Source organism: Roseovarius sp. MMSF_3298 (assembly GCF_030733705.1).
GTDB classification, from domain to species: domain Bacteria; phylum Pseudomonadota; class Alphaproteobacteria; order Rhodobacterales; family Rhodobacteraceae; genus Roseovarius; species Roseovarius confluentis.
In genome coordinates this window covers 1-50,248 of the sequence record NZ_JASHIN010000029.1, presented here as the reverse complement: position 1 = coordinate 50,248, position 50,248 = coordinate 1, and the positions used below count along the sequence as shown (strand labels likewise).

Annotated in this window: 44 protein-coding genes; 33 read left to right on the top strand and 11 right to left on the bottom strand. The window is 65.5% G+C overall.

Annotated features, from left to right (window positions below; genetic code table 11):
* Positions 1-48 precede the first annotated feature (48 nt).
* Positions 49-1,215 (top strand): VWA domain-containing protein, encoded by a 1,167-nt coding sequence (locus RBB18_RS19650; protein WP_306121269.1) that lies wholly within the window; start codon positions 49-51, stop codon positions 1,213-1,215.
* Between the two features lie 5 nt (positions 1,216-1,220).
* Positions 1,221-2,084 carry an alpha/beta fold hydrolase BchO gene (gene bchO / locus RBB18_RS19645; protein WP_306111597.1) on the top strand — a complete coding sequence of 288 codons (864 nt, stop codon included), beginning with the start codon at positions 1,221-1,223 and terminating at the stop codon, positions 2,082-2,084.
* Positions 2,085-2,123: 39 nt separating this feature from the next.
* On the opposite strand, the gene RBB18_RS19640 is transcribed toward bchO, so the two are convergent.
* The 3 genes from RBB18_RS19640 to RBB18_RS19630 all read right to left on the bottom strand — a co-directional run bounded on the left by RBB18_RS19640 (position 2,124) and on the right by RBB18_RS19630 (position 6,274).
* The gene (locus tag RBB18_RS19640; protein ID WP_306111598.1) at positions 2,124-4,187 is read right to left on the bottom strand and encodes an ABC transporter permease subunit; all 2,064 of its coding nucleotides are present in this window, start codon (positions 4,185-4,187) and stop codon (positions 2,124-2,126) included.
* On the bottom strand, positions 4,184-5,266 hold the full coding sequence (locus RBB18_RS19635; protein WP_306111599.1) for a glycine betaine/L-proline ABC transporter ATP-binding protein: 1,083 nt from the start codon (positions 5,264-5,266) through the stop codon (positions 4,184-4,186). Before RBB18_RS19635 ends, RBB18_RS19640 begins: the two co-directional genes overlap by 4 nt.
* A 75-nt stretch (positions 5,267-5,341) precedes the next feature.
* Positions 5,342-6,274 (bottom strand): ABC transporter substrate-binding protein, encoded by a 933-nt coding sequence (locus tag RBB18_RS19630; RefSeq protein ID WP_103764434.1) that lies wholly within the window; start codon positions 6,272-6,274, stop codon positions 5,342-5,344.
* A gap of 171 nt (positions 6,275-6,445) precedes the next feature.
* Here RBB18_RS19630 and RBB18_RS19625 point away from each other — a divergent pair, with 171 nt between their 5' ends.
* Positions 6,446-7,231 (top strand): MBL fold metallo-hydrolase, encoded by a 786-nt coding sequence (locus RBB18_RS19625; protein WP_306111600.1) that lies wholly within the window; start codon positions 6,446-6,448, stop codon positions 7,229-7,231.
* The gene (locus RBB18_RS19620; RefSeq protein WP_306111601.1) at positions 7,231-7,995 is read left to right on the top strand and encodes an SDR family NAD(P)-dependent oxidoreductase; all 765 of its coding nucleotides are present in this window, start codon (positions 7,231-7,233) and stop codon (positions 7,993-7,995) included. The genes RBB18_RS19625 and RBB18_RS19620 overlap by 1 nt, the downstream gene beginning before the upstream one ends.
* Positions 7,996-8,002: 7 nt before the next feature.
* On the opposite strand, the gene RBB18_RS19615 is transcribed toward RBB18_RS19620, so the two are convergent.
* The 3 genes from RBB18_RS19615 to RBB18_RS19605 form a co-directional block, all read right to left on the bottom strand.
* A complete protein-coding gene (locus tag RBB18_RS19615) occupies positions 8,003-8,899 on the bottom strand; it encodes a DMT family transporter (protein ID WP_306111602.1) in 897 nt (298 codons plus the stop codon).
* A 115-nt stretch (positions 8,900-9,014) separates the two neighbouring features.
* Complete coding sequence (locus RBB18_RS19610) at positions 9,015-10,205, bottom strand: aminomethyltransferase family protein (protein ID WP_306111603.1); 1,191 nt, start codon at positions 10,203-10,205, stop codon at positions 9,015-9,017.
* Entirely contained in the window at positions 10,202-11,356 is a 1,155-nt protein-coding gene (locus tag RBB18_RS19605; protein WP_103764345.1) for an aromatic ring-hydroxylating dioxygenase subunit alpha, read from the bottom strand. Before RBB18_RS19605 ends, RBB18_RS19610 begins: the two co-directional genes overlap by 4 nt.
* A gap of 91 nt (positions 11,357-11,447) precedes the next feature.
* Between RBB18_RS19605 and RBB18_RS19600 the strand changes: the two genes are divergently transcribed.
* The 6 genes from RBB18_RS19600 (at position 11,448) to RBB18_RS19575 (ending at position 18,332) form a co-directional block, all read left to right on the top strand.
* Positions 11,448-12,329 carry a LysR substrate-binding domain-containing protein gene (locus RBB18_RS19600; RefSeq protein ID WP_103764346.1) on the top strand — a complete coding sequence of 294 codons (882 nt, stop codon included), beginning with the start codon at positions 11,448-11,450 and terminating at the stop codon, positions 12,327-12,329.
* A gap of 154 nt (positions 12,330-12,483) precedes the next feature.
* Positions 12,484-13,341 (top strand): xanthine dehydrogenase family protein subunit M, encoded by an 858-nt coding sequence (locus RBB18_RS19595; RefSeq protein ID WP_306111604.1) that lies wholly within the window; start codon positions 12,484-12,486, stop codon positions 13,339-13,341.
* Between the two features lie 6 nt (positions 13,342-13,347).
* Positions 13,348-13,827, top strand: a complete 480-nt coding sequence (locus RBB18_RS19590; RefSeq protein WP_306111605.1) for a (2Fe-2S)-binding protein — start codon at positions 13,348-13,350, stop codon at positions 13,825-13,827.
* Positions 13,827-16,079: a xanthine dehydrogenase family protein molybdopterin-binding subunit gene (locus RBB18_RS19585; protein ID WP_306111606.1), complete on the top strand. Its 2,253-nt coding sequence runs from the start codon at positions 13,827-13,829 to the stop codon at positions 16,077-16,079. Before RBB18_RS19590 ends, RBB18_RS19585 begins: the two co-directional genes overlap by 1 nt.
* 197 nt (positions 16,080-16,276) lie before the next feature.
* The gene (locus RBB18_RS19580) at positions 16,277-18,016 is read left to right on the top strand and encodes a calcium-binding protein (protein ID WP_306111607.1); all 1,740 of its coding nucleotides are present in this window, start codon (positions 16,277-16,279) and stop codon (positions 18,014-18,016) included.
* Between the two features lie 70 nt (positions 18,017-18,086).
* Positions 18,087-18,332, top strand: coding sequence for a MoaD/ThiS family protein (locus RBB18_RS19575; RefSeq protein ID WP_103764351.1), 246 nt, complete (start codon positions 18,087-18,089; stop codon positions 18,330-18,332).
* A gap of 45 nt (positions 18,333-18,377) precedes the next feature.
* Here the strand turns inward: RBB18_RS19575 and RBB18_RS19570 are convergent, their stop codons facing one another.
* Positions 18,378-19,391 (bottom strand): HWE histidine kinase domain-containing protein, encoded by a 1,014-nt coding sequence (locus RBB18_RS19570; RefSeq protein WP_306111608.1) that lies wholly within the window; start codon positions 19,389-19,391, stop codon positions 18,378-18,380.
* 269 nt (positions 19,392-19,660) lie between these two features.
* A complete protein-coding gene (locus RBB18_RS19565) occupies positions 19,661-20,422 on the bottom strand; it encodes a DeoR/GlpR family DNA-binding transcription regulator (protein ID WP_103764353.1) in 762 nt (253 codons plus the stop codon).
* A gap of 247 nt (positions 20,423-20,669) precedes the next feature.
* Between RBB18_RS19565 and glpD the strand changes: the two genes are divergently transcribed.
* The 13 genes from glpD (at position 20,670) to RBB18_RS19500 (ending at position 32,326) form a co-directional block, all read left to right on the top strand.
* A complete protein-coding gene (gene glpD, locus RBB18_RS19560; RefSeq protein ID WP_306111609.1) occupies positions 20,670-22,271 on the top strand; it encodes a glycerol-3-phosphate dehydrogenase in 1,602 nt (533 codons plus the stop codon).
* An 11-nt stretch (positions 22,272-22,282) separates the two neighbouring features.
* A complete protein-coding gene (locus RBB18_RS19555) occupies positions 22,283-23,371 on the top strand; it encodes an ABC transporter ATP-binding protein (RefSeq protein WP_274593534.1) in 1,089 nt (362 codons plus the stop codon).
* A 13-nt stretch (positions 23,372-23,384) separates the two neighbouring features.
* Positions 23,385-24,467 carry an ABC transporter ATP-binding protein gene (locus RBB18_RS19550; protein WP_306111610.1) on the top strand — a complete coding sequence of 361 codons (1,083 nt, stop codon included), beginning with the start codon at positions 23,385-23,387 and terminating at the stop codon, positions 24,465-24,467.
* 121 nt (positions 24,468-24,588) lie between these two features.
* Entirely contained in the window at positions 24,589-25,458 is an 870-nt protein-coding gene (locus tag RBB18_RS19545) for a carbohydrate ABC transporter permease (RefSeq protein WP_103764357.1), read from the top strand.
* 4 nt (positions 25,459-25,462) lie between these two features.
* Positions 25,463-26,335, top strand: a complete 873-nt coding sequence (locus tag RBB18_RS19540) for a carbohydrate ABC transporter permease (RefSeq protein ID WP_306111611.1) — start codon at positions 25,463-25,465, stop codon at positions 26,333-26,335.
* Positions 26,335-26,661, top strand: coding sequence for an SH3 domain-containing protein (locus RBB18_RS19535; protein ID WP_306111612.1), 327 nt, complete (start codon positions 26,335-26,337; stop codon positions 26,659-26,661). Before RBB18_RS19540 ends, RBB18_RS19535 begins: the two co-directional genes overlap by 1 nt.
* Positions 26,658-26,996 carry a hypothetical protein gene (locus tag RBB18_RS19530; protein ID WP_306111613.1) on the top strand — a complete coding sequence of 113 codons (339 nt, stop codon included), beginning with the start codon at positions 26,658-26,660 and terminating at the stop codon, positions 26,994-26,996. The genes RBB18_RS19535 and RBB18_RS19530 overlap by 4 nt, the downstream gene beginning before the upstream one ends.
* Before the next feature lie 2 nt (positions 26,997-26,998).
* Positions 26,999-27,121: a hypothetical protein gene (locus RBB18_RS19525; protein WP_306111614.1), complete on the top strand. Its 123-nt coding sequence runs from the start codon at positions 26,999-27,001 to the stop codon at positions 27,119-27,121.
* A complete protein-coding gene (locus RBB18_RS19520) occupies positions 27,121-27,495 on the top strand; it encodes a hypothetical protein (protein ID WP_306111615.1) in 375 nt (124 codons plus the stop codon). Before RBB18_RS19525 ends, RBB18_RS19520 begins: the two co-directional genes overlap by 1 nt.
* Entirely contained in the window at positions 27,495-27,767 is a 273-nt protein-coding gene (locus RBB18_RS19515; protein ID WP_306111616.1) for a DUF2160 domain-containing protein, read from the top strand. Before RBB18_RS19520 ends, RBB18_RS19515 begins: the two co-directional genes overlap by 1 nt.
* A gap of 79 nt (positions 27,768-27,846) precedes the next feature.
* The gene (locus RBB18_RS19510; protein WP_306111617.1) at positions 27,847-29,565 is read left to right on the top strand and encodes an ABC transporter substrate-binding protein; all 1,719 of its coding nucleotides are present in this window, start codon (positions 27,847-27,849) and stop codon (positions 29,563-29,565) included.
* A gap of 155 nt (positions 29,566-29,720) precedes the next feature.
* Positions 29,721-31,208: a glycerol kinase GlpK gene (gene glpK / locus RBB18_RS19505; protein WP_306111618.1), complete on the top strand. Its 1,488-nt coding sequence runs from the start codon at positions 29,721-29,723 to the stop codon at positions 31,206-31,208.
* A complete protein-coding gene (locus RBB18_RS19500) occupies positions 31,208-32,326 on the top strand; it encodes an iron-containing alcohol dehydrogenase (protein WP_306111626.1) in 1,119 nt (372 codons plus the stop codon). The genes glpK and RBB18_RS19500 overlap by 1 nt, the downstream gene beginning before the upstream one ends.
* Before the next feature lie 65 nt (positions 32,327-32,391).
* Here the strand turns inward: RBB18_RS19500 and RBB18_RS19495 are convergent, their stop codons facing one another.
* The gene (locus RBB18_RS19495; RefSeq protein ID WP_306111619.1) at positions 32,392-34,122 is read right to left on the bottom strand and encodes an amidohydrolase; all 1,731 of its coding nucleotides are present in this window, start codon (positions 34,120-34,122) and stop codon (positions 32,392-32,394) included.
* Between the two features lie 82 nt (positions 34,123-34,204).
* Here RBB18_RS19495 and RBB18_RS19490 point away from each other — a divergent pair, with 82 nt between their 5' ends.
* The 6 genes from RBB18_RS19490 (at position 34,205) to RBB18_RS19465 (ending at position 41,830) form a co-directional block, all read left to right on the top strand.
* Positions 34,205-35,083 carry a LysR family transcriptional regulator gene (locus tag RBB18_RS19490; protein WP_103764362.1) on the top strand — a complete coding sequence of 293 codons (879 nt, stop codon included), beginning with the start codon at positions 34,205-34,207 and terminating at the stop codon, positions 35,081-35,083.
* A gap of 99 nt (positions 35,084-35,182) precedes the next feature.
* A complete protein-coding gene (locus RBB18_RS19485) occupies positions 35,183-36,634 on the top strand; it encodes an aldehyde dehydrogenase family protein (RefSeq protein WP_306111620.1) in 1,452 nt (483 codons plus the stop codon).
* A gap of 193 nt (positions 36,635-36,827) precedes the next feature.
* Positions 36,828-37,823, top strand: coding sequence for a membrane dipeptidase (locus RBB18_RS19480; protein ID WP_306111621.1), 996 nt, complete (start codon positions 36,828-36,830; stop codon positions 37,821-37,823).
* Positions 37,824-37,868: 45 nt separating this feature from the next.
* Positions 37,869-39,422, top strand: coding sequence for a BCCT family transporter (locus RBB18_RS19475; RefSeq protein WP_103764365.1), 1,554 nt, complete (start codon positions 37,869-37,871; stop codon positions 39,420-39,422).
* A 69-nt stretch (positions 39,423-39,491) separates the two neighbouring features.
* Positions 39,492-41,183 carry a hypothetical protein gene (locus RBB18_RS19470; RefSeq protein ID WP_103764366.1) on the top strand — a complete coding sequence of 564 codons (1,692 nt, stop codon included), beginning with the start codon at positions 39,492-39,494 and terminating at the stop codon, positions 41,181-41,183.
* Entirely contained in the window at positions 41,180-41,830 is a 651-nt protein-coding gene (locus RBB18_RS19465; RefSeq protein ID WP_306111622.1) for a DUF3726 domain-containing protein, read from the top strand. The genes RBB18_RS19470 and RBB18_RS19465 overlap by 4 nt, the downstream gene beginning before the upstream one ends.
* 247 nt (positions 41,831-42,077) lie before the next feature.
* On the opposite strand, the gene RBB18_RS19460 is transcribed toward RBB18_RS19465, so the two are convergent.
* The gene (locus RBB18_RS19460) at positions 42,078-42,665 is read right to left on the bottom strand and encodes a riboflavin synthase (protein WP_274593523.1); all 588 of its coding nucleotides are present in this window, start codon (positions 42,663-42,665) and stop codon (positions 42,078-42,080) included.
* A gap of 153 nt (positions 42,666-42,818) precedes the next feature.
* Here RBB18_RS19460 and RBB18_RS19455 point away from each other — a divergent pair, with 153 nt between their 5' ends.
* From RBB18_RS19455 to RBB18_RS19440, 4 genes are all read left to right on the top strand, one after another.
* Positions 42,819-44,111: a capsule biosynthesis protein gene (locus RBB18_RS19455; RefSeq protein WP_103764368.1), complete on the top strand. Its 1,293-nt coding sequence runs from the start codon at positions 42,819-42,821 to the stop codon at positions 44,109-44,111.
* A gap of 152 nt (positions 44,112-44,263) precedes the next feature.
* Positions 44,264-45,355: a polysaccharide biosynthesis/export family protein gene (locus tag RBB18_RS19450; RefSeq protein WP_103764369.1), complete on the top strand. Its 1,092-nt coding sequence runs from the start codon at positions 44,264-44,266 to the stop codon at positions 45,353-45,355.
* The gene (locus tag RBB18_RS19445; protein ID WP_306111623.1) at positions 45,355-47,394 is read left to right on the top strand and encodes a capsular polysaccharide biosynthesis protein; all 2,040 of its coding nucleotides are present in this window, start codon (positions 45,355-45,357) and stop codon (positions 47,392-47,394) included. The genes RBB18_RS19450 and RBB18_RS19445 overlap by 1 nt, the downstream gene beginning before the upstream one ends.
* A 52-nt stretch (positions 47,395-47,446) precedes the next feature.
* The gene (locus RBB18_RS19440; protein WP_103764439.1) at positions 47,447-48,121 is read left to right on the top strand and encodes a cupin domain-containing protein; all 675 of its coding nucleotides are present in this window, start codon (positions 47,447-47,449) and stop codon (positions 48,119-48,121) included.
* A gap of 45 nt (positions 48,122-48,166) precedes the next feature.
* Here the strand turns inward: RBB18_RS19440 and RBB18_RS19435 are convergent.
* Positions 48,167-50,248, bottom strand: a 2,082-nt coding sequence (locus RBB18_RS19435; RefSeq protein ID WP_306121268.1) for an aldehyde dehydrogenase family protein, incomplete at its 5' end; no start/stop codon positions are given.

Genomic DNA, 50,248 nt, shown 5'->3' with positions numbered 1-50,248 from the left:
CTCCCCGCCGCCGCCGACCTTGACGTCGCCCGCAAACGCCTGCCGCGCGTGCAGATACCTGACGGCGCCCTGCCCATGCTCGTCACCCTCGCCGCCCGCTTCGGCATTCACAGCCTGCGTGCCCCCAGCCTCGCCCTGCGCACCGCGCGCGCCCTCGCCGCGCTCGACGCCGAGATGACAGTCACCGACGCCCAGCTTCAGGAAGCCGCCGAACTGGTCTATCCCTCCCGCGCCACCATGATGCCCACCGAGGCCGAGGACGAGGACGAAACCCCGCCCGAAACCCCCGAGCCCGACCAGGCCAACGCCCCGGACACCGACCGCGACCAGTCCCTCACCGACCTTCCCGACGACATCCTCGTCTCCGCCATCGCCGCGCTCCTGCCGCCCGACATCCTCGACCGTCTCGCCGCCAAATCCACCCGCCCCGCCAATGCGGCAGGCAGCGGCGCGGGCGACCGCCGCCGCGGCAACCGCCGGGGTCGCCCCCTGCCCTCACGCCCGGGCCACCCCTCGGCCCAGGCCCGGATCGATCCGATCGCGACCCTGCGCGCCGCCGCCCCTTGGCAGACCCTCCGCCGCACCGGGCGCAACGCCGACCGCGCGCTCGTGATTCTGCCGTCTGACATCCGCATCAAGCGGTTCGAGGACCGCTCCGACCGCCTGCTCATCTTTACCGTCGACGCCTCCGGCTCCGCCGCCGTTGCCCGGCTGGCAGAGGCCAAGGGGGCCGTTGAACTCATGCTCACCCAAGCTTACGCCCGCCGCGACCAGGTCGCCCTGCTGGCCTTTCGCGGCACCGGCACCGACACCTTACTGCCGCCCACCCGCTCGTTGGTGCAGGCCAAACGCCGCCTCGCCTCGCTGCCCGGCGGCGGCGGCACGCCCCTCGCCTCCGGCTTGATGGCCGCAGGCGACCTTGCCCAATTGGCCCGCGGCCGCGGCCTCACGCCGATGCTGGTCCTGTTGACGGACGGCCGCGCCAACATCCCGCTCACCGGCGATCCCGACCGCGCCACCGCGAACGACGACGCCACCCGCATCGCCGCCAGCCTGCGCGCGCAGGGCATCTCCGGCGTCCTCGTCGACACCTCCAACCGCCCCACCGACACGGCCCGCACCATCGCTGTGGCCCTCGGCGCGCGCTACCTCGCCCTGCCCCGCGCCGACGCCCACGGGATCAGCACCGCCGTCACCTCGGCACTCGGAGCCTGAGTGCCATGGACTGGGCCCGCGACCTGCCCGACTGGCCCCATGCGGCTGCATCTCACCGCGTCCGCCACCGCCCGCACGACTGGCACATTCAGGAATGGGGCACCGGCCCCACGCTCCTCTTGCTGCACGGCGCAGGCGCCAGCACGCATACTTGGCGCGACCTCATTTCACGCTTGTCTGAAAACCACCACGTCATCGCCCTCGACCTGCCGGGTCACGGCTTCACCCGCGCCGGCAGCGTCTCCCGCCTCGGTCTGCAGACCACCGCCGAGGATATCGCCGCCCTCTGCACCTCCGAGGACTGGCAGCCAACAGCGCTCATCGGCCACTCCGCCGGTGCCGCCGTCGCACTCGACCTTGCCACGCGCCTGCCCGGCACCCCTGCTGTCATCGGCCTCAATGCCGCGCTTGACCGGTTCGAAGGCATGGCGGGCTGGCTTTTTCCGATGCTGGCCAAGCTCCTGGCGCTGAACCCGGTCACCGCCATCGCCTTCTCGGCGGGCGGCGCACGTCCGGGCCGCGCCCGCAACGTGATCCGCGCCACCGGCTCCACGCTCTCCGAAGAGGGCCTTGCCTGGTACAGCCGCCTCCTCGCCGACCGCGCCCATGTGGACGGCACATTGCAGATGATGTCCCGCTGGAGCACGGACGCCCTGCTCGACCGCCTGCCCGAAATTGAGAATGACGTGCTGCTGATCACCGGCGACCGCGACACGGCCGTGTCGCCCCAGGTGTCGGACCGTGCCGCAGCCGTTCTGCCAAATGCCGAACGGTTCACGCTGGAGGGCCTGGGCCACCTCGCCCACGAGGAAGATCCCGACCGCCTTTGCGACATCATGCTGGATTGGCTCCAAGGCAAATCTTTTTAAAAAAGATTTGCCAAAAGCTTTATCAAAGCTTTTGACCGCTCACCTCTGCCCCAGCGCCGCGCGCCCTTTCCGGCTGTACCCCCGCGTCATCCGGTCCGCGATCATCGCCAGCGTCGCCATCCCGATGCCGGCAATCATCCCGACGCCGAAATCCCCGTTGTTGAGGCCGATGTATATCTCCTGGCCCAAATCACTCGTGCCCACCAGCGCCGTGATCACCAGCATCGCCACCCCGAACATGATCGTCTGGTTCAGCCCCAGAAGCAGCTGCGGCAGGGCCAGCGGCAACCGCACCCGCCACAGCATCTGCCACCGGGTCGACCCGCACGCCTTGGCCGCCTCGATCACCTCGGCGTTGACGCCGCGCAACCCATGCTCGGCATAGCGGATCGCGGGCACGATCGCATAGGCCATGATCGCCAGAAGCGCGGTGAAATCCCCCAGCTTGAAGAACATCACGAAGGGGATCAGGATCACGAAAAGCGGCATCGTCTGCAACGTGTCGCTTATGGGGCGCAGAAAGGCCGACACCGCGTCATTCTCGGACGCGATCACCCCCAGCGTCGTACCGATCAGGAACGACAGCGCCACCGCCAGCCCACACAGGTAGAACGAAATCGTCGCCTCGGGCCAGACGCCCGCCAGCATCAGGAAGGCCAGCCCCACCGCCGTGCCGATCGCCAGCCGCCGCCCGCCCGCCTGCCACGCCAGCAGCACCATCACGCCTGCAATCGAAAGCCACGGCAAGCCAGTGATCCCGAAATAGAGCAGGATCGCCAGCAGCGAGACCCCGATGGCCGCCCGCACCCGGCGCCGCACTAGCAACCAACCGACCAGCCCCACCATCGCTACGGCGTAGCCTATCTTCATCGGAGTGGTGAACTCGAAGCCCCAGGAAAACGGGCTGATCGTCTCATCCAGCCCCATCTTCACCGGCAGCATCAGGTAAAACAGCGCCGTCGTCTTGATCGCCTTGATCGTGCCCGCGAATTCCACCAGCAACCAGTTGAACGCGTCGTTCATCGCATCCGCCGGATAGACCTCCCACGCCCGCGGATACTCCTGCAGGAACGGGAACACCCGCGCCAGTCCCAGCATCAGAACCGCGAACACCGCCGCCACGATCCAGTAACGGTAGCGGGCGACGAAACTCTCGTCCTCGCCCCCGTCCGGCGACCGCCCCATCGCGGCCCGCGCCGTGATCCGGTCCATCACCATCGCCATCAGCGCGATCACCACGCCCGCCAGTATCGCCTCGGCCACGTTGGCCTTGCGGATATGGGTCAGCACTTCCCAGCCGATATCGGACGTGCCGCCGATGATCGACGCGATGATGATCATCGAAAAGGCGGCCATCATCGTCTGGTTCACCCCCAGCAGGATCTGCCGCAGCGCACTGGGCACCCGTACGCGCCAGAACATCTGGCCCGCCGTGGCCCCCGCCATCATCCCCGCCTCGATCACCTCCTTGTCGACTCGGGCGAGCCCCAGCGTGGTGTTTCGCACCATCGGCGGCACGGCATAAAGCACCGAGGCGATCAGCCCCACCACCGGCCCGAAGCCGAAGAGCAGCAGGATCGGTAGGAGATAGGCAAAGACCGGAATTGTCTGCAACGTGTCCATCGTCGGCGTGATCACCCGCTCGGCCCGGTCGGAATAGAATGCCCAGGTCCCCACGCAGAACCCGATTGCCACCGCCAGCGGTACCGAGACCAGCACCAGCGCCAGCGAATTCATCGACTCGAACCAGTAGCCGATCACGACCATGTAGAACATCGCCAGAAACGTGAACACGGCCAGCTTCCAGCCCGACACAGCGAAGGACGCGATCACCAAAAGGCCGACCGTCAGCGCCCAGGGCATCCAGTGCAACAACTCCCGCACCCACGACATCGGGTAATCCATCACGTCCGAAAACGCGCGGAACGCCGGGCCGGCGGTCTCCACGACCCAGTCCATCCCGGTGTTCAGCCACTCGGTCATCGGCCATTCCCACGCCTCGGGGAACTCCATCAGCCAGCCCAGCCGGTCACGAAAGCCCAGCGCCACCAGCGTGAGGCCGATCAGCGCGAACCACGCCCAATGCATCCTGGCGGCGTTCATGCCGGCGCGTCCTCCTGCTCGGACAACCTCGCCAGCGCCTTCACCACGCTTTGCGCTGTAACCACGCCCGTCACCGTGCCGCCTTGCTCCACCGCCAGCCCCTCGGGACGCGACGACAACATCGGCAACAGCGCCTCGACCGACACATCGCCCGCCACGCGCTCACGGCCGTCGGCCGGGCCGGCATCGGGGTCCGTCACCTCATGGGCCCGCAGCACGCGGACCATGGGCACGTCATTGGTGAACTCGGCCACGTAATCATCCGCCGGATTGGTGATCAACTGCGCCGGCGTGCCGGTCTGCACCACGCGCCCACCGCGCATGATCATCATCCGGTCCGCCACGCGCAGCGCCTCCAGGAAATCATGCGTGATGAACACGATGGACTTGTGCAGATCGTTCTGAATCCGCAGGAACTCGTCCTGCATCTGCCGCCGGATCAACGGGTCCAGCGCCGAAAACGGCTCGTCCAGCAGCCACAGATCCGGGTCCACGGCCAGCGACCGGGCGATGCCCACCCGCTGCTGCTGCCCGCCCGACAACTGGTGCGGATAGCTTTTCTCGCGCCCTTCCAGCCCCACCAGCTCGATCACCTTACTCACCCGTTCGCGGGTGTGGTCCTGCGCCGCGCCTTGCAGGCTCAGCGGAAAGGCGATGTTCTCCCAGACGCTCAGATGCGGCATCAGGCCGAAATTCTGGAACACCATGCCGATCTGGTGGCGGCGCACCTCGATCATCTCCTTGTCGGATTTCGCGCGCAGGTCCTCGCCATCCAGCAGGATTTCGCCATGCGTCGGCTCCACCAGCCGCGACAGGCAGCGCACCACCGTGGACTTGCCCGAGCCCGACAGGCCCATGATCACGAAAATCTCGCCCACGGCGACGTCAAAGCTCACATCGGCAGCCGCCGGAATGGCGCCATCCTCCCGGATGCGCTCGGCCAGCGCCGGCGTCTCGTCGGCAGGCTGGCCGCTCGAAAAATACCGCTCCGGTTTCTTGCCGTAGACCTTCCAGATGTGGCGACAGGACAGCCTCGGCTGGTCCGTTCCGGCGCCATCGCTTGCATGCGTGTCGCTCATGCTGCCCCTGTCCCCGCTGATACGAAAAAGCCGGGCGTCAGAACCCCCGGCCTTTCCGATGCGTCCATTCGCACCTTACTGCGCAGCCTTTCCGGCCTCGACCCAGGGACCCCAAGTCTCTTCATTGGCGTCGATCCATTCGGCCACGACCTCTTCCAGGTCCCGGCCTTTCTGGTCGATCTCCAGCATCAGCGCGTTCTGCACTTCGTTGTCGATGGAAATCTCGTTGAAAACCGCCGCCACGCCCGGGTTCGCCTCGGCGAACTCGGCATTGATGATCTTGTCGATCGACGCCTGCTGAAAGCCGCAGGCCGCCCCACGCTCTTGGCCTTCTTCCTCGACGCACTCACCGTCGGCAGCGTCCCACTGGACCCATTCCATCTCCATGTCGGCAAACAGCCAATGCGGCTGCCAGAACATCATCAGGATGGGGTCCTGCGTCGCCGTGGCCGATTTCAGCTCGGCGATCATCGCGCCTTCCGATCCGCCCGCGACCGGCTCGAACGGGATGTCGATCATCGCCACCACGTCCTTGGACCGGGTGCCCCAGTCGGCGGGATAGGTGATCAGCCGGCCCTTGGGAAACGTATCGGCGGCGGCAAACGCCTGCGCACAGTCATAGAGCGCCTCGTAATCCGGCAGGCCGGGGCACTGTTCCTTCATGTAGGGCGGATAGATCCAGCCTTCCTGCGGCTGCAGGCCCAGCTGGCCCACCACGGTGATGTCGCCCGACTCCACCGCTTTGGGATAGATGTCGCCGACGTTGTTGGTCCAGACCTCGGGCTGCAAATGCAGGTCACCATTGGCGATGGCGGCGAATTGCGGCACCGCCCCGGCGGTCACGTATTCCACGTCATGCCCGGCCTTTTCCAGCAGCGTGCCGGTGATATGCGCCGAGATATGCTGACCCGTCCATTCGTTGATCGGGATCCGGACCGTCTCGGCCTGCGCCATCCCGGCCCCGGCCAGTGACAGGCTCGCGGCCCACAAGACAGAATTCATCCTCATCTTTCTCTCCCTGTTTTTATTGATGCAGATCATGGCCGTCATCATGCGACGTCCGCAACGTGGACCCAAGCACAAATGTTTGTTGACCAATGAGTTAATAAAAACAAACCTCATATCGGGCGTCCGCGGCGCGGCTGCCGGTTTAATGAGCATAGCGAAGGGGAGGATGCCGTGCCGTTGCATGTTGCCAAAAAATGGTTTCAGACCCGACACATGGGCGATGGCGTCACGCTGATTTGGGAGCCGCATGTCGCGCCATGGTTGCGCTGCAATATCTGGCACATCCGAGGACGCGACCGCGACCTCGTGATCGACACCGGCATGGGCCTGCGCCCGATGACGCGCGAGCTGGCGCAGCTGACCGAACGCCCGCTCAGCGCCATCGTCACCCATACGCATTTCGATCATTCGGGCGGCCTGCACGAATTCGACCACCGCTGCGGCCACAGTGCCGAGTCTGACATCATCGCCAACCCCACGCCCGCCAACACCTATGCCGACGCGGGCTTTGTGCGCGCGGAAACCTTCACCGCCCTGCCCTTTGAGGGCTTCTCGTACGAGCACTACACGGTAAAGCCCGCGCCCCTCTCCGCCCTCCTTGACGAAGGCGACGTGATCGACCTCGGCGACCGCGTCTTCACCGTCTTCCACCTGCCCGGCCACAGCCCAGGCTCCATCGCGCTGCACGAGTCCTCCACGGGCCTCCTGTTCAGCGGCGACGTGGTGTATGACGGCGACCTCATCGACGACATGGACCATTCCGACCCCGAAAAGCTGGCCGAGTCTCACGCCCGCCTGCGCGAGCTCGACGTCACCACCGTTCATGCGGGGCATTTCAAGTCCTTCGGCCGGGACAAGCTGATTGAAATCCTCGACGAATACCGCGACGGTGGCCGCCGTCTGGGCGAGGCCGACGCATGGCTCGCCGACATGATCGCAAGGAGCAAAGCGCAGTGATGCAACGCACGGCCATCATCACCGGCGGGCTGGCGGGCATCGGCCTCGCCACCGCCCGCCTGCTGCACCAGGCCGGACACACCGTCGCCATCGGCGCACGCCGCGGCGACGACACATCGCTTCAGGACATGGCGCGCGACACCGTCGGTGCGGATGTCTTCGTCGCCCCGCTCGACGTGCGCCAGCGCGGCTCGGTCACGGCCTTCTGCACCTCCGTCAAAAATCAGTTCGGCACGCCGCAGATCCTCGTGAACGCCGCCGGCGTCACCCGGCACCAGACGGTCTCCGACCACGACCTCGACGCCTGGGACGACGTGATCGAGACCAACCTCACCGGCACCTTCCTGATGATACACGCGCTTCTGCCCGACATGATGGCGTCGGGCTGGGGCCGGATCGTCAACATCGCCTCCACCGCCGCCACGTCGGCGGTCGCCGACCACCCCGCCTATTGCGCGTCCAAGTCCGGCGTGCTCGGGCTTTCCCGCGCCGTGGCGCTCGAGGGCGCGCCCTACGGCGTCACCTGCACCACCGTCAGCCCGACCTGGGTCGAAACCGAGATGCTGCGCGAGTCGGCCGCCACCATTGCCAGCCAGAACGGCACCACGCAGGCCGATGAAATCGCGGCACTCGCCAAGGCCAACCCGCAAAACCGCCTGGTCCAACCGGACGAGGTCGCCGCCATCGTCGCGTTCCTGTGCTCCGACGCCGCCCCCGGACTCACCATGGAAGACATCCAGATCAACGCCGGCGCGCACTGGTAAGCGCCGCTCAGATCACCCGCCGCGCCCGCCACGCCATGACCGCGGGCTCGATCAGCCCCGCCGACAGGATCAGCGGCAGGCCCACAACTTCCTGTACCCCGAACCGCTCGCCCGCCCACAGGGCCGCGGTCACCGTCGCCACCACGATCTCGGTCATGAACAGCAACCCCACCAGCCCCGGGTTCAACCGCGACGGCGCATAGATCGTGGCAAAGGATCCCGGAAGGATCAGGAACAGCGCCACCGGCAGGAACCACACCATGGGCGACAGCACGGCAGCGCGGTCCGGCACCGCCGCGATCCCCTGTGCCGTGGCAAGCCCCGCCACCAGCACCGCCACGATGGCCCCCACCACCAGGAAATTTACCGCGTGGGTCAGGATATGCACCCGCCGTTCGGTCAGGATCAGCGTACAGCCCACCGCCCAGAACATCCCCGACACCAGCCCGCACCAGTCGCCCGCATTACGCGGCAGCGGCAGGCCCGTGTCATCGGCAAAGATCACCACCAGCCCCATGAGCCCCACGCCGATCGACAGCCACCGGTACCACGTCATCCGGTCGCCCAGGAAAATCCAGCCCAGCAGGAACCCCCAGATCGGCGTCATGTAGAACAGCAGCACCGCCCGCACCACCTCGGTGTATAGCAGCCCCGCGGCATACAGCGCGAACGCCACCCCCGCCAGAACGCCGCCCAGCAAGGGCCGCAGTCCCTGGCCGTAATCCGCGCGCAGCACCCACATCACCGGCAGGCTCATCAGCGCGGGCAGCACCATGAACACCACCATCGCCCAGGGCGCATCCAGCCCCGCCTGCTCCAGCATCCGCAGTGGCAGCCAGAATATGCCCCAGCACAAGCCGGCGAAAAGTCCCGACAGGACCGCCCTGCTGTTGCCCTCGGCCACCGCGTATCTCCTTCGTTGCGTGTCTCATATGCCACTCAGGCATCATCAAAGCGCAAAGGCAAGGCACCCCGGCCCTGCCTTCGCATTCGTACTTCGCGCTGCCGCGAATGTCGCGTCAGGCCGCCCGGTCTGGTATGTCCACGATCTTGCCGCGCGGAATCTCACAGGCCTTGTCGTAAAGCGGCGTCTCGGCCAGCGTGGCGGCATACATCTTGCCGTCCCGACCCTCGACCATCAGGTCGGTTCCCGGCCCGGCCTCGGCACTGTCCATCAGCGCATAGCCGATCCCATGCCCGAGGTAGGGCGAGGTCGCCCCGGAGGTCACACGCCCCGCAACCTTGCCATTCCATTCGACCCGGCCATTCACTCGCGGCTCACCATCCGGGCAGACGATCCCATGCAGGCGCTGGCCCTTGTCGGCTTTCTCCAGCGCCGCCTTGCCAATGAAATCGTCCTTGTCCAGCGCCACGAACCCGCCCAGCCCGACATCGTAAGGCGTGGTCGTCTCGTCGAAATCCGAGTTGGCGTTCAGGATACCGGCCTCGATCCGGCGGATATTCATCGAATCCAGCCCGAACATCCTCAGACCATAGGGCGCTCCCGCCTTCTCCAGATGCGCCCACAGCGCGGCGGCATCGTGATGCGGCTCGGTGTAGAACTCCCAGCCCAGTTCGTTGGTATAGCCGGTGCGCGAAATCAGCACCTTCTGACCGCCGAAATCCACCCACGCGCTGCCGAAATAGCCGAACGGCTCGGGAATCCCATCCTTCGCGGCGTCTTTCAGTATCTCCATCGCCAAAGGCCCCTGGATCTGGCTCACGTTCACCTCCGGGTCGGTGATCTCCACATCCATCCCCTTCGCATGCGCCCGTGCCCAGTTCACGAAATCCCCGTCCGCCTGCGCGTACCAGAACCGGTCCTCGGCCAGCCGCACGAACACCCCGTCCACGATCAGGCCACCATGGTCGAAACAGGCGATGCCATAACCGCATCGACCAACTTTCACCTTGGAAATGTCATTGACGAACAAGAGGTTCATCAGCTTCTCGGCATCCGGACCCTTGATCTCCAGCGGCCACTCTCCGGTATGCAGGCACGCCGCCTTCGTCCGCAGCAGCCAATACCCCTCGTCGGTCGGCAGGTCATCCATGTAGACGCACATGAACCGTCGGTTATAGACGCAGTAATGCGGGCCATGCTGCGCCTCGATCGCGTGATACGCATGGCGCCGCAGGTTGAAATCCCACCCCGCACCGGGCCGCGTGGTGATCAGGTCCCGCGTCTTTCCGTCACTCGAATTCATCATTGGTCTGCCTCCGGGTCCAGCCGTGCGCCCAGCGCACCCGCCACCAGTTTCTGAAAATGGTGCACCGCGTGCTCGCTCAACTCGGTCAGCCCCTCGTCCACGACGAAACGCCCCTGGTTGTACCCGCTGGATTTCAGCCCCTTCTGCACGCTCTCGCACAACCCGATATCCTCGGGCTGCAACACGTCCTTCTGATAGTTGATCGCATCGCGCAGCTGCTGCGTGACCTCGCCGTCCTTCACGAACCAGTCCTGGTATTCGACGCATTTCTCCGGCGCAGTCGGGTTCATCTGTAAGACCGACAGGTTCGCCTCGCCCGGATAGGCCCAGATGGTGAAGTTCGGCCAGACGAACCAGCCCGCGTATCCGAAATCCACGTCGCCCGCTTCGAACTTGTAGGCCCGCGCGTTCATCGTTCTCGGCTGCCCGGCGCACTGGCTGGAATACAGCCCGCAGGTGATCGTGCGATAGCTGTCCATGTCCACCAGGTCGACAAAATCGTGGTGCGCCGGCGCGCAGTGATAGCACTCTAGGAAGTTGTCCATCAAAACTTTCCAGTTCGCCTCGACCTCGTAGGTGTCGCGCTGCGCGAACTGCAAATCGTCGACCGAAGGGACAAAATGTCGGATCTCGGACTCCAATTCGCCCATCTGTTCGGCGAATGGCGTTGCGCTTTCATCCAGATTGACGAGAACGAGGCCACAGAACACCTCCACCTTCACCGGCTTCAGCGAAAACTCCTCCTTCCGGAAGCCCTCGACATTCTCGGTATTCCGCGCCGACCGCAGGTTGCCGTCAAAGTCGAACGCCCAGGCGTGGTAGGGACAGGTGATGATGTTCTTCTTGCCCGTCCCGCTGACCAACTCATGCCCACGGTGCGGACACACGTTGAAGAACGCGTTCAACTCGCCGGTACGGCTGCGCGCCACGAACACGTTCTGTTCGTGGATCTTCACGGTCAGAAACTGTCCGGGCTCGGCCACCTGGCTCACATGCCCGGCATAATACCAGGTCTTGTAGAAAATCGCGTCCTTCTCGGCCGCCCAGATCTCCGCATCGTGGTAGAACCGCGCGGGCAAGGTATAGGAATTCTTCGGATCGGCCCGGAACGGCATGTCGCCGGGCATAAGGTTCAACGTCTGCAGGGTCATGGCGTACTCCGATCTGGCTGTTGACAGTGTCAGCCATTACCTAGGATCATGACAAACGCTCTTTTCTCATGGATTTGACCAAGCCAAGCTTATGCCAAAACCACATCTGCCACCGCTCGACCTGATGGAACCGTTCGAGGCCGCCGCCCGCCTCGGCAGCTTCACCCGCGCCGCCGACGAGCTGTCCGTCACCCAGTCCGCCATTTCCCAACGTGTGCGCAAGCTCGAGGCCCTGCTTGACACCGCGCTCTTCGTCCGGGGGCATCGCACCATCACCCTCACCCCCGAGGGCCGCGAGTTGCTGATCGGCGTCCGCGCCGCGCTTCAGCACATGACGGCAGCCACCCGCGCGCTCAGACAGCGCGACGACCGCCCCCGCGTGCGCCTCGGCGCGGATACCTCCATGGCGCAACTCTGGCTCACCCCCCGCCTGGCCCCGGCCCTGGCAGACAGCCCGCCGCTCATGCTCGACCTGCTGGCCTCCGACACGGAATCCGAGCTTCTGACGGCGGAAATCGCCCTTCTGCATGGCGCGGGCGACTGGCCCGGCTTCACCGCCACGCGGCTCTTCGCCGACGCGGTCTTCCCGGTCTGCACCCAAGAATTCCTCTCGCACACGCCGCTCGGTACACCCGAAGACCTGCTCACCGCTCCCCTGATCGACCTCGATTACACCCACTGGAACTGGATGAACTGGGGCATCTGGCTGACCGAGGCGGGCCTCGACCCCACCCGCGCCACGACGCTGATGCGCACCAACAGCTACATGGCCCAGCTCGACGCCGCCCGCGCCGGCCTCGGCGTGGCGCTCGCCTGGGAGGGCCAGCTGACCGAGGATCTCACGACAGGCCGCCTCGTCCGCCCCATCGACCACGCCGTCACCACGCCCTTCGGCTACTACCTCATCCTGCGCGACACCGCCGAACCTGCCGCGCGCCACCTGGCCCAGAACCTCCTCCGGGCCGAAACCTGACCCGCTCCGACCTCTTTCACACCGCGACCTTTGCATTTCTCGCCGCTTACATGCTCAAATCCGACGCGCGCGCCAGCACCGCCTTGGCAAGCCTCGCGCCGCCTGTTTAACTATGCCCCGACATCAGACTCACCCCAAGCCAAGAGGTTTTCCCATGCGCTACCTCGCGCCAACCACGCTGGATGACGCCATCCAGTTGCTCAGCGGCGATCCCGGCGATTGCCGCGTGCTCGCCGGGGGCACCGACCTGCTCGTCCGCCTGCGCTCCGGCGATGCCGAGCCCGACAGCATCCTCGACATCAAGCGCATCAACGACCTTCGCCAGATCACGCCCGAGGACGGCGGCTGGCGTATCGGCGCCGCGGTCTCTTCCGCCGAAATGAACGAGCACAAGGACCTGAAAGCCGACTACCCCGGCGTCTGCGAGGCCGCCGACCTGATCGGCTCCACCCAGATCCAGGGCCGCTGCACGCTCGCCGGCAACCTCTGCAACGCCTCGCCCGCCGCCGACTCTGTGCCCGCGATGGTCGCCGTCCGCGCCGTGGCCCGCGTCGCCGGGCCAAACGGCACCCGCGACGTGGCCGTAGAGGATATCCCCACCGGCCCCGGCAAGACCTCGCTGGAAAAGGGCGAATTCGTCGCCTCGATCTTTCTGCCCGCCAAGGCGGACCGCTCGGGCGATGCCTACCTGCGCTTCATCCCGCGCACCGAGATGGACATCGCCGTAGTCGGCTGCGGCATCTCCCTCACTCTCGATGGCGACGGCACCTGCACGTCTGCCCGCGTCTCGCTCGGTGCCGTGGGCCCCAAGGTCATGGTGGTCGACACCGCAGCCGAGGCACTCATCGGAACCAAGCTCGACGACGCCGCGATGGACGCACTGGCCCAGGCCTGCTCCGCCGCCGCCTCCCCCATCGCCGACAAGCGCGGCACGGTCGAATTCCGCACGCACGTGGCCGGCGTGCTGGCCCGCCGCGCCGCCGCCATCGCCAAGACCCGCGCAGAAGGATAAGCCCCCATGAGCAACATCCACGTCACCACCAAGATCAACGGCGACCCGACGGAATATCTCTGTGCGCCCGATGAAACCCTGCTCGACGTCCTGCGCGACCGTCTCAGCATGACCGGCTCCAAGGAAGGCTGCGGCACGGGCGATTGCGGCGCCTGCTCGGTCACCGTCAACGGCCGTCTCGTCTGTTCGTGCCTCATGCTGGGGGCCGAGGCCGAAGGCGCCGAGATCGAGACCATCGAAGGCATGGCCGACGGCGATCAGCTTCACCCCCTGCAACAGAAGTTCATCGAACATGCCGCGCTTCAGTGTGGCATCTGCACCCCGGGCATCCTCGTCGCGGCCAAGTCGCTGCTGGAAAAGAACCCCGACCCGACCGAGGAAGAGGCCCGCTACTGGCTCGCCGGCAACCTCTGCCGCTGCACGGGCTATGACAAGATCATCCGCGCCGTGCTCGACACGGCCGCCGACCTCAGAAAGGCATCGTGATGGCACTCGACAGCAAACAGGTCCTCGACACCCAACAGTTCAAGATCGTCGGCACGCGCCCCCTGCGCCCCGATGGCATCGACAAGGTCACCGGCAAGGCCCGCTTCGGCGCCGACATCACTGCGCCGGGGATGCTGATCGGCAAGGTGCTGCGCAGCCCTCACGCCCACGCCCGCATCAAATCCATCGACACGTCGGCCGCCGAGGCGATCGAGGGCGTCCACGCCGTCGTCACCCGCGCCGACTTCGCGCAGATCACCGATGACGATGCCACAGCCGACATCCTCGACAACTGCATGGCGGGCGATAAGGCGCTCTATGACGGCCACGCCGTCGCCGCCGTTGCCGCCAGCTCGGGCCACATCGCCAAGAAGGCGCTGAAGGCGATCAAGATCGACTACGAGGTTCTCGACCACGTCACCGACGTCGACAAGGCCATCGCCGACGGCGCCCCTATCCTCCACGAAGGCCGCGCCGACGAATCCGTGCCCGAAGGGTCCTCGCCCAACATCATGGCCCGCTACGAGTTCGGCCATGGCGACATCGACGCCGGCTTGTCGCAAGCCGACGAGATCATCGAACGCAGCTACCGCACCGAGGCCACGCACCAGGGCTATATCGAACCCCACGCCTGCCTCGCCCAGATGAGCCAGGACGGCCAGGCCGACCTGTGGTGCTGCACCCAAGGCCATTACATGGTCCGCAACACCTGTGCCGCGATCCTCGGCTTGGATCAGGGCCAACTGCGCGTCACCGCGTCCGAGATCGGCGGCGGCTTCGGCGGCAAGACGGCCGTCTTCCTCGAACCCGTGGCGCTGATGCTGGCCAAGAAATCCAGCCGCCCGGTCAAGATGGTCATGACCCGCTCAGAGGTGCTGCGCGCCACCGGCCCCACGGCCTCGTCCTCGGTCGATATCCGCATCGGCATGACCAAGGACGGCCGCATCACCGCCGGCTTCGCCGAACTGCGCTACCAGGGCGGCGCCTATCCCGGCTCGCCGGTCGAAATGGGCTCCATGTCCGCCTTCGCGCCGTATGACCTGGAAAACGTGAAAACCGTCGGCTGGGACATCGTCAGCAACCGCCCCAAACAGGCCGCCTATCGCGCCCCCGGCGCGCCCATGGCCGCCTTCGCGGTGGAATCAGCCATCGACGAACTGGCCAAGGGCCTCGGCCTCGACCCGCTGGAGGTGCGCCTGAAAAACGCCGCGCGCGAAGGCACCAAGGCCTCCTACGGCCCCACCTACCCCGCCATCGGGCTCGAGGCGACTTTGCGCACCGCCAAGGATCACCCGCATTGGACAGCGCCCCTCGGCCCCAACCAGGGGCGCGGCGTCGCCTGCGGCTTCTGGTTCAACTTCGGCGGCGACACCTGCGTCACGCTCAACATCACGCCCGACGGCACCGTCACGGTCTCCGAGGGCAATCCCGACATCGGCGGCTCCCGCGCCTCCATGTCGATGATGGCGGCCGAGGAACTGGGCATCCCCTACAACAAGGTCCGCACCATCGTGGCCGACACCGGCAGCCTCGGTCAGAACGAGGTCACCGACGGCTCGCGCGTGACCTTCGCCGTGGGCCTTGCCACGATCGAGGCCGCCCGCGCCGCCAAGCGCGAGATGTGCCGCCGCGTGGCCAAGCTCTGGGACATCGACGAGGACGCGGTGGAATGGCGCGACGGCGCGGTGCACCCCACCGGCCACAACGCCGGCAGCCACGACCCCATGACCCTCGCCGAAATCGCCGCCATCGCCTCCAACACCGGCGGGCCCATCGCGGGCCACCACGAGGCCAACCCCGAAGGCGCCGGCGTCAGCTTCGCCACCCACATGGTCGACACCGAGGTGGACCCCGAAACCGGCGCGGTGAAAATCCTGCGCTACACGGTGTTTCAGGACGCGGGCAAGGCCGTCCACCCGGATTACGTCGAGGGTCAGTTCCAGGGCGGCGCCACGCAAGGCATCGGCTGGGCACTCAACGAGGAATATATCTACGGCGATGACGGCACGCTGCAGAACGCGGGCTTCCTCGACTACCGCATTCCCGTGGCCTCCGACCTGCCGATGATCGACGCGGTGATCCTGGAAATCCCCAACCCCGGCCACCCCTACGGCGTGCGCGGGGTGGGCGAAACCTCCATCGTGCCGCCCCTCGCGGCCATCGCGAATGCTGTCTCCGAGGCGGCAGGCGTGCGCATGACCGATCTGCCCATGTCGCCCCCGAAAGTGCTCAAGGCGATGCACGACAAGTAACCCCGGGACAGGCCCCGGACCAGTTCCGGGGCCTTTCTCATCAACCCGTAGGGTGGGTGAAAACCCACGCGCCTCGACCCGTTCAAAGCGGCAGGCACCGCCCGGTTGCCGCCGTCGATCGCCAACGATTTTGAACGCGACCCCACGCATCACCGACCCACTCCCGACACGTGTTACAAGAAATGGGAGATGGCCCGATGCCAACGCACTACCTTACCGGATTCAACGATCTGCTCGGCTTCGGCAAGGGCGACGACACCGTCTATGCCTTCGGCGGCGACGACTACCTCTTCGGAAATGACGGAAACGACTACCTGCTCGGAATGGACGGCGAGGACACCATTCTCGGCGGCTATGGTTCCGATATCGTCGATGGCGGGGATGGTGACGACGTGATCTACGGCGGCCTGCCGGGCGGCGCCGATGTCGGATCGAACGTGCTCTTCGGCGGCGCGGGCGAAGACCTCATCTATGCGGGCGACGACGGTGATTTCATCGACGGCGGCACTGGCCGGGACAAGATCATCGGCGCTTCGGGGGCCGATACCATTCTCGGTGGCGCGGGCAGCGACCGCATCGAAGCCGGCGGCGGCCATGACAGCATCGACGGCGGCACCGGTTTCGACTTCATCCTCGGCGGCGCCGGCAATGACACGGTCAACGGCGGCGACAGCCGCGACACCATCAAGGGCGGCTCCGGGAACGATCATCTTTCCGGCGACGACGGCAGCGACGAGCTTCACGGCAACCGGGGCGACGACAACCTCTTCGGCGGCGATGGCAACGACAGGCTCTTTGGCGGCAAAGACGACGATTTTCTGCATGGCGGATATGGCAACGATACGCTCGACGGCGGCGCCGGCAACGACTGGATCATCGGCGGCGAAGGCCCCAATCCCGGCGACGGGCTCTATGGCTATGACGACGTGGCCTATGGCGGTGCGGGCAACGACTATATCTATACCGGCTCGGGCAATGACACGGCCGATGGCGGCACCGGCAACGACACGATCTATTCCGGCTCTGGTCAGGACGTGATCTATGGCGGCCTTGGCGACGACCTGATCCATGCCACGAACCCACCGGACGGCCCGTTCGAGGGTGTCGGCAACTATTCTCTTGGCATCGACGACAGGATCTTTGCCGGGGACGGCGACAACACCATCCACTCAGGTGTCGGCAACGATTTGATCACCTCCGGCGATGGCAACGATTACATTCGTTCCGTCAACGGCAGTGATACGGTCCACTCAGGCGACGGGGACGATTTCGTCTGGCTCAGCACAACGTACTTTTCCCCGGATCCGGACATGCCCCCCGCCCCGACCGAAACCGATCTCGGCGGCGGCGACGACACATACTATTCCACCGGTTTCAACGATGACATCGTTAAGGGCGGCGACGGCGACGACTTCATCTACATCGAAGGCGGCAACAATATCGTCTTCGGCGGCGAAGGTGCCGACACGATTCAGGGCGGCGACCGCGACAGCGGCAGCGCGAAAGGTGCCGAGGCCACGCTCGACATCCTCTACGGCGGCGACGGTGACGACAAGATCTATGTCTGGGGCGGTGACAACCTCGTCGAGGGCGGCGCCGGCAACGACACGATCGATGCCCGCCTGGGCGAGGATATCGCCCTTGGCGGTACGACCCGCATGAACGGCGGCACCGGAGACGATTGGCTGATCGGACGCTGGAATGAAACCGACGAGTTCGTGTTCACCCACGGGGGCGATTTCGGCACGGACGTGATCCGCAGCTTTCAAGCGGGGCATGACCGCATCCTGATCGACACGTTCCAGGACGATCCGGTCGCATTCACTTCAACCGTCGTCGGGACCAGTGTTCATATCGAATTCCAGGGCGATGACGGCCTGTTGGTGATCGAAAGCGGGGCATTGACCTGGAACGACAGCTACATCGAGTTCATCTGACTGAAACAAGCGGCGCATTTGCGCCCGTCCCGGGCTTGACCCGGGACCTCCCGACCCCAAGATACGCATCATGGTTCAAGTCACGATATGGGGCTCCCTGGCCCAGTTCACCGACGACCGCCGCGAGGTCGAGGTCGACGCCGAAAACCTGCGCCAACTGCTCGACGGGCTGGCACAGAAATATCCCGGGCTCAAACCCCAGCTGGACCGGGGCGTTTCCGTCTCCATCGACGGGCGCGTCTACAACGACAGCTGGTTCCAGCCCATCAAACCCGACAGCGAGGTCGTCCTGCTTGCGCGCCTCAAAGGCGGCTAAAGCGTTTCGCCTTTGGCTGATGGCACAGGTCAAAGGCGAAACGCTCTAGTCCGACGACAACGCCTTCAAGGGCGCCCAAAGCTTGAACGCAAAGCCATCCGTATCGAACGCCACATCGGTCTTGGCGCCGAGCGACGCCTCGGTCAGCTTGGTCAGAACCTGGGTGCCAAAGCCCGGCTTGGCCGTCGCATTCACCTCCGGCCCGCCCCGCTCGACCCAGGACAGCGTGAAGTCCGGGCGCTCGTCTCCCTCGACCGACCACGACATCTCGACCTTCCCCTTGTCGTCCGACAAGGCGCCGTATTTCGCCGCGTTCGTGGCCAGTTCATGTGTCACCATGCCCAGGATCTGCGCCGCGTTGCTGGAAATCATCAGGTCCGGCCCGTTCAGCACCACCCGCTCCCGCGTCGCCCCGGCGAAGGGCTTCACCTGCTCGGTGAAGATCTGGCGCAGCCCGAACCGACTGCCGGCATCGTGCATCATCGCTTCCTGGTTGCGGCTCAGCGCCGTCAGCCGCGCCAGCAGGCGGTCGGCAATCTCTTCGGGCGGCGAGTGCCGCGCCAGCTGCCGGACAATCCCCGATACAACCGTGATCAGGTTCTTCGCCCTGTGCCCCAACTCGCCGATCAGGAACTGTGCGCGCTGCTCGGCCATTTCCCGCGCGGTGATATCGACAACGGCGAACACCCCTTCCAGCGGCATTCCCTCGGCATCATAGGTCACCTGCTTGCGCGCATTGACCCAGCGCAACGGGCCATCCGGCGTCAGAACACGGTGCGTCATGTCCAGCACCTGCAACGGATGATCCGGCGACAACAGGCAGGCCAGGCCTTCTTGCACCTGAGGCCAATCATCGGGATGGATCCGCGCATGCAATTCCGACCGCGACACTTCAACGCCTGCATCCAGCCCGAAATACGCTGCCGCCAGCGCATCGCAGCGCAGCACGTCGGCGCGGTAATCGACCTTTCCCAATCCGACCTGAGCGACCTTCAGGCCAAGTTCCATGTCGTCGGATGTCAGGGGAATGTTCAGCGGGGTCTTCAAGTCTTTCGTCATGGCATGTGTTTCGGGCCGGTGAATCGCACCGTCAATGTCACAGTTTAAACGGGCTCCGGAAATTAACTCTCAGGCAGGTTTTCGCCGCCTGCCGGGTCCAAGGCAAGCTTTTCACACTGCGGCGCACGCGGCAATTCGTGCATTTTCCGGCGCAAAATGGATGCGGCGCTCAGTTTCGCCTGATGCAACAGACCCTGCCGTATTGCGTAGGGTGGGTGACAACCCACGCGTCCCCGCAACCCATGAAACGAACCCGAACCGAAAACGCCTCAGCCGCAGACCCGACAGACCGTATCCCAGTCCTTCAGCCGCTCTGCCACCGGCGCGGGCACCGGCCGGTCGGTAAAGAACATGTCGACCTCGCCCAACGACGCGATCCGCGCCGGGGCCATGCGGTGAAACTTGGAATGGTCCGCCACAAGGTAGGTCCGCCGCGCCCGCGCGATGATCGACTGGCTGACATGCACCTCCTGCACGTCAAAATCCAGAAGGTCGCCCTCGTCATCCAGCGCCGAGCAGCCAATCACGGCATAGTCGAACTTGAACTGCTCGATCGCCCGTGTCGTGAGGTTGCCGATCAGCCCCCCGTCCGAGCGGCGCAAAACGCCCCCGGCCACCACGATCTCGCACTCCGCGTTGGCCACCAAGATATTGGCAACATTCATGTTATTCGTGATCACCATCAGGTCACGGTGGCTCAGCAGCGCACGCGCCACCGCCTCGGTCGACGTCCCGATGTTCAGGAAGACCGACGCCCCGTCCGGGATTTCCTGCGCGCAGACCTGCGCTATCGCCTGCTTGGCCGCCTCGTTCAGGTCGCGCCGCTCCTCGTAGCCGATATTGGAAACGCCGGACGGCATCACCGCGCCGCCATGCACGCGCTCCAGCCGCCCGGCCTCGGCCAGGTCCGTCAGGTCGCGCCGGATCGTCTGCACCGTCACGCCAAAGCGCACGGCCAGATCCTCGACCGTGACCTTGCCTTCGTTGCGGGCGATCTCGAGGATCTCGGGATGGCGAAAAGTTTGTGACATGCACCTTGGCGTCGGTTTCGGTTTTTTCGTTTTCGCGGAAAATCCGCGTATGTCAAAGGAAAATCCGGGGTCAGACCGCCTTTCGCAGCCGCAGAAAGACCAGCCACCACAGTATGGAGGTCCTGCATGTCGTTGTTTTTAAAAGACTCTCATCAAAGCGAACAAAAACGAAAGAAGCATTTGACTCCATCAACCTGAACGTGCTCATTTACCGGGCACAGTTTCCGGCGGCATCTGGGGAGGATGGATGCACCCAAGTCACGAAAATATAAGCGATATTTTCGTCATTGGCGGCGGAATCAACGGCTGCGGCATCGCCCGCGACGCCGCCGGTCGCGGCCTGTCCGTCACCTTGGCCGAGATGAACGATCTCGCCTCGGCCACCTCCTCGGCCTCGACCAAGCTTTTCCACGGCGGCCTCCGCTACCTCGAGTATTTCGAGTTCCGCCTCGTCCGCGAGGCCCTGATCGAACGCGAGGTTCTGCTGCGCAACATGCCGCATATCAGCTGGCCGATGCGCTTCGTGCTGCCCTATCATCGCGACATGCGCTTCGAGGGGGGCACCCCCACCTCGCGCCTGCTGGAAAAGATCATGCCGTGGATGCGCGGCCGCCGCCCGGCATGGCTCATACGCCTCGGCCTTTTTCTGTACGACAGCCTCGGGGGCCGCAAGATCCTGCCCCGCGCCCGATCAATCTCGCTCGACGGCACGCCCGAAGGCGCCCCGCTGAAATCTCATTTCAAACAGGCGTTCGAATATTCCGACTGCTGGGTCGAAGACGCCCGCCTCGTGTCACTCAACGCCCGCGACGCCGCGGGTCGCGGCGCCGAAATCCTCACCGGCACCCGTGTCACCGCGGCCCGCCGCGCGGGTGACGTCTGGGAGATCGACCTCGAAGACACCGCCACCGGCAACCTGCTGACCCGCCGCGCCCGCGCGCTCGTCAACGCAGGCGGCCCATGGGTCGGCGACATCCTGCAGGACGTCACTCATATCGACAGCCGCGAAGGCGTGCGCCTCGTACGCGGCAGCCATATCGTCACGCGCAAACTCTTCGATCACCCCAAGTGCTACTTTTTCCAGGGGACCGATGGCCGCATCATCTTCGCCATCCCCTACGAGCAGGATTTCACCCTGATCGGCACCACCGACGCCGACCATCCCGACCCCGGCACGAAACCCGTCTGCACTCCCGCCGAGCAAGAGTATCTCTGCAATTTCGCCTCGGAATATTTCGAAACGCCCGTCACCCGCGACGATATCGTCTGGACCTATTCCGGCGTCCGCCCGCTCTATGACGACGGCGCCAAATCTGCGACCGCTGCAACTCGCGACTACGTGCTGAAGCTCGACACCAACGGCCCGCCGCTCCTCAATATTTTCGGCGGCAAGATCACCACCTACCGCCGCCTCGCGCAGGCCGCCGTGGGCAAGCTTGCCGCCCGTTTTCCGAACGCCAAAGGAGACTGGACCGCCGACGCCGCCCTGCCCGGTGGCGACTTCGCGGTGGAGAACCGCGACCGGATGGCGGCCGACCTGCAATCCGACTACCCCTTTCTGACCGAGCCCTGGGCCTACCGCCTGCTCCGCGCCTACGGCACCGAGGCCCGCACACTTCTGGGCGACGCGCAGGCCGCCGCCGACCTCGGTCGCAACTTCGGCGCAACCCTGACCGAACGCGAGGTCCGGTGGCTGACATCCCACGAATTCGCCCGCTCAGCCGAAGATATCGTCTGGCGCCGCAGCAAGCTGGGCCTGCGCATGACTGAACGTGAAATCAACGACTTGCAACATTGGATGCAGGCCAACCCCGACGGCGACACCGTGATCGCCGCGGCGGCAGAATAGGGACGTAACGCATGACGCTTGTTCTGGACAACGTGTCGAAAAAAGTGGGGGCGGACACGCACATCCACTCCACCGACCTGACGCTGGAAAAAGGCACGATGAACGTCCTTCTGGGCCCCACGCTCGCGGGCAAGACCACGCTGATGCGCCTGATGGCAGGGCTTGATGCCCCCACCACCGGCCGCATCCTCTGGAACGGCACCGACGTCACCGGCATGCGCGTGCAGGACCGCGGCGTCGCCATGGTCTACCAGCAGTTCATCAACTACCCGTCCATGAACGTCTACGACAATATCGCCAGCCCCATGCGCCTGTCGGGCAAGCCCAGGGAAGAGATCGACCGCGCCGTGCGCGACACCGCCGAGATGCTGCAACTGACCCCCATGCTCGACCGCAAGCCGCTCGAGCTTTCCGGCGGCCAGCAACAGCGCTGTGCGCTGGCCCGCGCGCTAGTCAAGAACGCCGGTCTCGTCCTGCTGGACGAGCCTCTCGCCAACCTCGACTACAAGCTGCGCGAGGAGCTGCGCATCGAGATCCCCCGCATCTTCGAGGAATCCGGCGCGATCTTCGTCTACGCCACCACCGAACCCGAAGAAGCCCTCTTGCTCGGCGGCAACACCGCCACGCTCTGGGAAGGCAGCGTCACGCAATTCGGCCCCACGCCAAAGGTCTATCGCCAGCCCGCCGATGCCACCACCGCGCGCGTCTTCTCGGACCCGCCGATGAACTTCCTGCAGATCTCGAAAACCGGCGGCAAGCTGATGTTCGGCGAGGGCCAATCCCTGCCCGCCACCGGCAAGATGGCCGACCTGCCCGAGGGCCGCTACACCGCCGGCTTCCGCCCGAACCACCTGGAGATCGCACAGCACACCGACGCCGCCATGCGCTTCGTGACAAAGCTCAGCGTGACCGAGTTGACCGGCTCGGAAACCTTCATCCACCTCGACCACCACGATAGCCGCTGGGTCGGCGTCATCCACGGTGTCCACGACCTTCAGCCGGGCCGCGACCTGCCGGTCTATCTCGACCCGGCCCATATCTATATCTTCAGCGAAGACGGCGATCTTGTATCCCCCGCCGCCTACGCGCTGGCCGCCTGAGGGGCTGACAAGAATGGCAAAGATCACGCTCGACAACCTGGCCCACAGCTACCTCGCCAACCCGACCTCCGAGGATGACTTCGCCCTCAAGGAGCTCAACCACGACTGGACCGACGGCGAGGCCTACGCCCTTTTGGGTGCGTCCGGCTGCGGCAAGACCACGCTTCTCAACATCATCTCCGGGCTGTTGCAGCCCAGCCGGGGCCGCATCCTGTTCAACGATGTCGACGTCACGCACGCCCCCACGACCGAGCGCAACATCGCGCAGGTCTTCCAGTTCCCGGTCGTCTACGACACCATGACCGTGCGCGAAAACCTTGCCTTCCCGCTCAAGAACCGCGGAGCCAACAAGGCCTATGTCGCCCAGCGCGTGCAGGACATCGCCACCATGATCGGGCTCGAGGACACGCTGAACCGCAAGGCGCGCGGGCTCACGGCAGACGCCAAGCAGAAGATCAGCCTTGGCCGCGGCATGGTGCGCGAGGACGTCAACGCGCTCCTCTTCGACGAGCCCCTGACCGTCATCGACCCCCACATGAAGTGGGAACTGCGCACGCAACTCAAGCAACTGCATCAGCAGTTCGGCCACACCATGATCTATGTCACCCACGACCAGACCGAGGCGCTGACCTTCGCCGACAAGGTCGTGGTCATGCATGACGGCCGCGTGGTCCAGATCGGCACGCCCGAGGACCTGTTCAACACCCCCGAACACACCTTCGTCGGCTACTTCATCGGCTCGCCCGGCATGAACGTGATCCCCGCGAAAGTCGAAGGAAACCAAGCCTATATCAACGGCTCTGAACTCTCCCTCGCCAATTCCTACGCCCCACTCGAAGGTCGCGTCGAAATCGGCGTCCGCCCCGAATTCGCCCGGCTCTCGGACAGCGAAGGGCTGCCGGTCAAGGTCCGCCGGGTCGAGGATGTGGGCCGCCACAAGATCATCCGCGCCGACTGTTTCGGAACACCGATCAACATCATCGCGGACGAGGCCGAGGAAGTGCGCGCCGACGCCACCCGCGTCGCGTTCGACCCCGCCCATGTCAACGTCTACGCCAACGACTGGCGCGTGACGCCCCAAGGGAGGGCCGCCTGATGAACCTGCGCAATTCCATCCCGGACTTGATCCGGGACCTCCCAGCCAACCCGCACAACGCCGTCCCGGGCCTGACCCGGGACCTCCCCGCCACCCGCCACGCAACGAACGAGGCCGCCTGATGGACAAGACCCCCAATCAAAAGGCCTGGTTCCTCGTCCTGCCCGTGCTGATCCTCGTGGCCTTCTCCGCCGTCATCCCGCTGATGACCGTGGTGAACTATTCGGTGCAGGACACCTTCGGGAACAACGAATTCTTCTGGGCCGGGCTCGAATGGTTCCGCGAACTGCTCGAAGACGACCGCATGTGGGACGCCTTGGGGCGGCAGCTCATGTTCTCCGGCATAATCCTCGCCATCGAGGTGCCCCTGGGCATCCTCGTCGCCCTCAACATGCCCAAGAAAGGCGTCTGGGTCTCGATCTGCCTTGTCCTGATGTCCCTGCCGCTGCTGATCCCGTGGAACGTGGTCGGCACCATCTGGCAGATCTTCGGCCGCGTCGATATCGGCCTGCTGGGCCATACGCTGGCCGCCCTGGGGATCGACTACAACTACACGCAGGATCCCTTTGCCGCGTGGGTCACGGTTATCGTGATGGACGTCTGGCACTGGACATCGCTGGTGGCCCTGCTGGCCTATGCCGGCCTGCAGTCCATCCCCGACGCCTATTACCAGGCCGCCAAGATCGATCAGGCCTCGCGCTGGAAGGTGTTCCGCTACATCGAGCTGCCCAAGATGGCGGGTGTCCTGATGATCGCCGTGCTCCTGCGCTTCATGGACAGTTTCATGATCTATACCGAGCCCTTCGTCGTCACTGGCGGCGGCCCCGGCAGCACCACGACCTTCCTCAGCATCGACCTCGTCAAGATGGCCCTGGGCCAGTTCGACCTCGGCCCGGCAGCCGCCTTCTCGCTGATGTATTTCCTCGTGATCCTGCTGATCTCCTGGGTGTTCTATACCGTGATGGTCAATCTCGATAAGCGGGGGACATGAGCCGATGACCGACGCCACCACCGACCAACTCCCCGGCAAGCTCGCGCCCAGCGGCAAGAACCGCCGTGCCCGCGCGGGCATCAACACCCGCGCCATCGTGATGGGCCTCTACCTGATCTTCCTGCTCCTGCCGATCTACTGGCTGCTGAACATGAGCCTGAAGACCAATTTCGAGATCCTCAACAGCTTCACGCTCTGGCCCCGCAACCTGACGCTGGAAAACTACGCCACCATCCTGACCGACCCGGCCTGGTACTCGGGCTATATCAACTCGCTGATCTACGTGGTGATGAACACCGTCATCTCGCTCGCCGTGGCCCTGCCCGCCGCCTACGCGTTTTCGCGCTACACGTTCCTTGGCGACAAGCACCTGTTCTTCTGGCTCCTGACCAACCGCATGGCCCCCCCGGCGGTCTTCGCGCTGCCCTTCTTCCAGCTCTACAGCTCCGTGGGTCTCTTCGACACCCACATCGCCGTGGCGCTGGCGCATTGCCTCTTCAACGTGCCGCTGGCGGTGTGGATCTTGGAGGGCTTCATGCGCGGCGTGCCCAAGGAAATCGACGAAACCGCCTATATCGACGGCTATTCCTTCCCGCGCTTCTTCGTGAAGATCTTCATGCCACTGATCGCGTCGGGCATCGGCGTCGCCGCCTTCTTCTGCTTCATGTTCTCCTGGGTCGAACTGCTGCTCTCCCGCACGCTGACAACGGTCGACGCCAAGCCCATCGCCGCCATCATGACCCGCACCCAAGGGGCCGCGGGCATCGACTGGGGCGTGCTCGCCGCCGCCGGCGTGTTGACAATCGTCCCCGGCGCGCTCGTGATTTACTTCGTGCGCAACTACATCGCCAAGGGCTTCGCCCTGGGGAGGGTGTGATGAAGAAAACCTTGATATCTCTGGCCATTCTGGGCGCGTTCGCGACCACCGCCTCTGCGCAAAACATCGTCGTGCCGGACAATCGCGGCCCGACCGACAGCGGCTGTCTCGTCAAGGGGCTCGATCCCAATGGCGACGGCTTCCTGGCCCTGCGCACCTGTCCCGGCAGCAAGTACCAGCAGATCGGCAACCTGCACAACGGCGACGCCGCATATATCTACGGCGGCCAGGGCAAATGGCTATACGTCGAGAACGGTGCCCTGAACGGCAAAGAGGCGAAGTTCCGCGGCTGGATCTACAATGCCTGGTGCGAGTTCTACCCGTGAGCCTGCGCAAACTGACATATGCGGCCCTCTTGCTGACCCTTCTGCCGACCCTCCCGGCTTCGGCGCAGGACTATGCCCAGGACTGCAACGCCAACGGCTATGTCATCACCGCCGCCCGCGGCGCCTTCGCGGGCGCGCCGGTCTACCTCGGCAAGTCCTGCGACGCGTATCACAACGCACATGGCGAAGGCACATGGTGCTGGCAGAACAACGGCATCAACGTCAAACTACCCACCGGCAACTGGCTGCTCGCCCGCGTCGAACTTACCTGCCAGAACGCCGCACTGGACGAAATGGCATGCAGTTGCATCGACTTTTCGAACGGAGGTAACTGAACATGGACTGGATGGCATGGACACGGCACACGACCGCCAGCGTTCACATGATCGCGGCAGGCGCGGTCATGCTCTACTTTGTGCAAAAATACACCGCGATGGGCTTTGCCCTGGGGAGGGCGTGATGGAGCAAGAAGCGACGGCTGCAACCGCTTCAGCAGGTTCTATTTTAACAGTCTGGGTTCCGCTTTTGTCTGCAATCGTCGGCGGCTTGATTGCGATAATTGGTCAGGTCTTCGTGCATTGGATATTAGGTCGCAAGCAAAGAAATCTCGATTGCAAACGTAAAGAAACGCTTCTTTTCATGCTTGATCCAGAACACATGCCGAAAGATGTTGAGTGGCGAGACATCAAGACGCTCCAACGCATTATAGGTGCATCTGAGGAAGAGACAAAACGGCTTCTGATAGAAGTAGGCGCGCGCGGAAGCACTTTAGAAAACGATGTTTGGGCGCTGATCGAGCACAAGCCTTTCCCTAAAACTGCAGGAGCGGCATAATGGCATGGATGGCATGGACATGGCCCACCGCCGCCTTCTTCGGCGTTATCGCCCTGCTCCTCATAACCTTCACGATCCTCGCGCTGAAGTTCCCGGAAACGCCCCGCACCGGCATCCTGCGGATCGAGACCACGCGCGGCGACCGGCTGTTCATCACGCTCCTGGGCAGTGCCTTTATCAATCTCGCGTGGCTGGGCCTTGTCGGCACCAACCAGCCCTACGCGCTGATCGTCTGTGCGATCTATGCCGCCGCGGTGTTCCGCTGGGTCTGATCGCGCCCTAACCCCGGCGTTCCGCCCCAGCGGGCCGCCATAAACACATAAGTTCAGAAAGACCAATGGGAGGAACCAAATGACTCTGAACCTGAAATCAACGACCGCGCTGGCGGCGGCCATTGCCCTGACGGGCAGTACCGCATGGGCCGGCATGGAAGAGGCGATGGAGTTTCTTGAGACCGAAATCGCTGAAATGACCGCGCTTTCCCCCGAAGAGCAGGAAGCCGAGATGCAATGGTTCATCGACGCCGCCGAGCCTTTCCAGGGCATGGAGATCAAGGTCGTTTCGGAAACCATCACCACCCACGAATACGAAAGCCAGGTGCTCGCCCCGGCCTTCACCGCCATCACCGGCATCCAGGTCACCCATGACCTCATCGGCGAAGGCGACGTGGTCGAGAAACTTCAGACCCAGATGCAGTCGGGCGAGAATATCTACGACGCCTATGTCAACGACAGCGACCTCATCGGCACCCACTGGCGCTATCAGCAGGTGCGCAACCTGACCGACTGGATGGACGGCGAAGGCGCCGACGTCACCAGCCCCAATCTCGACCTCGACGACTTCATCGGAACGCAATTCACAACCGCACCCGACGGCAAGCTCTACCAGTTGCCCGACCAGCAGTTCGCGAACCTCTACTGGTTCCGCTACGACTGGTTCAACGACGACAAGAACAAGACCGATTTCCAGGAGGAATACGGCTACGAACTGGGCGTTCCGGTCAACTGGGCGGCCTACGAGGATATCGCCGAGTTCTTTACCGGCCGCGACCTCAGCCACATGGGCGTCGAGGGCGAGATCTTCGGCAACATGGACTACGGCAAGAAGGACCCCAGCCTTGGCTGGCGCTATACCGATGCGTGGATGTCCATGGCCGGAATGGGAGACGTGGGCGAACCCAACGGCCTGCCGGTCGACGAATGGGGCGTCCGGGTGAACGAGAACTCGCAGCCCGTCGGCTCCTGCGTCGCACGCGGCGGGGCCACCAATGCGCCCGCGGCCGTCTATGCCGTGACCAAGGCGATCGAATGGCTGCAGAAATACTCGCCCCCTGCCGCCGCCGGCATGACCTTCTCCGAGGCCGGGCCGATCCCGGCGCAGGGCCAGATCGCCCAGCAGATGTTCATGTACACCACCTTCGTGCCGCCGCTGGTGGCCTCCGATCAGGTGATGAATGAGGACGGCACGCCCAAATGGCGGCTCGCGCCCTCGCCGCATGGCGTCTACTGGAAAGAAGGCCAGAAGGTCGGCTATCAGGACGTGGGGTCCTGGACGCTGATGAAATCCACCCCGACGGACCGCGCCCAGGCCGCCTGGCTCTATGCGCAGTTCGTCACCTCGAAGCTCGTGGATGTGAAGAAAAGCCATGTCGGCCTGACCTTCATCCGCGAATCCACCATCCAGCACGAAAGCTTCACCGAGCGTGCCGACAAGCTGGGTGGCCTGGTGGACTTCTACCGCTCGCCCGCGCGCACCGCGTGGTCGCCCACCGGCACCAACATCCCGGACTATCCGAAACTGGCCCAGCTCTGGTGGCAGAACATCGGTGACGCGATGTCCGGCTCCAAGACCCCGCAAGAGGCCCTCGACGGCCTCTGCGCGGACCAGGAGCGCGTGCTGGAACGGCTCGAACGCGCCGGCGTGCAGGGCGATCTCGGCCCGGTGATGAACGAGGAACAGGACCCGCAATACTGGTACGACCAGGAAGGCGCGCCCTATGCCAAGCTCGAAAACGAGGACGAAGAGCCCAAGACCGTCTCCTACGACGAGCTGATCGCCAGCTGGCAGTAATCGCCTGTCCTGGGCCGGGACACCCCGGCCCATGAATCCGAAAAACCGTAGGGCGGGGATACTCCCCGCCCTCTTTTCCATCCCCGTCCCGGGCTTGACCCGGGACCGCTCCCCTTGGACACTCAACCGACCGAAGTTCAGGCAAGGCCCCCGACATGACCCACATCCTCGCCATCGACCAGGGCACCACGTCCTCCCGCGCTATCCTCTTTGACAAGTCCCTAACCCCCGTCGCCACCGCACAAGAGGAATTTACCCAGCATTTTCCGCAATCGGGCTGGGTCGAACATGACGTGGACGATATCTGGGCCACGACGGCCGGCACCTGCCGCGCCGCCATCGAGCGCGCGGGACTAACCCCTTCGGACATCGCCGCCATCGGCATCACCAACCAGCGCGAGACGACCGTCGTCTGGGACCGTACCACCGGCAAGCCCGTCCACCGTGCCATCGTCTGGCAGGACCGCCGCACCGCGCAAACCTGCCGCGCCCTGCGCGAGGCGGGTCACGAGGACATGATCACCGACCGCACCGGCCTCCTGCTCGACCCCTATTTCTCCGGCACGAAACTCGCCTGGATCCTCGACAACGTCGATGGCGCCCGGGCCAAAGCCGAAAACGGCGACCTCCTCTTCGGCACCGTCGACTGCTACCTCATCTGGAAGCTGACCGGCGGCAAGACCCACGCCACCGACGCGACCAACGCCGCCCGCACGCTGCTTTACGACATCCGCAAGGGCCGGTGGAGCCAGACCATCTGCGACTTGCTGAACGTGCCGATGTCCATGCTCCCCGAGGTGCGCGACTGCGCCGCCGACTATGGCACAACCCGCACCGACCTTTTCGGACGCGAGATTCCGATCCTCGGCGTCGCGGGCGACCAGCAGGCCGCCACCGTCGGCCAGGCCTGCTTTGCGCCCGGCATGATGAAATCCACCTACGGCACCGGCTGCTTCGCCCTGCTCAACACCGGGGACGAGCCCGTGCGCTCGCAAAACCGTCTCCTGACCACCATCGCCTACCAGCTCGACGGCAAACCCACCTACGCGCTCGAAGGCTCGATCTTCATCGCCGGCGCGGTGGTCCAATGGCTCCGCGACGGACTCAAGATCATCCGCGAGGCAGGCGAAACCCAAACGCTGTCCGACCGTGCCGACCCCCACCAGAACGTCATCCTCGTTCCCGCCTTCACCGGCCTTGGCGCCCCTTACTGGCAGCCCGATTGCCGTGGCGCGATCTACGGCCTCACCCGCAATTCCGGCCCCGCCGAGTTCGCCCGTGCCGCGCTGGAAAGCGTCGGCTTCCAGACCCGCGACCTGCTAGAGGCGATGACCGCCGACTGGTCCTCGGACGAGGCGAAACAGGTCCTGCGTGTCGATGGCGGCATGTCCGCCTCCGCCTGGGCCATGCAGTTCCTAGCCGACATCATCGGCGCTCCGGTGGACCGGCCCAAGGTGCTGGAAACCACCGCGCTCGGGGCCGCCTGGCTCGCCGGAATGCAGGCCGGCATCTATCCCGACCAAGCCGGTTTCGCCGAAGGCTGGGCGCTCGACCAACGGTTCGAACCGGCGATGGACGCCACCACCCGAGACGAGAAATACGCCGCCTGGAAACGCGCCGTCGAGGCGACGATGTCGGTATGATCGCCCCCTTCGGCCTGACGGCCCCCGCCCGCATCCTTTTCGGCCGCGGCGAGTTCGCCAAGGCCGCGGACCTCGCCGCCAGCCTCGGCGCTCACGCGTTCGTCGTGCACGGCGCTACGCCCCGCCACGCACAGTCACTGCTCGACGCCCCCGATCTCGAAGCCACCGCCTTCGCCTGCCCCAAGGAACCCGACCTCGCCCTGCTGCAAACCGCGCTCGACACCGCCCGTCGCGCGGGCGCGACCCACGTCGTAGCTATCGGCGGCGGCGCGGCCATCGACCTCGGCAAGGCCGTCGCGGGCCTCCTGAACGCGACCTCCCAACCTCTCGACCACCTCGAGGTGATAGGCAAAGGCCAGCCTCTCGCCACGCCCCCCGCGCCGTTCATGGCCATCCCCACCACCGCCGGCACCGGGGCCGAAGCCACCAGGAACGCCGTCATCGGCGTGCCCGACCATGCCCGCAAAGTCTCGCTCCGCGATCCGGCCATGCTGGCCGACATCGCCCTCGTCGATCCCGCCCTGACCGACAACACCCCCAAGCCCGTCACCCTCGCCTCCGGCCTCGACGCCATCACCCAGGTGATCGAGCCCTACGTCTCCTCGCGCGCCAACCCGCTCACCGACGCGCTCTGCCGCGCCGCCATCCCCCGCGGCCTGCGCGCGATCCGCAAACTGATGGAGGGCGAAAATCCCGACGCCCGTGACGACATGGCCTTCGTCAGCCTCACCGGCGGGATCGCTTTGGCAAACGCGGGCCTCGGCGCCGTCCACGGCCTCGCCGGCGTCATCGGCGGCCGCATCCCCACGGCCCCACACGGTGCCGTCTGTGGCGCGCTCCTGCCCGCGACCCTGGCCGCCAACCTCGCCGCCCTGCCCAAGGAAAACCCGAAAGCCCGCCGCATCGCCGAGATCCGCGTCAGCGCGTCCGAGGCGCTCGGCACCGCCGACATCGCCGCCTGGTCCCGCCACCACGGCCTGCCGACCCTCGCGCAGATGGGCATCGCCCCCGCCGACCACGCCGCCATCGCCACAGATGCGCAAGCCTCGAGTTCCATGGCCGCCAACCCGGTCAAACTCCCAACGGAGCTGCTGCAACGCATCCTCGCCGCCAGCTAGGGCTCACCGCCCGGCTTTTTCTTGCCAAAAATACTCACGGCGCGACGCAAGCCAAACGCACCGCCTTACGCCTCCCAGGTGACCCGCCCGCCACACAGCGTCAGCACCGCCCGCGCGCTCCCAAGCTCCGAAGGCTCCATCGCCTCCAGGTCATGCGACATCACCGCGATATCGGCGAAATACCCTTCCGTCAGCCGCCCCTTGCGATCTTCGGAAAACTCCACCCAGGCATTGCCCGCCGTGTAACTCTCCAGCGTCTCGAGCAGCCCCTGCGACTGGTCCGGCCAGCCCTCCCCCAGATCCATCGGATCCACCGCCGCGCGCACGTTGGGCATCACGTCCACGGGCATCACCGGCCAGTCGGTCGAGAACACCAACCGCGCCGCGTGCGCGCGCTGCGCTTTCCATGCAAACGCATAGGGCCACTGATCCGGCCGCAGCACGTCCTTGATCCCATAGGGCGGAAACACATGCCCGAACGCCGCGTGCCCGGGCTGAACCGACGCCACAACGTCCAAGGCCCCCAGCCGCGGCAGGTCGTCGGGATGAATGACCTCGATATGCTCCACCCGGTGCCGCGCATCACGCACGCCGTTGGCTTCCCGCGCCGCCGCGTAGCCGTCCAGCGTCCGCCGTACCGCCAGATCCCCGATCGCATGTGTGGCCAGTTGAAACTCTTTTGCATCCGCCGCCACGCAAGCCGCGTTGAACTGCTCTGCCGTGAACACCGCGTCGCCATCAACGTCCGTGCCGGGATAATTCTCCAGCATCAGCGCCGTCCGGCTTTCCAGAACCCCGTCCATGAACATCTTTACGCGGTTGCACCACAGGTAGTCGCTCGCATACCGCGCCCGCATCTCCTCGGCCTCCTCCAGCCGGCTCAACGGGTCGTGGCTTTTCAGGTGAAACGGTATCTCCACGCGGGCGATCAGCGCGCCCTCTTCCTCCAACTCGGCCAGCAATTCCATCTGGTAGAAATTGCCGTCCATGTTGTGCAGCCCGGTGATCCCGTGGCACGCGCAATGTTTCAGCCCGGCGATCAACGCGGCCTTGTCCTTGGCGCGCGCGTCCGCACTCGGCGCCGGCACGGGATCGGTCCCCGTAATCAACCCCGCCATGTCGCGCCCGCCGTTCCGCGTGTGCTTCAGAACGTGAACATAGGCCGACGGCTCCAGCAGCGCCCCGGTTGCCGTACCATCCTCGGCCATCACGATCTCCGCGCCCGCCTCCACCGGCCCGCCATGCAGGATGCCGGCCAGTTCCAGCGCCGCGGTATTGGCCCAGATCGTGTGATGATCCGGCGCATAGACCGCCAACGGCCGGTCCGGCAGCACCCGGTCCAGATCCTGCCGCGTGGTCTCGCGCCCCGGCCCCATCAGGTCGTAGCCCGCCTGCACCGCGAACACGACCCGGTCGTCGGGGCAGTCGTCGGCATAGGCGCGCACCGCCGCCGTCACCGCCTCCTCGTCCTGCATCCCGTAAAGATCGAGATACCCCATCTCGACCGATCCGCCGAAAAGATGCACGTGGCTGTCGATGAACCCCGGCAGCACCGTCGCGCCCTCCGCATCCACCTGTTTCGTGTCCGGCCCCGCCATGGCCCCGATCTCGGCACTCGTGCCCAGCGCCACGATCCGCCCCGCGGCGACGGCGACGGCCTCCGCGCGCGGGCGGCCCGGGTCCATGGTAAGGACCTTCCCGTTCAGGATCACGATCTCCGGTGCCATGCCTGCCTCCTCATCATCATGCGTCGCGCCATCGAAACCGCGCCCGCCGACGCCGTCAAGCCGGGGCATCAAGCTGGACACCGCACCCAGCCTGCGCTTTCTTAAGCGAACCCGGCAAAACATCCCGCCAAATCAAGGAAAGCTGAAGCCAATGGCCATCAAGATCGACATGCTCCGCTGCTTTCTCACCGTGGCCGAGCGCGGCAATCTCGCCGACGCCGCCGAGGCTCTGGGCCGCACGCCCTCCGCCGTCTCCATGATGCTGCGCCAGTTCGAGGATCACATCGGCGCGCCCCTGTTCGAGGCCGGGCGCAAATCCCGCCTCACCCGCCTCGGCGAACTCATCCGCGTCGAAGCCGGGCGCGAGCTCGCCCATTTCGACAGCACCATCGCCGCCATCGAGGGGCTGTCACGGGCCGAGGCCGGCCATGTCCGCCTGTCGGTCACGCCCTCGGTGGCACAGATGCTGATGCCCACCATCCTGCACCGCTTTGCCCAGGACCACCCGCTGGTGCGCATCAACATGCGCGACACCGACAGCGCCGCCATCGCCCATGACCTCGCCGCGGGCCGTGCCGATATCGCCCTCGCTTCACTCGGCCCGCAGGCCGGGTTCGACCGCACGCTTCTCTTTGCCGACCGCTTCGGCGTGGTCTGTCCCGCCGATCACCCGCTCGCCGTCGACTGGGACGCGCTCGCCTGGGCCGACCTCACCGATATTCCCTTCATCGCCAACGGCCTCTGCCACTACGTGACCGACCCCGATTTCCGCCCCATCCTCGACCGCGCCACGCTCAACGTGTCCGGCACCGCCGCGCTCCTCAGCCTCGTGCGCGCGGGCATGGGCGTCACGCTTCTGCCCGAACTCACCATGCGCGACGCCATGGCGGACCTGACTTTCCTGCCACTGGCCGATGCAACGATCCGGCGCGAGATCTGGATGCTGACGCCGCCGGAAACCGAGATGACGCCGGCCGCCGCCGCCCTCGTCCGCACCATCCGGGCCCAGAAGATCACCTTGACCCACTAGATATAATTTCAGTTTACCTGAAATTTCTTACAGAACTTTGCGTTTGCCCTGAATCGCTGCATTGGCAACACTCCGCCAATCAAATTCCAAGGATGCGCAATGACCGACCTCAAGCTGAACTACATCGCGGGCCAGTGGGCCGAAGGGCCCTCGTCCATCGAAAACCGCAATCCCTCGGACCTCTCCGATCTGGTCGGTCATTTCACCCAGGCCAGCGCCGCGCAGCTGGACGAGGCCATTGCCGCGGCCCGCACCGCGCAAGCCGAGTGGGCCGCCTACGGCCTCGAACGCCGCCAGTCCGTGCTCATGGCCATCGGCACCGAACTCATGGCCCGCGCCGAGGAACTGGGCACGCTGCTGTCGCGCGAAGAGGGCAAACCCTTCGCCGAGGGCAAGGGCGAGGTCTACCGCGCCGGGCAGTTCTTCACCTATTCCGCCCACGAAGTCCTGCGCCAGATCGGTGAGAACGCCGACTCCGTGCGCCCCGGAGTGGAGGTCGACGTGCGCCGCGAACCCGTCGGCACCGTCGCCGTCATATCCCCGTGGAACTTCCCCACCGCCACCGCCTCGTGGAAGATCGCCCCGGCGCTCGCCTACGGCAACGCCGTCATCTGGAAACCGGCCAACCTCACGCCCGCCTCCGCCGTCGCCCTGACCGAGATCATCGCGAAACAGGACATCCCGGCAGGCCTCTTCCAGCTTGTCATGGGTCCCGGCGGCGAGGTTGGCCAGCGCCTGGTCGAAAGCCGCGATATCGACGCCATCTCCTTCACCGGCTCGGTCCCGGTGGGCCGCCACATCGCCGCCTCCGCGGTGCAGAACTTCACTCGCCTGCAAATGGAAATGGGCTCCAAGAACGCGCTCGCCGTGATGGACGACGCCGATCTCGACCTCGCCGTCACGTTGGCCCTGGGCGGTGCCTTCGGCGGCACCGGGCAGAAATGCACCGCCTCCTCGCGCCTCGTCGTCCACGCGGGCATCCACGACGCCTTCGTCGAAAAACTCGTCGCCGGTGCCAAGGCCATGAAGGTCGGCCACGCGCTGGCCGAAGGCACGCAAATGGGCCCGGTCGTGTCCGAAACCCAACTCAACGAGAACCTCGCCTATGTCGAAAAAGGCCAGACCGAGGGCGCAGAGCTCGCCTGCGGCGGCACCCGCCTGACGCGCGACCATGACGGCTATTACATGTCACCGGGCGTGTTCCTGAACACCACCAACGACATGACCATCAACCGCGAGGAAATGTTCGCCCCGCTAACCTCGGTCATCAAGGTCGGCAGCTATGACGAGGCGCTCCACGTGGTCAACGACACCAATTTCGGCCTCACCTCCGGCATCGTCACGCGCAGCCTCGCCCGCGCCAGCCATTTCCGCCGCAACGCCCGCACTGGCGTCGTGACCGTCAACCTGCCCACCGCCGGCACCGATTACCACGTCCCCTTCGGTGGCCGCGGCGACAGCTCTTACGGCCCGCGCGAACAGGGCATCCACGCGCGCGAATTCTACACCATCGTGAAAACCGCCTACATCGCCGCCGGGTCGCCGGAATGACGCACACCGCTGCCCCGTCGGATCACCGTCGCTCGGCCCCGCCGAGCCGCGCCCCACGGGCGGGCGCCCGGCAAACGTCCCGCACAACACGGATCGCGCGCGCAATCCGGCCCTCTTGCAAAGCTCCGATGTTGCAGCGCCCCCCCAGGGGCGGCCACGTCTCAGCGTGTGCTCCATCGTCGAGGATGTTCGCATGACCTACCGCATCGATTGCCTGCAATACGCCAACTGGTCCGAGAAAATCTTCCGCCAGATGCGGCAGGGCGGTCTCGACGCCGTGCACGTCACCATCGCCTACCACGAGACATTCCGCGAAACCGTCCTCAACGTCGAACGCTGGAACCGCTGGTTCGAACAATATCCGGACCTCATCATGAAGGGGCGGTGGGCGGGCGATGTGCGCGCCGCGCACGAGACCGGCCGCACCGCCATCTTCTTCGGCTTCCAGAATCCCTCGCCCATCGAGGACGATATCGGCCTTGTCGAGGTCTGGCACGACCTCGGCGCGCGCTTCATGCAACTGACGTACAACAACCAGTCCCTGCTCGCCACGGGCTGTTACGAGGCCGAGGATGCGGGCCTTACCCGCATGGGCCGCGAGGTCATTCGTGAAATGAACCGCGTGGGCCTCGTCGTCGACATGTCCCACTCCGCCGACCGCTCCACGATTGAAGCGGCGGTCCATTCCCAGCGCCCCATCGCCATCACCCACGCCAACCTGCACGGCTGGCAGCCCGCCCTGCGCAACAAGCGTGACGACGTGGTGCGCGCGGTGACCGAGAATGGCGGCATGATGGGCTTTTCGATGTACCCCCATCACCTCAAGGACAAGTCAGACTGCACGCTGCAAAGCTTCTGCGAGATGATCGCAATGGCGGCCGAGCGTTTCGGCGCAGAGCATTTCGGCATCGGCTCCGACCTCTGCCAGGACCAGCCAGACAGCATCGTCGAATGGATGCGCACCGGCCGCTGGACCAAACAGATCGACTACGGCGAAGGCTCGGCCGCCAATCCCGGCTTCCCGCCGCAGCCCTCATGGTTCAAGGACAACACCGACTTTCCGAACCTCGCCGACGGCCTGCAAAAGGTCGGCTTCAACGACAGCGAGATCGCCGGCCTCATGGGCGACAACTGGCTGCGCTTTTTTGAGGAAAACTTCACCCCGGAACACCAAAAACCGGACTCCTGAGGGCCGCGGAACGCCACTCCAGGGACAGTCCACAGGGAGACATCCATGACCGACACCACCCAGACGCAGGCCACCGAAAAGCACCTGCACCACATCAACAAGCCACTCTTCGCCATCACCGGCGGCTTCATCGCGCTTTTCTGCCTCGTGGCCCTCTACGACCTCGACCTGCTGTCCAGCATGGTCGACACCAGCTTCGCGGTCTCGGCCAAGTATTTCGGCCTCTACTGGCAGCTCCTGCTGCTGGCGACGTTCCTCATCGGCCTCGTCCTGATCGTGCTGCCCGGCAGCAAGGCCCTGATGGGCAACCTCAGCACGCCCGAATTCCCCGTCTTCCAATGGGGCGCCATGATCATGTGCACGCTTCTGGCAGGCGGCGGCGTCTTCTGGGCGGCGGGCGAGCCCATGGCCCACTTTCTGTCGACACCCCCCTATTTCGGCGCGGAAAGCGCCACGGCAGAGGTCGTCGCGCCCGCACTGGCGCAAAGCTTCATGCACTGGGGCTTTCTCGCCTGGGCCATCCTCGGCGCGCTGACCACGGTGATGCTGATGCATTACCACTACGAAAAGGGCCTGCCCATGGCCCCGCGCACCCTGCTCTACCCGCTCTTCGGAGACGCCGCCATCAAGGGGCCCATCGGCCTCATCGCGGATGCCTCCTGCATCATCGCCGTGGTCGCGGGCACCGTCGGCCCCATCGGCTTTCTCGGCCTGCAAGTCAGTTACGGCCTCAACGCGCTTTTCGGCATCCCCGACACCTTCGGCACGCAAGCCGCCGTCATCCTCGGCCTTGTAGTGATCTACACCCTCTCGGCGGCCACCGGCCTGTCCAAAGGCATCCAAATCCTCAGCCGCTTCAACGTGATCCTCGCCGCGCTTCTCTTGCTCTTCATCCTGGTGGCCGGTCCCACCGGCTTCATCTTCTCGGGCTTCTTCAGCGGCATGACCACCTACATCACCGATTTCTTCGGCATGGCGCTCTATCGCGGTGACGCCGCCATCTTCGGCGAGCCGGGCTGGCTCGGCTGGTGGACCGTGTTCTTCTGGGGCTGGTTCCTCGGGTACGGCCCGCTCATGGCGATGTTCATCGCCCGCATCAGCCGGGGCCGCTCGATCCGCTCGATCGTCATCATGCTGTCGATCGTCGCCCCCATCGTGACCTGCTTCTGGTTCACCATCGTCGGCGGCACCGGCATCAGCGCCGAACTCTCCAACCAGGGCTCCATTTCCTCGGCGTTCGAGGGCTTCAACCTGCCCGCCGCCCTGCTGGCGATCACCCAGTCGCTGCCCGCGGGCTTCCTCGTATCGGTCCTTTTCCTGATCCTGACGACGGTTTTCGTGGCCACCACGGGCGACTCGATGACCTACGTGATCTCCGTAGCCATGTCGAACGAGGATATCCCCTCGCTTCCCGTCCGCATCTTCTGGGGCATCGCCATGGGCGTGATGGCCCTGATCCTGATCTACACCGGCTCGGGCGGCATCTCGAAACTCCAAAGCTTCATCGTCGTCACCGCCGTGCCGGTGTCGCTGGTGCTGCTGCCCTCGCTCTGGGACGCGCTGCGCATCACGCTCGCCAAGGGACGCGAGGCGAACTGACACCACCATCGGGGCGGTCCTTTGCCGGATTGCCCCAACGCCCCTATCATCGGCAGACAAGGAGCCGGCATGGAACAAGTGGCACAGCAAACGATCCAGCCCCGTGACCCAAACACGGTCATGACGCTGGCCCGTCTCGGCGCTGCGCACCAAACCCGGCTTTCCTTCATGCGCCAGCTTTTGCGCCGTCTTGTGCGCGACGACTGGACAATCACCCAAACGGTGTTCGACATTGACGCGCATGGCGTCGGCCACGCCGTCTACACCGCGCAAGGCCCCGAGCACGCCTATTCCCTCGTCGCCTTCGCCCATGACCTGCCGGCAGACCAACGCTCCGACCGCGTCATCGCCACCGCCTGGGACGCCACCTTCACGCTTTTCGACGGCATCCCGACCGAGGCCGACATTGCCCGCCTGCGCGACAACGTGCCCCTGCAAGAATCCGGCCGCATCTCCGACCGCGAGCTGTCCCTCTCCCGCGCCAACCGCTCGGTGCGGCTCTGGGGTCACGTTGTCGACGCGCTCAGCGCAGGCCACCAGCCCGACGAGGACCAAGTCCGCGCCGTCGGCTACCTGATGCGCACCACGGCGGTCTACGGCTCGGGCAAGTTCGGCGCGGCGGACCGCGAACAGACCCGCCACCGCCCCGAATGCGCCGGGCCGTTCCAGGTCGAGATGCTGTCGGTCTACCTCACCCGCTGCTTCGTCATGGACCTTGTCGAGCACATGGCCCGCGCCCGCGCGCCAGAGACCGCCGTGCCGCTCGACCCGGCCCTGCGCCGCCGCTTCGGCATCGGCAATTCCACCGGCCTCGGCATGGCGCCCTTCCTAGTGAACCACCCGGCCCTCCTCAACGCCTGGGTCGCCTCGCGGGAAGAGGCTCTGGCCCGCGTCCGCTCCCAACCCACCGCATCCGAAGCGACCGCGCAGGCCTTCCAGCAGTTCGCCGCCCGTGCCCAGATCCACGCCGAGGGGTGGCACTCCGCCCACCCCATGCAGATCCAGAAATGCACCGACCTACGCTCGGACATGAAAGCGCTCATGGCGCACCTCGACACGGCAGACCTGACCACCGACCACCCCTGGAACCGCCTCTGGCTCTGGGGCGAGGCGCACCTGTCGCTCGAAGGCCAGGAACAGCTCGCCTCGCTGCTGATGGAACCCTATGGTAATCTGGTCGATGACCTCACGCAATGCATGGCGGCCGACGAACAGGCCAGCTTCCCTGTCGACGGGACCATGCCGCTTGTCCGCCTCAACGACATCATCGAAGACATCTACGGCTGGGCGCTGGCCACCGACTGGACCGCACCCAAGGCGCAGGCCCGCGTCTGGTACACGTCCCAGGCCAAACTGGAACCGCGCCTGGGCGAACGCGCGCTGGAACCGATCGAGCCCTATGAACAGCCCCTCGGCCCCGGCCGCGACGCCGTTCTGGCCCACCGCGCCCTCAAGGACGCGCCCCAGACCAGCGTGGCGGAATTCCTGCTGGCCCACCCCCGGCATCGTCACATTGCCCGCCGCGCCCAGATCGCCGCCCGCCTGCCCTATGCCGAGATCCGCGATAACACGCTCGCCGCCGACATGCTGCCCGTCGACATGCTACGGCTCAAGCTCAGCTTCTTCGGCGCCTGCCACTTCGATCCCCGCTCGGACCGTTGGCTGCGCATCAACATGTTCCAGCACGCCCCCTTTCCGCACGAGTTGGCAGAGACGGGCGACGACTGGACCTTGCCGCCCCTGACAAGAGGCGCGGAATGACGTGGTCCCTGAATGAAATCGAGGCGCTGTCTCGCAAGGCCACCCGCGGCGCCGGATACGCCTGGGGCCTGGCCGAGGAAGCGGGCCGCGCCGCCCGCTGGACCTGCGCGGCGGGCTGGCCCGGGGCACTCGCCCTGTCCGATGTTCTGACCCGCAACGATGGCGCGCCCGCCGCCACGCTGGGCCCGCAGGCCCTGGGCGAGACGTGGACCGCCGCGGGCGGCCTCCTCTGCCCCATCGTGACGGGCGCCACGCTCTGTGACCTTGCCGCCGACTGGGCCGCGGGCCGTACCGTGACCACTGGGCCGGTCGCCTGGCCCTTGCTCTTGGTCCCCTACATGGTCTGGGCCGCAGACCGCACCGGCGCGCCTCTGTCTCTGCATTGGCAAAGCTGCTCGATCACTCGGGCGGAGGGCAAAACCCTTCTCGATGACCCCGGCGCCGCCCTTGACTGTGCCGAAACCGAAACCGTGCATCTCTCCGCGACAGCGGCCCGCCACGGCTCCGTCCTCACCCGGCTCTACCGCGCCACACCAATGCCGCAGGCAGTCAAGATCCTCAACACTTTCGCCCAGCGCACCTATGCCCCTGAAACCGAGGCCAGCCGCCTGACAGGCGCCGGCGCCGGCCTCAGCGACAACGATTGATCGCCAGAAAATTCGCAGAATTTTCTCGGGCCGCTGGCCCGGGTCCCCGCCGCATTCAAGGAAGGGCGGCGCGACCCCGTTACGCATGAATCGCGTGTCGAGAGAATGGTTTCAAAATGGCAAAGTCTGCGCACGAGCCGTGAACCGGGCTAAACCGCGAAAACGCCACCGACGCGATGCCACCGGGATACCGACGCGATACCGACGTCCGAAAAAGTTAATATCAGCGGCGTTAACGGCCTTTGCGTCAGACCGATTCTGCCAGCCGTGCGACGTAGCGCGCCAGCGTGTCGATCTCCAGGTTCACCATGTCACCCACGGCGACGCGGCCCCATGTCGTGACCTGCTTGGTATGCGGGATGAAGTTGACCCCGAACACCGCGCCCTCGACCTCGTTCACCGTCAGCGACGTCCCGTTCAGCGCCACCGATCCCTTGGGCGCGATGAACTTCGCCAGCGCGTCCGGGGCGCGCAATCTGACCCGCGTGCTGTCGCCCTCGTCCTCGACGCCGACCACCTCGGCCAGGCCATCGACATGGCCCGACACGATATGCCCGCCTAGTTCATCCCCGACGCGCAAGGACCTCTCAAGATTGACTTTTCTGCCTTCGGCCCAGGTGTCCAGGTTGCTCTTCGACAAGGTCTCTGCCGACACGTCCACGTCGAACCAGTCCGGCCCCTTGTCCACCACCGTCAGGCACACGCCGTCACACGCGATCGAGGCGCCCATGTCGACGCCCGACATGTCATAGCCGGTGCCGATGCGCGCACGCAGATCGCCGCGCGTTTCAAGCGCGCGTATCTCGCCCATATCCGTGATGATCCCGGTGAACATGACTGTCTCCCTGTGGTCCTGCTCCGACCTACCGGGCCAGCCCGCCCAAGGCAAGAACCGGCCCATCGTCCCGGGCCTTAATTTCGTCTAAATACTGGTTTATTAAGGTCGAAAAGATTAATCACACGTCATGCGTGAAAGAGGCAGAAGGGTATGAGGTCAGCGACCGGCGACAACCGGGTCTTTTTGTTTTTGCAAGGTCCGCACGGCCCGTTTTTTTCCAAGCTCGGCCGCATGTTGCGCCATGCCGGAGCGAATGTCTGGCGCGTGGGCTTCAACGCCGGTGACGCGGCCTTCTGGCGTGATCGGGCGAGCTATATTCCCTTCACCGGCACCGCCGAAGATTGGCGTCCCACCTTCCGCGCACTGGTGCAGGACAAGCGAGTCACAGACCTCGTGCTTTACGGCGACACCCGCGCCATCCACGCCCAGGCCATCGAACAGGCCCGCGAGATGGGCCTGACGATCCACGTCTTCGAAGAAGGTTACCTGCGCCCCTACTGGGTGACGTACGAGCGTGGCGGCTCCAACGGGCATTCGCGGCTCATGGAGATGGGCGTTGATGACATGCGCAAGGCCCTGGAAAACTCCGACATGGACACCGCCCTGCCGCCCGCCTCGTGGGGCGACATGCGCCAGCATATCTTCTACGGCGCGGCCTATCACGGCTGCGTCCTGCTGTTTAACCGCAAGTACCGCAACTTCCGTCCCCACCGCGCCCTGACTGTCCGGCAGGAATTCACCCTTTATCTCAAACGGTTGGTCCTCATGCCGTTTCAGGCTATCGACCGGCGCATCGCCACTTGGCGCATCCGGCACGGCGGCTTCCCCTATCACCTGGCGCTGCTCCAACTGGAGCACGACGCCTCGTTCCAAAAGCACTCGCCGTTCGACACGATGACGGACTTTCTCGAAACCGTGACCGAGAGTTTCGCCAACGGCGCGCCGAAACATCATCACCTCGTGGTCAAGGCCCACCCGCTCGAAGATGGTCGCACACCCATCCGCGCGGAACTGCGTCGCCTTGCCCGCAAGCACGATGTCTTCGACCGCGTGCATTACGTCCGCGGCGGCAAGCTGGCGCGCCTTCTGAACGAGGCCCGCAGCGCCGTCACGGTAAACTCCACCGCAGCACAACAGGTGCTCTGGCGCGGGATTCCGCTCAAGACCTTCGGCGAGGCGGTCTATGCCAAGCCCGAATTCGTCTCGACAAAGCCCCTGCGTGATTTCTTCGCCGGGGCAGAACGGCCAGACCGCAAGGCTTATGGCGACTACCGCCGCTATTTGCTTGAAACCAGCCAGGTTGCCGGCGGCTTCTATTCCTCCAGTGGCCGCCGCCAGTTGCTGCGCCAGACGGTGGACATGATGCTCAGCCCCGATGACCCCTATGACGCCCTGGTCACAGGCACCGCGGCCCCAAGGCAACAGTTGCAGGCCGTCACATGAACATCCGGCGCTAAGACACTGGATTTTCGCACCGCTTCGCGTTAGCGTGGGGAAAAAAAACCGAGGCAGACAAAACAGGTCGAGGAGACCGGGCAGTGAAACTCCAATCCAAACGATGGGCGAAGTCCGTCGCATTGGTGCTTGTCGTGAGCATGGTTGCGTCGTGCAGCTTCCTCCCCCGCTCAGGCCCCAGCAAACGTCAGATCTATTCCGGTTCCGTGCAACGATCCGGCGACGCCTTCGTGGTGTCCGTCAATGACCGCGTGACCCGCGCCACGGCCGTCCAACCCGCGCTCGGCTTCACCGAAGCGTTCAAGAACGCGGGCCTCGTCGGCTCCGACACGATCCGCCCCGGCGATACGCTGGGCCTGACCATCTGGGAAAACGTCGATGACGGCCTGTTGGCCGGCGAAGGCGCCAACCAGACCCTTCTGGAAGAAGTGCAGGTCGACGGGGCCGGCTTCATCTTCGTGCCCTACGCGGGGCGCATCCGCGCCGCCGGCAACACGCCCGAGGCGATCCGGCGCATCATCACCTCCAAGCTCGATGAACAAACCCCGGACCCACAGGTCGAGGTGCGCCGCCTTGCAGGCGACGGCGCGACCGTGTCTCTGGTGGGCGCGGTGGGCGGCCAGGGTGTCTACCCGATCGAACGTCCGACCCGAACGCTTTCGAACATGCTGGCCGCCGCAGGCGGTGTGACCATCGAGCCCGAAATCGCGCAGGTTACCGTAATCCGGGGCGGAATGCGCTCCAAGGTCTGGTTCCAGGATCTCTTTCGTAATCCCGGGTTCGATATCGCCCTACGCGGCGGTGACCGTATCCTGGTCGAGGAAGACACCCGCGCCTTCACCGCGCTCGGCGCCACCGGCGGCCAGGCCCGCGTGCCCTTCCCCTCGCCCACGATCTCCGCGATCGAGGCCATTGCCCAGGTCGGTGGCCTCCAGGCCAACGCGGCCGACCCCACGGGCGTCTTCGTGCTGCGCAACGAACCGGCAGAAATCGCCAACCAGGTGCTCGGCCGCAACGACCTCGTGGGCGCGCAGCGTCTGGTCTACGTGCTGGATCTGACGCAGCCCAACGGCATGTTCATGGCCCGTGATTTTGCCATCCGCGACGACGACACGCTCTACGTGACCGAGGCGCCCTTCGCCCAGTGGAGCAAAGTCATCGGCGCTCTGACCGGCACGCTCGGTGCCGTTGGCTCCGTCTCGACCGCAGGCGATACGCTCAGCGGGAACTGATGGCGCAATACATCCACTCGGAACCCGCCGGAGCAGATGCCTCCCGGCGGGTTTTCTATTTCAACGCGGGCTTCCTGCGTCAGCGCCGTATCCGCCGCATCCTGGATCTCGCCGGCCTGCCCCTGCAATTGGGCAAGCCCGGCGCAGAGGACCTGATTGCGGTCTGGGGCCGTTCGCCCTATGCCGCGCGGGGCGAGGCGATGGCGCAAAAGACCGGTGCCGGGATCGTGCGCGTCGAAGACGCCTTCCTGCGCTCGCTGCGTCCCGGTCGCGCGGGCGAACCGCCGCTGGGACTGCTTATCGACCATACCGGCGTGCATTTCGACAGCAGCGCACCCTCGGACCTGGAAACACTTCTGGCCACCCATCCGCTGGACGACACCGCCCTGATGGACCGGGCCCGCGGCTGCATCTCCCGCATGGCCGAGGCGCACCTGACCAAGTACACCGCCTTCGATCCCGCCGCTTCCTGCCCCGCGCCGGGCTACGTCTTGGTGCTCGACCAGACCCGCGGCGACGCCTCCGTCATACATGGCGGGGCCGACGCCAACACCTTCCGCGAGATGCTCTTTTACGCGCAGGAGGAGAACCCCGGCTGCCCGGTCCTGATCAAGACCCACCCCGAAACCGTGCAGGGCCACCGCCAAGGCTATTTCGGTCCGGAAGACACCTCGGACCGCGTCAGCCTGTTCTCCGATCCCGTCAGCCCCTGGAAGCTCATGGAAGGCGCCGTCGCGGTCTACGCCGTCACCTCCCAGCTCGGATTCGAGGCGATCTTCGCCGGGCACAAACCCCATGTCTTCGGCCAGCCCTTCTATTCCGGCTGGGACCTGACCGAGGATCGTCACCCTAATCCCATATCCCGCCGCGGCCGCACCCTCTCAAGGGCCCAGCTCTTTGCCGCCGCGATGATCCTCTATCCCAAGTGGTACGACCCCCACCGCGACCGGCTGTGCGAGCTGGAAGACGCGATCTCCTTCCTCGAGGCCCGCACGAACGCATGGCGCGCCGATCACCGGGGCTGGGTCGCCTCGGGCATGCGTCTGTGGAAACGCCGCCCCCTGCAAAAGGTCTTCGGTGCCGAGAAGCGCGTGACCTTCAAGGACAATCCTGCCCACGCCGCGCGCGTCGCCGACGCCACCGGGCGTGCCCATATGTGCTGGGCCGGCAAGACGCCCGCCGACATGGCTGTCATCCGGGTCGAGGACGGATTTCTGCGCTCGCGCGGTCTGGGCGCAGAACTGGTTCCGCCCCTGTCACTCGTGTGCGACGATCTCGGCATCTACTATGACCCGACCCGCGAAAGCAGGCTGGAGCGCTGGATCATCCGGCGCGAAACCCTGCGCCCCGACCAGGACCTGCGCGCCGAACGCCTGATCCGCCGCCTCGTGTCCTTGGGCCTCAGCAAATACAACCTCGGCCTCTCGGTTCCGGACCTGCCCGACGGCCTCCGCGTGCTGGTCCCCGGCCAGGTCGAGGATGACGCTTCTATCCGCACCGGCGCGGGTCGGACTTCGACCAACCTCGCCCTGTTGGAATCGGCCCGCGCCGCGCATCCCGATGCCGTCCTGCTCTACAAACCCCACCCCGATGTCGAGGCGGGCCTGCGCGAAGGCACCATTCGTCAGGCCGACCTGGACAGGCTCGATGCCATCGCCCTGCCCCGCACCGACCCCGCCGCACTGTTGTCCCAAGTCCAGCGCGTCTTCACCATGACTTCGCTCACTGGGTTCGAGGCGCTGCTCCGCGGCGTTCCCGTCACCACCACCGGCGCGCCGTTCTATGCAGGATGGGGCCTGACCACCGATACCGGCGACGTCCCCGCCCGCCGCGCCGCGCGACCAACGTTGCACGGCCTGGTTCATGCCGCTCTCATCGACTACCCGCGCTATTTCGACCCTGTCACCGGACAGCCCTGCCCGGTCGAGGTCGTGCTGGACCGCCTCGCCACCGGCGACATCCCCCACCCCGGTCCCGCCAACCGCCTTCTGGCAAAGCTTCAGGGCCTTTTTGCCTCGCGCGCCAGCCTCTGGCGGTGACAATCCGGCCAGCTGCCTTATCTTGGAGGCAACGAACGGCAAGGAGGATCATATGGACCGCAACAGCGACTTCACCCAACGCGCCGTGGTGCACGCCGCCGACGAGGACTGGGTCGCCTCGCCCATGCCCGGCGTTGACCGGCGCATCCTCGACCGCATCGGCGACGAAGTGGCCCGCGCCACCTCGATCGTGCGCTACGCCCCGAACAGCGCGTTCTCGTCCCACGTCCACACGGGCGGCGAGGAATTCCTCGTGCTCGAAGGCGTCTTTTCGGACGAGCATGGCGATTTCCCCGAAGGCAGCTATATTCGCAATCCGCCGGAATCGTCCCACACGCCGGGGTCAGAGCCCGGCTGCACCATCCTCGTGAAGCTCTGGCAGTTTGACTTGTCCGACCGCACCCATGTGCGCATCGACACGAACAAGATGCGCTTTCTGCACGACCGCGACGATGTCGAAATCATGCCGCTCTTTTCCGATGGCCGCGAGGATGTCGCGCTGGAACGCTGGGCGCCGGAGGCGCGCGTCTCGCTCGACGCACCCGACGGGCTGGAATTGCTGGTGCTGGACGGCGGCTTCACCGAAGGCGGCGAGACCTTCAAACGCCTCAGTTGGCTGCGCCTGCCGAAAGGCGCGTCATCAACCGCCCAGGTGGGAACCAACGGCGCCCGTGTCTGGATCAAGCGCGACCACCTGCGCGAAACCCCGACCGGCCCCAAGACGTAACCCGTCCCGGACCTGATCCGGGACCTCTTCAGGCCCGGTCAAAGGTCACTCCCCGTAAGGCACCCATGCCGTCTTGACCTCCGTCGCCGCCTCCAAAAAGGCACGGCACCCGCCGGCATCATACCAGTCCAGCGCGCGTCCGTTGTTCACCCATGTCCGCTTGAGGTTTCCGGCACTCTCCCGCTCGATCACCTCCGACAAGTCGGCCGAGGCAAAGCTCCAGACCGCCTCGACATCCGCATGCCCGGCCAGGTGCGGTGCAAGCTCCGCGACCGGCCCGACCAGCAGGTTCGCCACGCCCGCCGGCACGTCCGATGTTTCCAGAACCTGCACCAGTTCCATCGCCGCCAGCGGAAACGGTTCGCTGGCTATCAGCACCGCGCGATTGCCCATCGCCATCACCGCCCCCAGCACCGACACGAGACCCAGCAGGGGCGCCTCATCCGCGCAGAACGCGCCGATCACGCCCACCGGCTCGCGCAGGGCCAGCGCCATGCCGCGGATCGGCACCGCGGCAGCCTCGCCCGCGAACTTGTCCGCCCAGGCCGCCCATGTAAACAACCGGTCGACACTGGCCTCCACCTCGCTTGCGCCACTGCGCCCGCCGCTCATCGCGTTCAGCACCCGGGCAAAATCATCCGCCCGCGACGAAAGGTTCTCGGCCATGTAATAAATGATCTGCGCCCGCGCATGGCCGCTGGTCCGACCCCAGGCCGCTGCTCCGCGCGCGGCCTCCACCGCGTTACGGATATCCTTGCGGTTGGCCACCGGAACCTGCCCCAGCGCCTTGCCCGACTTGCCGTAGATCACGCGCGAATACCCACCGTCGGGCCGCGTCTGCTTACCCCCTATGTAGAGCTTCGGTGTCCGGTCCATTCCTTCGACCACACCGTTTGCGCCTCCCGTGAACCCCGCGACAGGGCGCAGCGCCTTTTGTGCCCGAGTCGGCTTCAGATAGGCATCCAGCCCCGCCCAGCCGCCTTCGCGCCCGAACCCACTCTCGCGCACACCGCCAAAGGGTGCCGCCGCGTCGAACATGTTGGTCCCGTTCACCCAGACCACGCCCGCCGCCAGCTTCGGCGCCACGTCCAGTGCCAGGTTGAGGCTTTCCGACCAGACCGACGCCGCCAGCCCGTAGCGCGTGTTGTTGGCCAGCGCGACGGCTTCCGCAGGTGTCCGGAACGTGGTCGAGACAAGCACGGGGCCGAAAACCTCTTGCTGCATCAGCGTATCCGACGGTGCCAGCCCGGTGATCAGCGTCGGCGGATAGAAGGCACCCGTCTCCGGCATCTCGACTGCCGCGGCAAACCTCTCGCCTGCGGCACTGCCCTCGACCAGCCGCCGCACCCGCTCCACCTGCACAGGGTCGGCCATGGCACCCACGTCAATGCACTTGTCCAGCGGGTTGCCGATGCGCAGCTTGCCCATTCTCTCTTGCAGCCGTGCCTGAAAATCGTCGGCAATCCCCTCCTGCACCAGCAGGCGCGAGCCCGCGCAACAGACCTGGCCGCCATTCAGCCAGATCGCGTCGACCAGCCCCTCGATGGCGCTGTCGATATCGGCATCCTCGAATACGATGTAGGCGCTCTTTCCGCCCAGCTCCAGCGTCAGCGCCTTGCCCTGCCCCGCCGTCTGCTTCCGTATGCGCCGCCCCACGTCGGTCGAGCCGGTAAAGGCCACCTTGTCCACGCCCTCATGCGTGACGATCCGCTCGCCAACTTCCCCGTCGCCGGTCACGATGTTGACCACCCCCTTCGGCAGCCCGGCCTGCCTGCAGATATCCGCGAAAAGAAGGGCTGTCAGCGACGTCCATTCCGCCGGTTTCAGAACCACGGTGTTGCCCGCCGCCAGCGCCGGTGCCACTTTCCATGCCAGCATCAAAAGGGGGAAGTTCCACGGGATCACCTGCCCGCAAACCCCGTGCGCGCGCCGGTCTGGTCGCTCGACCTCCAGCAATTGCGCCAGCCCGGCATGGTGATAGAAATGCCGGTGCACCAAGGGCACGTCGATGTCGCGGCTTTCGCGCAAGGGCTTGCCGTTATCCAGCGTCTCCAGCACCGCGAAGAGCCGCGCGTTCTTTTGCACCAGCCGCGCCAGCCCATAAAGGTACCGCGCCCGCCCGGGCCC

What these genes read in the sequence shown, in the direction of transcription:
- RBB18_RS19525 (WP_306111614.1), top strand. Translation starts at nt 26,999, where the DNA reads ATGGACTGGATGGCATGGACACGGCACACGACCGCCAGCGTTCACATG.
- RBB18_RS19465 (WP_306111622.1), top strand. Translation starts at nt 41,180, where the DNA reads ATGACGTGGTCCCTGAATGAAATCGAGGCGCTGTCTCGCAAGGCCACC.
- RBB18_RS19630 (WP_103764434.1), bottom strand. Translation starts at nt 6,274, where the DNA reads ATGAGGATGAATTCTGTCTTGTGGGCCGCGAGCCTGTCACTGGCCGGG.
- RBB18_RS19585 (WP_306111606.1), top strand. Translation starts at nt 13,827, where the DNA reads ATGGCACTCGACAGCAAACAGGTCCTCGACACCCAACAGTTCAAGATC.
- RBB18_RS19570 (WP_306111608.1), bottom strand. Translation starts at nt 19,391, where the DNA reads ATGACGAAAGACTTGAAGACCCCGCTGAACATTCCCCTGACATCCGAC.
- RBB18_RS19575 (WP_103764351.1), top strand. Translation starts at nt 18,087, where the DNA reads ATGGTTCAAGTCACGATATGGGGCTCCCTGGCCCAGTTCACCGACGAC.
- RBB18_RS19450 (WP_103764369.1), top strand. Translation starts at nt 44,264, where the DNA reads ATGGTTGCGTCGTGCAGCTTCCTCCCCCGCTCAGGCCCCAGCAAACGT.
- RBB18_RS19515 (WP_306111616.1), top strand. Translation starts at nt 27,495, where the DNA reads ATGGCATGGATGGCATGGACATGGCCCACCGCCGCCTTCTTCGGCGTT.
- RBB18_RS19555 (WP_274593534.1), top strand. Translation starts at nt 22,283, where the DNA reads ATGACGCTTGTTCTGGACAACGTGTCGAAAAAAGTGGGGGCGGACACG.
- RBB18_RS19545 (WP_103764357.1), top strand. Translation starts at nt 24,589, where the DNA reads ATGGACAAGACCCCCAATCAAAAGGCCTGGTTCCTCGTCCTGCCCGTG.
- RBB18_RS19480 (WP_306111621.1), top strand. Translation starts at nt 36,828, where the DNA reads ATGACCTACCGCATCGATTGCCTGCAATACGCCAACTGGTCCGAGAAA.
- RBB18_RS19620 (WP_306111601.1), top strand. Translation starts at nt 7,231, where the DNA reads ATGCAACGCACGGCCATCATCACCGGCGGGCTGGCGGGCATCGGCCTC.
- RBB18_RS19610 (WP_306111603.1), bottom strand. Translation starts at nt 10,205, where the DNA reads ATGATGAATTCGAGTGACGGAAAGACGCGGGACCTGATCACCACGCGG.
- RBB18_RS19495 (WP_306111619.1), bottom strand. Translation starts at nt 34,122, where the DNA reads ATGCCCCGGCTTGACGGCGTCGGCGGGCGCGGTTTCGATGGCGCGACG.
- RBB18_RS19590 (WP_306111605.1), top strand. Translation starts at nt 13,348, where the DNA reads ATGAGCAACATCCACGTCACCACCAAGATCAACGGCGACCCGACGGAA.
- bchO (WP_306111597.1), top strand. Translation starts at nt 1,221, where the DNA reads ATGGACTGGGCCCGCGACCTGCCCGACTGGCCCCATGCGGCTGCATCT.
- RBB18_RS19460 (WP_274593523.1), bottom strand. Translation starts at nt 42,665, where the DNA reads ATGTTCACCGGGATCATCACGGATATGGGCGAGATACGCGCGCTTGAA.
- RBB18_RS19635 (WP_306111599.1), bottom strand. Translation starts at nt 5,266, where the DNA reads ATGAGCGACACGCATGCAAGCGATGGCGCCGGAACGGACCAGCCGAGG.
- glpD (WP_306111609.1), top strand. Translation starts at nt 20,670, where the DNA reads ATGCACCCAAGTCACGAAAATATAAGCGATATTTTCGTCATTGGCGGC.
- RBB18_RS19520 (WP_306111615.1), top strand. Translation starts at nt 27,121, where the DNA reads ATGGAGCAAGAAGCGACGGCTGCAACCGCTTCAGCAGGTTCTATTTTA.
- RBB18_RS19580 (WP_306111607.1), top strand. Translation starts at nt 16,277, where the DNA reads ATGCCAACGCACTACCTTACCGGATTCAACGATCTGCTCGGCTTCGGC.
- RBB18_RS19445 (WP_306111623.1), top strand. Translation starts at nt 45,355, where the DNA reads ATGGCGCAATACATCCACTCGGAACCCGCCGGAGCAGATGCCTCCCGG.
- RBB18_RS19455 (WP_103764368.1), top strand. Translation starts at nt 42,819, where the DNA reads ATGAGGTCAGCGACCGGCGACAACCGGGTCTTTTTGTTTTTGCAAGGT.
- RBB18_RS19540 (WP_306111611.1), top strand. Translation starts at nt 25,463, where the DNA reads ATGACCGACGCCACCACCGACCAACTCCCCGGCAAGCTCGCGCCCAGC.
- RBB18_RS19600 (WP_103764346.1), top strand. Translation starts at nt 11,448, where the DNA reads ATGCCAAAACCACATCTGCCACCGCTCGACCTGATGGAACCGTTCGAG.
- RBB18_RS19605 (WP_103764345.1), bottom strand. Translation starts at nt 11,356, where the DNA reads ATGACCCTGCAGACGTTGAACCTTATGCCCGGCGACATGCCGTTCCGG.
- RBB18_RS19470 (WP_103764366.1), top strand. Translation starts at nt 39,492, where the DNA reads ATGGAACAAGTGGCACAGCAAACGATCCAGCCCCGTGACCCAAACACG.
- RBB18_RS19485 (WP_306111620.1), top strand. Translation starts at nt 35,183, where the DNA reads ATGACCGACCTCAAGCTGAACTACATCGCGGGCCAGTGGGCCGAAGGG.
- glpK (WP_306111618.1), top strand. Translation starts at nt 29,721, where the DNA reads ATGACCCACATCCTCGCCATCGACCAGGGCACCACGTCCTCCCGCGCT.
- RBB18_RS19475 (WP_103764365.1), top strand. Translation starts at nt 37,869, where the DNA reads ATGACCGACACCACCCAGACGCAGGCCACCGAAAAGCACCTGCACCAC.
- RBB18_RS19640 (WP_306111598.1), bottom strand. Translation starts at nt 4,187, where the DNA reads ATGAACGCCGCCAGGATGCATTGGGCGTGGTTCGCGCTGATCGGCCTC.
- RBB18_RS19565 (WP_103764353.1), bottom strand. Translation starts at nt 20,422, where the DNA reads ATGTCACAAACTTTTCGCCATCCCGAGATCCTCGAGATCGCCCGCAAC.
- RBB18_RS19550 (WP_306111610.1), top strand. Translation starts at nt 23,385, where the DNA reads ATGGCAAAGATCACGCTCGACAACCTGGCCCACAGCTACCTCGCCAAC.
- RBB18_RS19510 (WP_306111617.1), top strand. Translation starts at nt 27,847, where the DNA reads ATGACTCTGAACCTGAAATCAACGACCGCGCTGGCGGCGGCCATTGCC.
- RBB18_RS19440 (WP_103764439.1), top strand. Translation starts at nt 47,447, where the DNA reads ATGGACCGCAACAGCGACTTCACCCAACGCGCCGTGGTGCACGCCGCC.
- RBB18_RS19490 (WP_103764362.1), top strand. Translation starts at nt 34,205, where the DNA reads ATGGCCATCAAGATCGACATGCTCCGCTGCTTTCTCACCGTGGCCGAG.
- RBB18_RS19595 (WP_306111604.1), top strand. Translation starts at nt 12,484, where the DNA reads ATGCGCTACCTCGCGCCAACCACGCTGGATGACGCCATCCAGTTGCTC.
- RBB18_RS19535 (WP_306111612.1), top strand. Translation starts at nt 26,335, where the DNA reads ATGAAGAAAACCTTGATATCTCTGGCCATTCTGGGCGCGTTCGCGACC.